The 55,632-nt window shown below is 70.4% G+C and carries 53 protein-coding genes (1 of these 53 only partly in view); 30 read left to right on the top strand and 23 right to left on the bottom strand.

Going from position 1 to position 55,632, the window contains the following annotated elements; genetic code table 11:
- On the top strand, window positions 1-727 hold the 3' portion of the coding sequence (locus ACZ7M2_RS07735) for a hypothetical protein (RefSeq protein ID WP_471594572.1). Its footprint begins 236 nt before the window's first position; only the last 727 of its 963 coding nucleotides appear in the window; the start codon falls outside the window, past its left edge; the stop codon is at window positions 725-727.
- 4 nt (window positions 728-731) lie between these two features.
- On the opposite strand, the gene ACZ7M2_RS07730 is transcribed toward ACZ7M2_RS07735, so the two are convergent.
- The 5 genes from ACZ7M2_RS07730 to mce all read right to left on the bottom strand — a co-directional run bounded on the left by ACZ7M2_RS07730 (window position 732) and on the right by mce (window position 8,349).
- Entirely contained in the window at window positions 732-1,502 is a 771-nt protein-coding gene (locus tag ACZ7M2_RS07730) for an ABC transporter permease (RefSeq protein ID WP_471594571.1), read from the bottom strand.
- 2 nt (window positions 1,503-1,504) lie between these two features.
- Window positions 1,505-2,455 carry an ABC transporter ATP-binding protein gene (locus tag ACZ7M2_RS07725; RefSeq protein ID WP_471594570.1) on the bottom strand — a complete coding sequence of 317 codons (951 nt, stop codon included), beginning with the start codon at window positions 2,453-2,455 and terminating at the stop codon, window positions 1,505-1,507.
- A 217-nt stretch (window positions 2,456-2,672) separates the two neighbouring features.
- A complete protein-coding gene (locus tag ACZ7M2_RS07720; protein ID WP_095852560.1) occupies window positions 2,673-3,608 on the bottom strand; it encodes a coiled-coil domain-containing protein in 936 nt (311 codons plus the stop codon).
- A gap of 183 nt (window positions 3,609-3,791) precedes the next feature.
- The gene (scy, locus tag ACZ7M2_RS07715) at window positions 3,792-7,643 is read right to left on the bottom strand and encodes a polarized growth protein Scy (RefSeq protein WP_471594569.1); all 3,852 of its coding nucleotides are present in this window, start codon (window positions 7,641-7,643) and stop codon (window positions 3,792-3,794) included.
- 265 nt (window positions 7,644-7,908) lie between these two features.
- Complete coding sequence (mce, locus tag ACZ7M2_RS07710) at window positions 7,909-8,349, bottom strand: methylmalonyl-CoA epimerase (RefSeq protein WP_054233200.1); 441 nt, start codon at window positions 8,347-8,349, stop codon at window positions 7,909-7,911.
- A gap of 146 nt (window positions 8,350-8,495) precedes the next feature.
- Between mce and ACZ7M2_RS07705 the strand changes: the two genes are divergently transcribed.
- From ACZ7M2_RS07705 to ACZ7M2_RS07695, 3 genes are all read left to right on the top strand, one after another.
- Window positions 8,496-9,698 (top strand): acetyl-CoA C-acetyltransferase, encoded by a 1,203-nt coding sequence (locus tag ACZ7M2_RS07705; protein ID WP_452963638.1) that lies wholly within the window; start codon window positions 8,496-8,498, stop codon window positions 9,696-9,698.
- 41 nt (window positions 9,699-9,739) lie between these two features.
- On the top strand, window positions 9,740-10,696 hold the full coding sequence (meaB, locus tag ACZ7M2_RS07700; protein WP_471594568.1) for a methylmalonyl Co-A mutase-associated GTPase MeaB: 957 nt from the start codon (window positions 9,740-9,742) through the stop codon (window positions 10,694-10,696).
- Window positions 10,697-11,235: 539 nt separating this feature from the next.
- Window positions 11,236-12,528: an MFS transporter gene (locus tag ACZ7M2_RS07695; protein WP_471594567.1), complete on the top strand. Its 1,293-nt coding sequence runs from the start codon at window positions 11,236-11,238 to the stop codon at window positions 12,526-12,528.
- 47 nt (window positions 12,529-12,575) lie between these two features.
- Here the strand turns inward: ACZ7M2_RS07695 and ACZ7M2_RS07690 are convergent, their stop codons facing one another.
- The 4 genes from ACZ7M2_RS07690 to ACZ7M2_RS07675 all read right to left on the bottom strand — a co-directional run bounded on the left by ACZ7M2_RS07690 (window position 12,576) and on the right by ACZ7M2_RS07675 (window position 15,235).
- On the bottom strand, window positions 12,576-13,052 hold the full coding sequence (locus ACZ7M2_RS07690) for a MarR family winged helix-turn-helix transcriptional regulator (RefSeq protein WP_352051545.1): 477 nt from the start codon (window positions 13,050-13,052) through the stop codon (window positions 12,576-12,578).
- 92 nt (window positions 13,053-13,144) lie between these two features.
- The gene (locus ACZ7M2_RS07685) at window positions 13,145-13,954 is read right to left on the bottom strand and encodes an AIM24 family protein (RefSeq protein WP_060900268.1); all 810 of its coding nucleotides are present in this window, start codon (window positions 13,952-13,954) and stop codon (window positions 13,145-13,147) included.
- A complete protein-coding gene (locus tag ACZ7M2_RS07680) occupies window positions 13,951-14,601 on the bottom strand; it encodes an AIM24 family protein (RefSeq protein WP_060900269.1) in 651 nt (216 codons plus the stop codon). Before ACZ7M2_RS07680 ends, ACZ7M2_RS07685 begins: the two co-directional genes overlap by 4 nt.
- 1 nt (window position 14,602) lies before the next feature.
- Window positions 14,603-15,235, bottom strand: coding sequence for an AIM24 family protein (locus tag ACZ7M2_RS07675; protein ID WP_099920624.1), 633 nt, complete (start codon window positions 15,233-15,235; stop codon window positions 14,603-14,605).
- 214 nt (window positions 15,236-15,449) lie between these two features.
- Here ACZ7M2_RS07675 and ACZ7M2_RS07670 point away from each other — a divergent pair, with 214 nt between their 5' ends.
- From ACZ7M2_RS07670 to ACZ7M2_RS07650, 5 genes are all read left to right on the top strand, one after another.
- Window positions 15,450-15,797, top strand: coding sequence for a DUF3817 domain-containing protein (locus ACZ7M2_RS07670; RefSeq protein WP_471594566.1), 348 nt, complete (start codon window positions 15,450-15,452; stop codon window positions 15,795-15,797).
- Window positions 15,794-16,087 carry an MTH1187 family thiamine-binding protein gene (locus ACZ7M2_RS07665; protein ID WP_352051542.1) on the top strand — a complete coding sequence of 98 codons (294 nt, stop codon included), beginning with the start codon at window positions 15,794-15,796 and terminating at the stop codon, window positions 16,085-16,087. Before ACZ7M2_RS07670 ends, ACZ7M2_RS07665 begins: the two co-directional genes overlap by 4 nt.
- A gap of 150 nt (window positions 16,088-16,237) precedes the next feature.
- On the top strand, window positions 16,238-16,987 hold the full coding sequence (locus ACZ7M2_RS07660; RefSeq protein ID WP_471594565.1) for a hypothetical protein: 750 nt from the start codon (window positions 16,238-16,240) through the stop codon (window positions 16,985-16,987).
- Window positions 16,988-17,010: 23 nt separating this feature from the next.
- A complete protein-coding gene (locus ACZ7M2_RS07655) occupies window positions 17,011-17,667 on the top strand; it encodes a DUF4166 domain-containing protein (RefSeq protein WP_471595199.1) in 657 nt (218 codons plus the stop codon).
- Entirely contained in the window at window positions 17,664-18,296 is a 633-nt protein-coding gene (locus tag ACZ7M2_RS07650; RefSeq protein ID WP_471594564.1) for a TetR/AcrR family transcriptional regulator, read from the top strand. Before ACZ7M2_RS07655 ends, ACZ7M2_RS07650 begins: the two co-directional genes overlap by 4 nt.
- A gap of 20 nt (window positions 18,297-18,316) precedes the next feature.
- Here the strand turns inward: ACZ7M2_RS07650 and ACZ7M2_RS07645 are convergent, their stop codons facing one another.
- A complete protein-coding gene (locus tag ACZ7M2_RS07645) occupies window positions 18,317-19,303 on the bottom strand; it encodes an ArsR/SmtB family transcription factor (protein ID WP_471594563.1) in 987 nt (328 codons plus the stop codon).
- Between the two features lie 83 nt (window positions 19,304-19,386).
- Here ACZ7M2_RS07645 and ACZ7M2_RS07640 point away from each other — a divergent pair, with 83 nt between their 5' ends.
- From ACZ7M2_RS07640 to ACZ7M2_RS07625, 4 genes are all read left to right on the top strand, one after another.
- A complete protein-coding gene (locus ACZ7M2_RS07640; RefSeq protein ID WP_471594562.1) occupies window positions 19,387-20,715 on the top strand; it encodes an MFS transporter in 1,329 nt (442 codons plus the stop codon).
- Window positions 20,716-20,726: 11 nt separating this feature from the next.
- Entirely contained in the window at window positions 20,727-21,236 is a 510-nt protein-coding gene (locus tag ACZ7M2_RS07635) for a MarR family winged helix-turn-helix transcriptional regulator (RefSeq protein WP_352051538.1), read from the top strand.
- A gap of 95 nt (window positions 21,237-21,331) precedes the next feature.
- Window positions 21,332-21,670 (top strand): DUF3817 domain-containing protein, encoded by a 339-nt coding sequence (locus tag ACZ7M2_RS07630; protein WP_054233185.1) that lies wholly within the window; start codon window positions 21,332-21,334, stop codon window positions 21,668-21,670.
- A gap of 74 nt (window positions 21,671-21,744) precedes the next feature.
- Window positions 21,745-23,445 (top strand): acyl-CoA mutase large subunit family protein, encoded by a 1,701-nt coding sequence (locus ACZ7M2_RS07625; protein WP_352051537.1) that lies wholly within the window; start codon window positions 21,745-21,747, stop codon window positions 23,443-23,445.
- A 156-nt stretch (window positions 23,446-23,601) separates the two neighbouring features.
- Here the strand turns inward: ACZ7M2_RS07625 and ACZ7M2_RS07620 are convergent, their stop codons facing one another.
- Window positions 23,602-24,228: a TetR/AcrR family transcriptional regulator gene (locus tag ACZ7M2_RS07620; protein WP_471594561.1), complete on the bottom strand. Its 627-nt coding sequence runs from the start codon at window positions 24,226-24,228 to the stop codon at window positions 23,602-23,604.
- 278 nt (window positions 24,229-24,506) lie between these two features.
- Here ACZ7M2_RS07620 and ACZ7M2_RS07615 point away from each other — a divergent pair, with 278 nt between their 5' ends.
- The 5 genes from ACZ7M2_RS07615 to ACZ7M2_RS07595 all read left to right on the top strand — a co-directional run bounded on the left by ACZ7M2_RS07615 (window position 24,507) and on the right by ACZ7M2_RS07595 (window position 29,520).
- A complete protein-coding gene (locus tag ACZ7M2_RS07615) occupies window positions 24,507-25,484 on the top strand; it encodes a tetratricopeptide repeat protein (protein WP_471594560.1) in 978 nt (325 codons plus the stop codon).
- Between the two features lie 658 nt (window positions 25,485-26,142).
- Window positions 26,143-26,775 (top strand): DUF6230 family protein, encoded by a 633-nt coding sequence (locus ACZ7M2_RS07610; protein ID WP_067369161.1) that lies wholly within the window; start codon window positions 26,143-26,145, stop codon window positions 26,773-26,775.
- Between the two features lie 120 nt (window positions 26,776-26,895).
- Window positions 26,896-27,519 carry a DUF6114 domain-containing protein gene (locus tag ACZ7M2_RS07605; protein WP_471594559.1) on the top strand — a complete coding sequence of 208 codons (624 nt, stop codon included), beginning with the start codon at window positions 26,896-26,898 and terminating at the stop codon, window positions 27,517-27,519.
- A complete protein-coding gene (locus ACZ7M2_RS07600; protein ID WP_471594558.1) occupies window positions 27,509-28,822 on the top strand; it encodes a hypothetical protein in 1,314 nt (437 codons plus the stop codon). The genes ACZ7M2_RS07605 and ACZ7M2_RS07600 overlap by 11 nt, the downstream gene beginning before the upstream one ends.
- 149 nt (window positions 28,823-28,971) lie before the next feature.
- On the top strand, window positions 28,972-29,520 hold the full coding sequence (locus ACZ7M2_RS07595; RefSeq protein WP_471594557.1) for a hypothetical protein: 549 nt from the start codon (window positions 28,972-28,974) through the stop codon (window positions 29,518-29,520).
- A gap of 76 nt (window positions 29,521-29,596) precedes the next feature.
- Here ACZ7M2_RS07595 and pyk read toward each other — a convergent pair whose 3' ends face one another.
- From pyk to pta, 3 genes are all read right to left on the bottom strand, one after another.
- Window positions 29,597-31,030: a pyruvate kinase gene (gene pyk, locus ACZ7M2_RS07590; protein ID WP_352051531.1), complete on the bottom strand. Its 1,434-nt coding sequence runs from the start codon at window positions 31,028-31,030 to the stop codon at window positions 29,597-29,599.
- A 117-nt stretch (window positions 31,031-31,147) separates the two neighbouring features.
- Window positions 31,148-32,365, bottom strand: a complete 1,218-nt coding sequence (locus tag ACZ7M2_RS07585) for an acetate kinase (protein WP_471595198.1) — start codon at window positions 32,363-32,365, stop codon at window positions 31,148-31,150.
- 35 nt (window positions 32,366-32,400) lie between these two features.
- Window positions 32,401-34,479, bottom strand: a complete 2,079-nt coding sequence (gene pta / locus ACZ7M2_RS07580; RefSeq protein WP_471594556.1) for a phosphate acetyltransferase — start codon at window positions 34,477-34,479, stop codon at window positions 32,401-32,403.
- Window positions 34,480-34,697: 218 nt separating this feature from the next.
- Here pta and ACZ7M2_RS07575 point away from each other — a divergent pair, with 218 nt between their 5' ends.
- A complete protein-coding gene (locus tag ACZ7M2_RS07575; RefSeq protein ID WP_054233176.1) occupies window positions 34,698-35,723 on the top strand; it encodes an ATP-dependent 6-phosphofructokinase in 1,026 nt (341 codons plus the stop codon).
- Between the two features lie 55 nt (window positions 35,724-35,778).
- Here the strand turns inward: ACZ7M2_RS07575 and ACZ7M2_RS07570 are convergent, their stop codons facing one another.
- Window positions 35,779-36,408, bottom strand: coding sequence for a helix-turn-helix domain-containing protein (locus ACZ7M2_RS07570; protein ID WP_471595197.1), 630 nt, complete (start codon window positions 36,406-36,408; stop codon window positions 35,779-35,781).
- Between the two features lie 198 nt (window positions 36,409-36,606).
- Between ACZ7M2_RS07570 and ACZ7M2_RS07565 the strand changes: the two genes are divergently transcribed.
- On the top strand, window positions 36,607-37,104 hold the full coding sequence (locus tag ACZ7M2_RS07565) for a GNAT family N-acetyltransferase (protein ID WP_471594555.1): 498 nt from the start codon (window positions 36,607-36,609) through the stop codon (window positions 37,102-37,104).
- Between the two features lie 12 nt (window positions 37,105-37,116).
- Here the strand turns inward: ACZ7M2_RS07565 and ACZ7M2_RS07560 are convergent, their stop codons facing one another.
- Genes ACZ7M2_RS07560 through ACZ7M2_RS07550 form a run of 3 tightly spaced genes read right to left on the bottom strand, consistent with a single transcriptional unit; the run spans window position 37,117 to window position 40,188 of the window.
- Window positions 37,117-37,956: a carbohydrate ABC transporter permease gene (locus ACZ7M2_RS07560; protein WP_352051528.1), complete on the bottom strand. Its 840-nt coding sequence runs from the start codon at window positions 37,954-37,956 to the stop codon at window positions 37,117-37,119.
- 1 nt (window position 37,957) lies between these two features.
- Entirely contained in the window at window positions 37,958-38,821 is an 864-nt protein-coding gene (locus tag ACZ7M2_RS07555) for a carbohydrate ABC transporter permease (protein ID WP_352051527.1), read from the bottom strand.
- Entirely contained in the window at window positions 38,818-40,188 is a 1,371-nt protein-coding gene (locus ACZ7M2_RS07550) for an extracellular solute-binding protein (RefSeq protein ID WP_471594554.1), read from the bottom strand. Before ACZ7M2_RS07550 ends, ACZ7M2_RS07555 begins: the two co-directional genes overlap by 4 nt.
- 217 nt (window positions 40,189-40,405) lie before the next feature.
- Here ACZ7M2_RS07550 and ACZ7M2_RS07545 point away from each other — a divergent pair, with 217 nt between their 5' ends.
- From ACZ7M2_RS07545 to ACZ7M2_RS07535, 3 genes are read left to right on the top strand one after another with little or no spacing between them, the layout of a single operon-like run.
- A complete protein-coding gene (locus ACZ7M2_RS07545) occupies window positions 40,406-41,173 on the top strand; it encodes a TetR/AcrR family transcriptional regulator (protein WP_471594553.1) in 768 nt (255 codons plus the stop codon).
- 8 nt (window positions 41,174-41,181) lie between these two features.
- Window positions 41,182-41,973 (top strand): SDR family NAD(P)-dependent oxidoreductase, encoded by a 792-nt coding sequence (locus tag ACZ7M2_RS07540; RefSeq protein ID WP_471595196.1) that lies wholly within the window; start codon window positions 41,182-41,184, stop codon window positions 41,971-41,973.
- A gap of 35 nt (window positions 41,974-42,008) precedes the next feature.
- Window positions 42,009-43,049, top strand: coding sequence for an NAD(P)-dependent alcohol dehydrogenase (locus ACZ7M2_RS07535; RefSeq protein ID WP_471594552.1), 1,041 nt, complete (start codon window positions 42,009-42,011; stop codon window positions 43,047-43,049).
- Window positions 43,050-43,061: 12 nt separating this feature from the next.
- Here the strand turns inward: ACZ7M2_RS07535 and ACZ7M2_RS07530 are convergent, their stop codons facing one another.
- The gene (locus tag ACZ7M2_RS07530) at window positions 43,062-43,742 is read right to left on the bottom strand and encodes a response regulator (RefSeq protein WP_054233170.1); all 681 of its coding nucleotides are present in this window, start codon (window positions 43,740-43,742) and stop codon (window positions 43,062-43,064) included.
- Complete coding sequence (locus ACZ7M2_RS07525; protein WP_471594551.1) at window positions 43,739-45,457, bottom strand: ATP-binding protein; 1,719 nt, start codon at window positions 45,455-45,457, stop codon at window positions 43,739-43,741. The genes ACZ7M2_RS07530 and ACZ7M2_RS07525 overlap by 4 nt, the downstream gene beginning before the upstream one ends.
- A gap of 191 nt (window positions 45,458-45,648) precedes the next feature.
- Here ACZ7M2_RS07525 and ACZ7M2_RS07520 point away from each other — a divergent pair, with 191 nt between their 5' ends.
- Window positions 45,649-47,070, top strand: a complete 1,422-nt coding sequence (locus ACZ7M2_RS07520) for a cation:dicarboxylate symporter family transporter (protein WP_471594550.1) — start codon at window positions 45,649-45,651, stop codon at window positions 47,068-47,070.
- A 159-nt stretch (window positions 47,071-47,229) separates the two neighbouring features.
- On the opposite strand, the gene ACZ7M2_RS07515 is transcribed toward ACZ7M2_RS07520, so the two are convergent.
- Window positions 47,230-47,847 carry a TetR/AcrR family transcriptional regulator gene (locus ACZ7M2_RS07515; RefSeq protein WP_471594549.1) on the bottom strand — a complete coding sequence of 206 codons (618 nt, stop codon included), beginning with the start codon at window positions 47,845-47,847 and terminating at the stop codon, window positions 47,230-47,232.
- A gap of 159 nt (window positions 47,848-48,006) precedes the next feature.
- Between ACZ7M2_RS07515 and ACZ7M2_RS07510 the strand changes: the two genes are divergently transcribed.
- Together ACZ7M2_RS07510 and ACZ7M2_RS07505 are read left to right on the top strand one after the other, a co-directional pair.
- A complete protein-coding gene (locus tag ACZ7M2_RS07510) occupies window positions 48,007-49,704 on the top strand; it encodes an MFS transporter (protein ID WP_471594548.1) in 1,698 nt (565 codons plus the stop codon).
- A gap of 119 nt (window positions 49,705-49,823) precedes the next feature.
- The gene (locus tag ACZ7M2_RS07505; protein WP_471594547.1) at window positions 49,824-50,594 is read left to right on the top strand and encodes a DUF2127 domain-containing protein; all 771 of its coding nucleotides are present in this window, start codon (window positions 49,824-49,826) and stop codon (window positions 50,592-50,594) included.
- Between the two features lie 27 nt (window positions 50,595-50,621).
- Here the strand turns inward: ACZ7M2_RS07505 and ACZ7M2_RS07500 are convergent, their stop codons facing one another.
- Complete coding sequence (locus tag ACZ7M2_RS07500) at window positions 50,622-51,527, bottom strand: NAD-dependent epimerase/dehydratase family protein (RefSeq protein WP_471595195.1); 906 nt, start codon at window positions 51,525-51,527, stop codon at window positions 50,622-50,624.
- Window positions 51,528-51,625: 98 nt separating this feature from the next.
- On the opposite strand from ACZ7M2_RS07500, the gene ACZ7M2_RS07495 reads away from it, so the two are divergent.
- The 4 genes from ACZ7M2_RS07495 (at window position 51,626) to ACZ7M2_RS07480 (ending at window position 55,379) form a co-directional block, all read left to right on the top strand.
- A complete protein-coding gene (locus tag ACZ7M2_RS07495; RefSeq protein WP_471594546.1) occupies window positions 51,626-52,141 on the top strand; it encodes an Lrp/AsnC family transcriptional regulator in 516 nt (171 codons plus the stop codon).
- 28 nt (window positions 52,142-52,169) lie between these two features.
- The gene (locus ACZ7M2_RS07490; RefSeq protein WP_054233164.1) at window positions 52,170-52,598 is read left to right on the top strand and encodes a MerR family transcriptional regulator; all 429 of its coding nucleotides are present in this window, start codon (window positions 52,170-52,172) and stop codon (window positions 52,596-52,598) included.
- A 14-nt stretch (window positions 52,599-52,612) separates the two neighbouring features.
- Window positions 52,613-52,927, top strand: coding sequence for a thioredoxin family protein (locus ACZ7M2_RS07485; protein ID WP_471594545.1), 315 nt, complete (start codon window positions 52,613-52,615; stop codon window positions 52,925-52,927).
- 154 nt (window positions 52,928-53,081) lie between these two features.
- Complete coding sequence (locus ACZ7M2_RS07480) at window positions 53,082-55,379, top strand: HelD family protein (RefSeq protein ID WP_471595194.1); 2,298 nt, start codon at window positions 53,082-53,084, stop codon at window positions 55,377-55,379.
- A gap of 63 nt (window positions 55,380-55,442) precedes the next feature.
- On the opposite strand, the gene ACZ7M2_RS07475 is transcribed toward ACZ7M2_RS07480, so the two are convergent.
- Window positions 55,443-55,632, bottom strand: a 190-nt coding sequence (locus ACZ7M2_RS07475) for an alpha amylase C-terminal domain-containing protein (RefSeq protein ID WP_471594544.1), incomplete at its 5' end; no start/stop codon positions are given.

The raw sequence follows: 55,632 nt of genomic DNA, 5'->3' as shown, positions 1-55,632 counted from the left end.
TGTCGGTACGGACAATCTCAGCCCCGAGCCGGACAGCACCGCGCACCAGCTGCTCGCCACGGTCGCCTCCGTCACGGGCTCCCTGGTGCCCGCGGTGCTCCTGGGCATCGTCCTGATCAAGATGTTCGCGCTGCGGCCGTTCGTCTGGCGGCAGCGGGCCAGCGTCTCGCACGCCTGGACCGCGGACTTCCCCGGCTACTCGAGGCGCCACGCCGACAGTGAGGACGCGATCATCGCCGTCCGCTTCTACAACCGCTTCGACAACCTGTCCGTCGTGGACCTGCGTGCCCGGGCCCATCTGCGCTACCTGGAGCGCTCCCCGCACGACGGCAGCCTGGTCATCTACAAGCAGTGGCTGAAGGTCCTGGACGCGCAGGGCGAACCGGCCGACGAGCGGTACTGGCTCGCGGTCGAGCGCGGGGCGCCGTTCACCGTGTGGATACCGGTCGAGGCACCGGTGGCCGAACTGCCGTTCCGGCGTATCCAGGGCAAGGAGCTGTCCGGCTCTCACGGCGTCAAGCTCCTCGTCCGGCTGACGGCGCGGACCGTGGGCCTGGGCACCGAGGTCGCCGACGAGCGCTGGTTCGACCTGGAGGCGGGCGACTTCGAACTCGGCCGCTTCGTGCCACTCCAGCCGGACCTGGACAAGGACGTGTGGCGCTGGGAGGGCTGGACGGACTTCGACGCCCTGGAACCCCACCCGAACGGAGAGGACCCCAGGTCCTGAGTGTCTAGGCGTCCCGCCTCTTCAGCAGCAGATAGCCCCCGAGGAGCGCCGCGACCACCCACAGAACCATGATCGCCAGGCCGCCCCAGGGTCCGTACGGGGTGTTGTCGCCGATCGGGGTCACCACCCGCATGATCTTGCTGCCGGCCTGGTCGGGCAGATAACGGCCGATCTTCTTGGTCGCGGACACCGCGCCGAGGATGTTGGAGATCAGGAAGAAGAACGGCATGAGGATGCCGAGCGAGAGCATCGGGCTGCGCAGCATCGTCGCGACGCCCATCGAGAAGACCGCGATCAGCGTCATGTAGAGGCCGCCGCCGATCACCGCGCGCAGCACCCCGGAGTCGCTGATCGACGCGCTGTGCGTGCCGAGCGCCGCCTGTCCCAGGAAGAAGGCGATGAAGCTGGTGATCATGCCGACGGCGAGGGCGAGGCCCGTCGCCACCGCGATCTTGCCGAAGAGGAATGTGCCGCGCTGCGGGACCGCGGCCAGCGAGGTGCGGATCATCCCGGTGCTGTACTCGTTGCCGATCACGAGCACCCCGAACACGATCATCGCGAGCTGACCGAGGGTCATCCCCGCGAAGCTGATGAACGTCGGGTCGAAGGAGAGCCGGTCCTTCTCGCCCATCTTGTCGAACTCGTTGTTCGACAACAGCGAGATCAGGATGCCCAGCGCGATCGTGACCACCGCGGCGAGACTGAGCGTCCAGACGGTGGACGCGACGGACCGGATCTTGGTCCACTCGGACTTGAGGACCTGGGTCGCCGCCATGCTCAGGTCTCCTTGTTCCAGCCGCCGCCCCACTGCTGGGGTGGGGCATCGGTGTGCGCGTGGTACTCCACCGACTCCGCCGTCAGCTGCATGAACGCCTCCTCCAGGGAGGCCTGCTGGGGGCTCAGCTCGTGCAGCACGATCTGGTGCTGCGCGGCCAGCTCACCGATCTGCTCCGACTTCGCGCCGTCCACCTCCAGCGCCCCACTGCCGCTCTCGACGACGGTGATCCCCGCCCCGTGCAGGACATCGAGCAGCCGTTCGCGCTGGGGGGAGCGGATACGGACGTACGACCGCGAGTTCTGCGCGATGAAGTCGGCCATGGAGGTGTCCGCGAGGAGGCGGCCCTGGCCGATGACGACGAGGTGCTCCGCGGTCAGCGCCATCTCGCTCATGAGGTGACTCGACACGAAGACCGTACGGCCCTGGCCGGCCAGGGACTTCATCAGGTTGCGGATCCAGTGGATGCCCTCGGGGTCGAGGCCGTTGACCGGCTCGTCGAACATCAGGATCCGCGGGTCGCCGAGCAGCGCGCCCGCGATGCCGAGTCGTTGGCCCATGCCGAGCGAGAAGCCCTTGGCCTTCTTCCTGGCCACCGAGGTGAGGCCCACGGTGTCCAGGACCTCGTCCACCCGCGCCCTGGGGATGCCGTTGCTCTGGGCGAGACAGAGGAGGTGGTTGAAGGCGCTGCGGCCCCCGTGCATGGCCTTGGCGTCCAGCAGGGCGCCGATGTACTTCAGCGGGTCCTTGAGGTGGTCGTAGTGCTGACCGTCGATGCGCACGTCGCCCGCGGTGGGGCGGTCGAGGCCGAGCATCATCCGCATCGTCGTGGACTTGCCCGCGCCGTTCGGACCGAGGAACCCCGTGACGATGCCGGGTCTGACGGTGAAGGTCAGATGGTTGACCGCCACCTTCTCGCCGTACCGCTTGGTCAGCCCCTCTAGCTCGATCATGCGCACACGGTAGGACGCGGTCTGGGGCCGTGCCACTTGGGCGGCCGTGTGTTTGCCGCATGTTCACCGTCTCCGACTGCCGCCCCACTGCGGCTTGTCGAGCCCACCCGGCGGAGCCGCTCAAGGTCACAGCCGCGCGCCCCTCACGGGGCACGCCAACGGCCCGCGCTCCCGAGAAGAGAGCGCGGGCCGGAGTACTGCCGGAAACCGCCCGAACCTACCGGGACTGCTGGGCCGGAACCCCGCGGGAGATCGGCTCGTCCTCGGCCGGCGTGGTCGCGGCGGCCACCGCGGCGCCCGTGAGCGTCGCGAGCATCTCGCGGACGTTCGTGAGCTGAGCGTTGATCGAGTCGCGACGGTTCGTCAGCGCCGCCAGCTCGCGCTCGGATTCCGAGCGGATGCGGTCGGCCTTGGCGTTCGCGTCGGCCACGATGTCCTCGGCCTGGCGCTGGGCCGTCTCCACCGTCTGGCGGGCGCGGCGCTCGGCGTCCGTGCGCAGCTTCTCGGCCTCCAGGCGGAGCTGCTCCGCGCGGTGCTCGATCTCCGCGAGGCGCTTCTCGGCCTTGGCCTGACGCGACGCGAGGTCACGCTCGGACTGCTCGCGGCGCTTGGCGAGGTTTGTCTCGAAGTCGGCGGCGGCCTGCGCGGCCTTGGCACGGGTCTCCTCGAAGAGGGCGTCCGCCTCCTCGCGCTTGGACTGCGCGTCCTTCTGCGCCTCCTGGCGCAGCTGGGAGGCGTCGCTCTTGGCCTTCTCGACGATCCGGACGCCCTCGTCCTCGGCCTTGGACTTGCGGTCTGCAGCGAACGATTCTGCGTCGTTGCGGACCTGCTGGGCGGCCGACTCGGCGAGCTCACGGTGCTGCTCGGACGCGCGACGGGCCTCCTCGCGCAGATCCTTCGCCTCCTCCTCGGCGAGGCGGAGGATCTTCTCGACACGCGCGCCGAGACCCGCGTACGACGGCTCGGCGTCGGTGACCTGGGCCTGGGCGTTCTGCGTCTCGAGGTGGAGTTCCTCGATGCGCTTTTCGAGAGCAGTGATACGGGCCAGAGCGCTGTCACGGTCGGAGACGAGCTTCGAAATGCGTTCGTCCACCTGAGCGCGGTCGTACCCACGCCGCACAAGCTCGAAGCCGTAGGGGGAAGTGTCGCTCATGGGGTTCCTGTCGAATGAGACCGGTGAGGTGATAGGGGGAATCCTAGGGGCCAAAGCGGTGTGTCATCGAGCGGATGCGTGTTTGATCTGGAGAATGAGACTCCTTTTGGGTGGCTAACTGTCAGACGGCTTGCCAGAACCTGTGGCAAAGGTCCGTGCAAAGCACGGAATGGGTGGTTATGGCTAGCCTTCTGACGACTTGCCACTCGAACGAGTTGCGCCGGCGGCAGCGCCCGCTTTGACCCCACCGTCCTTGCCTGCGGACGGGGCCTCAAAGGACTCCAACGCTTCCAGGACATCCTGGACACGGGAGATCTCGGCGTTGATGTCCTCGCGCCGGCGGATCAGCACCTCCAGCTCGCGCTTGCCCTCCTCGACCGCGGCCCGCGCCTCGCGGATGGCCTCGGCCTTGATCTCCGTCGCCTCCGCGATGAGCGAGCTCTTCTTCTGCTCGGCCTCCTTGAGGAGCCCCTCGGCCTTCTTGACCGCGGCGATACGGACCTTGCTCGCCTCGGAGTTGGCCTCCGACACCAGGTCCTTCGCCTTCGCCTCGGCCTCGGCGAGCTGGTCCTCGGCGGCCCGCACCAGCGCGTCGCAGCGCTCGCCGGCCGTCTTCATCGCCTCGGCCGACTCACGCCTGGCCCGCTCGTGCAGTTCCTCGATCTCGGTGGTGACGCGGTCGCGCAGCTCCTCAGCCCGCTCCCTTATGGCGGTCGCGTCCCGGCGCGCGCCGACCAGCAGCTCGTCCGCGTCCGCACGGGACCGCTCCACCAGGGTGTTGCCCTCGACGGTCGCCTCGGATACCAGCCGCTCGGCCTCGTTGCGTGCCGCGCCCACCATCGTGTCGGCCTGCGACTCGGCGTCCGCCGTGGTCTTCTGCGCGCTCTGCTGCGCCTCGGCGAGCAGCTTGTCCGCCTCGGACGCCGTCTCCGAGATGAGGGTGTCGACCTGCTCGGCCGCCTCGGAGCGCCGCTTGTTGGCCTCCCGGCGTGCCGCGTCCAGCGTCCGGTCCGCCTCCTCGCGGGCACCGGACGTGAGCCGCTCGGCCTCCGCCGCCGCCTCGGCCTTGACCCGCTCGGACTCGCTGCGGATCCGCTCGGCGTGCTGCTGCGCGGAACCGACCGTCTCGGCGGCCTCGGCCCGCAGCCGCTCCGCGTCCCCGGTCGCGTCCGAGACCAGCCGCTCGGCCTTGGCCACGGACTCCGCGCGCACGCGCTCGGCCTCGGCGTTCGTCTCGTTCGTCAGCCGCTCCGCCTCGGAGCGCGCCTCAGTGATGAGCGTGTCGACCTGCGTGGCCGCGTCCGAACGGATCCGGTTCGCGTCCTCCCGGGCCTCGGCACGGCTGCGCGAAGCGTCCTGCTCGGCGTTCGCGATGGTGTCGGCGGCCTCGGTGCGCACCCGCTGGGCGTGCTCGGCGGCTTCCGAACGCAGCCGTTCGGACTCGGCGATCGCCTCCGAAACCGTACGCTCCGCGAGCGACTTGGCGGCGTCCGTCTCCTCGGCCGCCTCGCGCCGGATACGGCTCGCGTCCTCGGAGGCCCGCTCCCGCTCCGCGTACGCGTCGGCGCGGACTCGGTCCGCCTCCTCCTGCGCCTCGGTCCTGGTCCGGTCCGCCGCGTGCTCGGCGGCGCTGCGCAGGCCGGTGATCTCCTCCTGGGCCTGCTCGTGCAGCCCCGCCACGGCGTCGCGCACCTGCTGCGCGGTCTGCTCGGCGCTGGAGACCATCTCGGTCGCACGCCGGTCGGCCTCCTCGACCAGCCGTACGGCCTCGGCCTGGGCCTCGTCGACACGGTTGCGCGCGGAGGCGAGGAGCTCCTCGCTCTGCTCGCGGGCCCGCTCGCGCTCCTGGTCGGCCTCCTGGCGCGCGGAACCGAGGAGTTCCTCGGCCTCGCGGCGGCGCCGGGCGGCCTCCTCCTGGGCGGCGGCCAGCGTCTCCGCGCCCTCGGTGGCCAGCCGCTCGGCCGCGGCCTGGGCCTCGGCCCGTACCCGGTCGGCGCTGTCCTGGGCCTCCGACTTCAGCCGCTCGGCCTCCGCCGCGGCCTCCGACCGCAGTCGTACGGCGATGTTCTCGCCCTCGGCGCGCGACGCGGAGGCGTCCGCGGCGGCCTCGTTGCGCAGCCGCTCCGCCTCCGCCTCGGCCTGCGCCTGGAGCGTACGGATCCGCTCGGCGGCCTCCGAACGCAGCCGGTCGCTCTCCTCGGCGGCCTCGCGGCGGATCCGCTCGGCGTCCGCCCGTGCGTCGCTCAGCGCCTGCTCGGCCGAGGCGAGCCGCTGCTCGGCCTCGGTGTGCAGCCGGGTCAGCTCCTCGGCGGCTTCCGTCCGACGGGCCGCTATGGCTCGCTCGGTCTCCTCGCGCAGCGCCTCGGCGGCCCGCTCGGCCTCCGCCTTGATCGTGTCGGAGAGCTCGACGGCCTCCTCGCGGTTGCGCTCGGCCTCCTTGCGCGTGCGCTCCAGGGTCTCCTCGGCCTGGCGGCGCAGCGTCGTGGCGCGCTCGATGGCCTCGGTGCGCACCCGCTCGCTGTCGCCGGTGGCCGTGTTCCGCAGCTCGTCCGCGTCCGCCTTGGCCTTCGCGAGCAGCTCTTCGGCGGTCTTGGCCGCCTCCTCGATCTGCTGGACGGCCTCGCGCCGGGCCTCGGAGCGGATCCGCTCGCCCTCGGCATTGGCGTCGGAGCGCAGCTGCTCGGCCTCGCCGCGCAGCCGGCGCGCCTCCTCCTGCAGCTCGACCGTCTTGGCGCGGTACTCCTTGGTGTCGTCCTTCGCCGTGCCCTTGAGCTGCTCGGCGATGTCGTGCGCCTCGGCACGCAGCCGGTCCGCCTCGGACTCCGCCTCGGTGCGGATCCGCTCGGCCTCCTCGGCCGCGGCCTTCCTGGTCGCCTTGGCGTCCTCGGACGCCTTGTTCAGGACGTCCTCGGCGGTACGGGCCGCCTTGGAGAGCTGGGAGGCGGTCTCCTCGGCGGTGAGGCTGCGCGCGGTCTCCTCGGCCTCCGCGACGATCTTCTCGGCCTTGGTCTTGGCGTCCGCGACGGCCTGCTCGGCGTCGGACTTGGTGGTCTCGGCCTCCTTGGTGGCCTCGCTGACCAGCCGGGCGACCTGTTCCTTCGCCGTCCGCGTGCGCTGCTCGTTCGCCGACTCGGCGCTCGCCAGGGCCTTGGCCGCGGTCTCCTTCGCCTCGGCGACGACCTTGTCCGCCTCGGTCCGCGCCTCGCGCAGCGCCGACTCGGCCTCCGTCATGCGCTGCTCGGCGGCCCGGCTCAGCTCGGTGGCCTGGCGGCGGGCGCTGTCCGACTCGTTCGCCGTGGAGCTGCGCAGCTGCTCGGCGTGGTCGGTGGCCTCCTGGGCCTGCGTCGACGCGGCGTTCAGCAGCCGCTCGGCGTCCGTACGGGCCCGGCGCAGCAGCGCCTCGGCCTCCGCGCGGGCCGACTCGGCGTCGTTCGTCAGCCGCTGGCGGGCCTCGGCGGCGGTCCGCTCGGCCTCCGCACGGGCGGCACTCAGCGCCTGGTCCGCCTCCGCGCGCGACTCCTCCAGGAGCCGGCGGGCCTGCTGCTCGCTGCGGGCCCGCAGCTGCTCGGCCCACGCCACGTTCTCGTTGACGTGCGACTCGACGGTCTGACGGCGCTCGGCCAGCTCCTGATCGAGCTGCTGGCGGCGCGCGACCGCCTCCTGGTGCAGCTCGGCCTGCAACCGGGCGGCCTGCTCAGCGTGCTCCTGGAGGATGCGCTGCGTCTGCGCCCGGGCCTGGCTCATCTCGCGCTCGGCGTCGGCGCGCAGCTGATCGGCCTGGATCTGGGCATTACGGAGCAACTGCTCGGCCTGATAGCCGAGGTCGCCGCCGCTGTCGTAGGCAGGCCGGGTCGCCAGACTGCGGCGCGCCTCGTGCAGCTTGGCGCGCAGCACCTCGACCTGATAGCCGAGGTCCTCGGCGTGCTGGACGGCCTTCTCCCGCTCGGTCTTCAGCCGTTCCATCTCGGCCTCGAACCGAGAGAGGTGGTCGACGTCAGCCGCCGGCTCTCGCTCCTGGCGTTCGTAGCCCCGCACTGCGCGGTCCCATCCGTCCCCTGGTCGCAAGTCTCTCCAAACGAACCCCGTCCATCCGCCGAACGGGGCCCCCGGGGAATGGTGTCAGATCAACAGCGGAGCACGGGCTGCCGCCCCGACGCTCGTCCCCCGAAACCTGGACCCCGGCCCTTGACCACGCCGTCCTGAGGACGGCATGACCTCAGGGCCCGTCGCCGGACAGGCCCTGGGCCGCCCCGAAACGGCAGCGGCCACCCCCAACCCTACCGGCCCAGATATACGGAGGTCAGTGCTCAGGTGACTCAACAGCCGCCGAAGTGACCAGTTCTGTCAGGACACCATGGCAATCCTTTGGGTGAAGGAACGTGATTCGTGACCCCATGGAGCCGCGTCGGGGCTCGTCGTAGAGCACTCGTACGCCTTTCTCCCTGATATCGGCGGCATCGGCGTCGACGTCCGCCGTACCGAACGCGATGTGATGGACACCTTCGCCGTTCTTCGCCAGCCACTTCCCGACGGCCGAGTCCTCGCGGGTCGGCTCCAGGAGCTGGAGGTAGGAGGCGCCGCCGTCGGACGTCTCATTGATCTTGAGCATGGCCTCGCGGACGCCCTGCTCCTCGTTGACCTCGGAGTGGAAGACCTCGAAGCCGTACGTCGCCCGGTAGAACTCGACAGTCGCGTCGAGGTCGAAGCAGGCGATACCGATGTGGTCGATTCGCGTCAGCATGGAGTCAGTGCAGCGCTCATACGGCGGTTACGCAACGTGCGCGCGATCACACTGACTGCCGGATGACGGGTGGCCTACCGCTCAGTACATTCAAGTAAACCCTCGTTCACTCCTCGGCTGTGCAGCCGGTAAGGGGATCGCACCTCATGTCTGGAACGAACAGCAGTACCTCGGTGATCGTCGCGGGCGCCCGAACGCCCATGGGACGGTTGCTGGGCTCGCTGAAGTCCTTCTCCGGGGCCGACCTCGGAGGCTTCGCGATCAAGGCCGCCCTCGACCGTGCGGGGATCGGTGGCGACCAGGTGCAGTACGTGATCATGGGTCAGGTGCTGCAGGCCGGGGCGGGCCAGATCCCGGCGCGCCAGGCCGCGGTCAAGGCGGGCATCCCGATGAGCGTCCCGGCGCTCACGATCAACAAGGTGTGTCTGTCCGGCCTCGACGCCATCGCGCTCGCGGACCAGCTGATCCGCGCGGGTGAATTCGACATCGTGGTCGCGGGCGGCCAGGAGTCCATGACGAACGCGCCCCACCTGCTCCCCAAGTCCCGCGAGGGCTTCAAGTACGGCGCGATCGAGATGCTCGACGCGATGGCGTACGACGGTCTCACCGACGCCTTCGAGAACATCGCGATGGGCGAGTCGACGGAGAAGCACAACACACGCCTGGGCATCGCCCGCCCGGAGCAGGACGAGATCGCGGCCCTCTCCCACCAGCGTGCGGCCACCGCCCAGAAGAACGGCATCTTCGAGGCGGAGATCACGCCCGTGGAGATTCCGCAGCGCAAGGGCGAGCCCGTCGTCTTCAGCAAGGACGAGGGCATCCGCGCCGAGACGACGGTGGAGTCGCTGGGCAAGCTGCGCCCCGCCTTCACCCGGGACGGCACGATCACGGCGGGCACCTCCTCGCAGATCTCCGACGGCGCCGCGGCCGTGGTCGTGATGAGCAAGACCAAGGCTCAGGAGCTCGGCCTCCAGTGGATCGCCGAGATCGGCGCGCACGGGAACGTCGCGGGTCCGGACAACTCCCTCCAGTCCCAGCCCTCGAACGCGATCCTGCACGCCCTGAAGAAGGAGGGCCTCGACGTCTCCGACCTCGACCTGATCGAGATCAACGAGGCGTTCGCCGCGGTCGCCGTGCAGTCAATGAAGGACCTCGGCGTATCCACGGAAAAGGTGAACGTCAACGGTGGTGCCATCGCCCTCGGTCACCCGATCGGGATGTCCGGCGCCCGTCTCGTGCTGCACCTCGCCCTGGAGCTCAAGCGGCGCGGCGGCGGGGTCGGCGCGGCGGCGCTGTGCGGTGGCGGCGGGCAGGGTGACGCGCTGATCGTGCGGGTACCCAAGGCCTGAAGCCGTTGTCTCTTTCCTGAACGGATCTGAACGGAGCTGTGATGCAGGACGTCTCCTCGCTGGTGGCCCAGGCCAGGGAAGGCAGGCCGCGGGCCGTGGCCCGGCTGATCTCCCTGGTGGAGGGGGCGTCCCCGCAGTTGCGCGAGGTCATGGCAGCGCTGGCCCCGCTGACCGGCAACGCGTACGTCGTCGGGCTCACGGGCTCTCCGGGCGTGGGCAAGTCGACCTCGACGTCGGCGCTGGTGACCGCGTACCGGCGGCAGGGCAAGCGGGTCGGGGTCCTGGCCGTCGACCCGTCCTCGCCGTTCTCCGGAGGCGCCCTGCTCGGCGACCGTGTGCGCATGTCCGAGCACGCCTCCGACCCCGGCGTCTACATCCGCTCGATGGCCACGCGAGGCCATCTGGGCGGTCTGGCCTGGTCGGCCCCCCAGGCCATCCGCGTCCTGGACGCGGCGGGCTGTGACGTGATCCTGGTGGAGACGGTCGGTGTGGGCCAGTCGGAGGTGGAGATCGCCTCCCAGGCCGACACCTCGGTGGTCCTGCTCGCCCCCGGCATGGGTGACGGCATCCAGGCGGCGAAGGCCGGAATCCTGGAGATCGGCGACGTGTACGTGGTGAACAAGGCCGACCGGGACGGTGCCGACGCGACCGCGCGTGAGCTGAACCACATGCTCGGGCTCGGCGAGTCCCGGGGCCCCGGGGACTGGCGGCCGCCGATCGTCAAGACGGTCGCGGCGCGGGGCGAGGGCATCGACGAGGTCGTCGAGGCCCTGGAGAAGCACCACGCCTGGATGGAGGAGCACGGTGTCCTCGGCGAGCGCCGCCTCGCCCGGGCGTCCCAGGAGGTCGAGACGATCGCCGTCACGGCGCTGCGTCGGCGTATCGGTGACCTTCATGGTGACCGCCGTCTCAGTGCGCTCGCGGAGCGGATCGTGGCGGGCGAGCTGGATCCCTACCGGGCGGCGGACTCATTGGTGGAGGGCCTGACGGAGGCCTGAGCCGGGGGTTCCTCGCCCCCGGGCGCGTTCCGCCTGCGGGCCGCTGTGGGCTGGTCGCGCAGTTCCCCGCGCCCCTTGGGACGGGGCTTCGCCCCGAATCCCGGCTTGTCCGTGTTCGTTTGGCTGCGGGATGGTGGGGGCTGGTCGCGCAGTTCCTCGCGCCCCTTGGGGCGGGGCTTCGCCTCGAATTCCGGCTTGTCCGTGTTCGTTTGGCTGCGGGATGGTGGGGGCTTGGCGCGCAGTTCCCCGCGTCCTTGAGGCGGGGGCTTCGCCCCGCATCCCCCGCGCCCCTGGAGGGTGCTGGCGCGCATCTTCAGCCCGTCCGGGGGTCGAAGGGGCGGAGCCCCTGGGATGGGACGGGTAGGGGCGGCGGGGGCGAGGAAACGGGTGCCTGTCGACCTTCGGCGCTCGCTGTTACGTTAAGGCGCATGTTCCTCCTCTTGGCATAGGGCCCGCCCAGGCCCGCGACGAACACCGGTGGGTGAGTCGTCGCGGCACTCAGGCGACCCCTTTCCGCCTCCAGGTCGAGGAACCCCGACATGTCTGCGCCCGCGCCGCGGCCCTCGTACGCCGCGTTCTTCCGCATCCCCCACACCCGCCACACCTTCACCGCCGCCCTCATCGGCAGACTCTCCTACGGCATGGTCTCGCTGGCCGTGATGCTCAGCGTGACCGAGGCCACCGGCTCGTACGCCGCCGCCGGCACGGTCATGGCACTGTTCGGCGCGGCAAGCGTGCTCCTGTCACCCGTGAGGGCGGCCCTGATCGACCGCCACGGCCCCCGCCGTGCCCTCATCCCGATGGCCTCGCTCTACGCCACCCTGCTCGCGACCCTCGCGGCAGCGGCTTGGCGGCCCGGAACACCCGCACCCGCCCTCGGCGCCCTCGCCGTCACCGCGGGCGCCTGCACGCCGCCCCTCGGCCCCACGGTGCGCGCCCTGTGGGGCGAGGTCATCGAGGACGACCGGGTCCTGCAGCGGGCGTACAGCCTGGACGGGATCGCCGAGGAGATCCTCTTCGTCTCGGGTCCGCTGCTGGTGGGCGCGGTCGTCCAGTTCGCACCCCTGGCCGCCGCGCTCGCGCTCTGCGCCCTGCTGGTGTGGGCCGGAACCCTCGCCTTCGTCCTGTCGCCGGCCGTGGCGCGCGTACGTCCGGCCGTCACAAAGCCCGGCGCACGTCCAGGGCGCCGTTTCCGCGACGGGCGCGCGCTCGTGCAGCCCGTCGTCGTCGCGGCGGGCGTCGGTCTGTCCGTGGGAGCCGTCGACCTTCTGGTGATGGCCTACGCCACACGGCACCATCACGGGAACGACGTGGTGGCCTGGGTGCTCGCCGCACTCTCGCTGGGCAGCGCCCTGGGCGGCCTCCTGAACGGCGCCGTCGACTGGCGTAAGCCCGCACGGGCGCGGCTGCCGCTGCTGGCGGGCGGCCTGGGCCTCGCCCTGGCGGCCGCGGGCCTCGCTCCCGGCCTCGGCACCCTGACCGTCGCCGTGGCCTGCGCCGGATTCTTCGTCGCCCCGGCGCTCACGACGTCGTACCTGATCGCCGACGAGGCGGCCCCGCCGGGCCGCCGTACCCAGGCCGGAGCCTGGGTCAACGCCGCGGTGAACGCCGGAAGCGCGAGCGGCACCGCGGGAGTAGGCCTTCTGGTGGGCCACCTGCCCCTGGGCCTCTGCTTCGCCCTGTCGGGGACGGTGGCGGTGGCGGCGGGACTCCTCTCCGTGCGCCGGGCGGGCCCGCGCCCCTCAGGGGCGCGGGGAACCGCGCGACCAGCCCCGGACGGCCCGCGGTCGCAGGGCGGCCCGCACGCGCAGAGCAGCAGCCGTCACGGGTAGGACGACCCCATCGGCGGCCCGCCGCCTGTCACGCACTCGGCGGAGCGTTACGGCTTGCCTCGCTGCCCCCGCAGATGCTCCGCGATCGGCCGCAACGACTTGTGCAGCTCCTCCAGGGCCTCCGGGGACAGCAGATCCATGAAGTGTCTGCGTACGGACGCCACGTGGTGCGGGGCGACCTTCTTCATCGTCTCCATGCCGTGCTCGGTGAGCACGGCGAACAGTCCCCGGCGGTCGGACTCGCAGTTCTCGCGCCGGACCAGATCCGCGTTCTCCATGCGGGTGATCTGGTGCGAGAGCCGGCTCTTGGACTGGAGGGTGGCGGCCGCGAGGTCGCTCATCCGCAGCCGGTAGCCCTCCGACTCGGAGAGATTGACCAGGATCTCGTAGTCGTTCATCGTCAGCCCGAACGGCTGCAGATCCCTTTCGAGCTGGTACGTCAACAGCCTGTTGACCTCCAGGTGGGTGCGCCAGGCGCACTGCTCCGCATCGGTCAGCCAGCGCGTGGCCGTCTCGGTCTCCATGAATGAAGTCTACCTAAAATGTTGAAAGGCGAACTAGTGAGGGTGGTGTGACTACGCGCACGCGTTCGACGTCACACTCCGCAGACTACCGCTCACAGACCGAAGCGACGCTGGAGGTCCCCGAGCTGTCCGGGAAGACGCGGTGTGCCGGCTTGCTGACCGTGCTGCCCCTGGTGACCAGGTACCCCGCCACCGCCGGGCACGCCCGGCTCATGCGGAACGGCCCCCGTGGCCTGCTCGGCCATGAGGACCTCAGTGGACTGCAGCAGGACCGTGCCGGCCCCTACGAACTCGAACTGGTGCTCCTCTCCAGAGGCCCCGCCGAGGCCTGTCAGTGCACGTAGACCGCCCATGAGGCCTGTCATGTACCCGTGGTCGTAGTGATGGCACGGGGACGGGCAGTCGGCCCAGCCGACAAGCGCTTGCGGATCCACCCGGATGGGAGGCTCCATGAACACCACCGGACCGTTAGAGGCCGCCACGAACTTGCCGGTTCCGATCAGCGTCAAAAAGCCCGGCACGATCGATTGCTTGAGCGCGAGACTTGGCTGAAAAGCGAGCAGGTTGCCAGAGCGAATGGTCAGGTTGCCCTCGTCCAAGTCGTACGAATTCACGTCGAAGGCCCGGTCGGCGAGGAGCATCTTGCCCGAGCCCTCCGCCACCACCCAGTCGCTCGCGTGCAGAGGCGAATGGAAAGATGTGCGCACGAGACGGTCCAGCCGGCCGTGCCCGATGCCGTTGAAATCCATCGACCCGTAGTAGGCGATCATCTTGCCCTTCTGCAGGAACCACTGGCTCCCCTTGAGCTCCACGCAGAAGGTGTACTTGTTGACGTTGTCGTCGACCGGCAGCGTCATCGGGTCGTAGATCACCGGGCCGCCCGGAGTCCCGTACGCGCTCACAGCTTCTCCTCCGAGGCCTGGACGTACACCGCACCACTGCCGCTCAGCTCCAGCTGGAACGCCTCGCCCGAGCCGCGGCCCACCATGTCGCGCCAGCCGAGCGCCGTGGACAGCTTGTTGCGTACGTCACCGTGGTGCGCCACGTACGCCTGGGGGTCGACATGGATGGGGCGCTGGGGGGAGATGGGGACCTCGATCACGCCCCCGTGGGCCATCACGGCCACCGCGCCGTGCCCCTTGAGCGTGGTCGTGAAGAGCCCCTGGCCCGTCACCTGGCCGCGGACCATGCCCATGACCCCGCCCTGCGAGCCGAGGAACATCGTGCCCTGCTGGAGGGTGCCGTCGAAGGCCAGCAGCCGGTCCGCCTCGACGTACAGGGTGTCGCCCGCGAGGTTGATCACCTGGATGTGATGGCCGCCGTGCCCGAAGAAGACCGTGCCGCTGCCCTCGACGGTCATCAGCGGGGTGGCCTCATTGGCGACCCTGCGGCCGATCATCGACATGATCCCGCCCTGGCCGCCCTGGACGTTGGGTGTGAAGGAGACCTCGCCCTTGTAGGCGAGCATCGCGCCGCGCTGACTGAACAGGCGCTGGCCGGGCAGGACCGTCGCCTCGATCATCTTGGAGTTCACTTCGCGGAACGGCATGTCACAGGTCCCCCGCGATCGTGTTGCGCTCACTGGGCTGTACGTAGACCAGTCCGTCGCCCTCGAAGCGGATCTGGAAGGCCTCGCCGCCGCCCTCGCCCATGAACGTGCGGAAGGTCACGCCGGCCTGGAAGGACTGCCGGACATTGCCCTGGTGCGCGATATACGCCCCCGGGTCGACCGTCAGCGGGTACTGGGAGCTGACACGCAGCACCACCGCCGGGCCGTCGGACGTGATCGCCGCCTGGCCGTGGCCCTCGACGGTGGTCGTGAACAGCCCGTTGCCCTGGGAGGCGCCTCTGAGACCCGTGAAGGACGTGCCCGTCCGCAGGCCCGCGTCGGTCGCCAGCAGGTTGCTCGACTCGACGTACAGCTTGTCCCCCTGGAGGTTCACCAGGTTGATCTCGGAGGCCCGGTCCGCGAACCAGCAGGTCCCTTGCCCCTTCACCTCCATCACCGTCATCTGCTCACCGGTGATGCGCCGGGTCACCATCCCGCGGATCCCCTCCCCACCGCCGCTCAGCTTCTTGAACGCCATCTGACCGTCGTACGCGACCATCGAGCCGTTCTTCGCCTTCACGGCGTCCCCGGTCATGTCGACGGCCAGCACCTTGCTGCCTTGAAGTCGGAACATCGCCACGTGGTGAAGGTAGCGGCAGGGCGGGAACGCGGACAGGGCCCACGGGTGGATCTCACCCCTGAGCGGACCCTTAGGGGCCAAGCGGACATCCCCGCCCCGCACCCCGGGGCGGGAGTGCCCCGGCTCGGGTGCCACAATGGTGGACGCTTGTGCTTACGTTCACAAAGCGGCTCCCCGCCGAAAGCGAATCTCCCACCGAAGGTGACCCGTGGACATAAAGACCGCCACCGCCCTCCGCCGCCTGCGCCTGGTCTCGGCCCCCGAGGCCGTCTCCTTCCTGCTGCTGCTCCTCTGCTCGGTGCTGAAGCGGACCACGGACTTCAACGGGGTGCCCGTCATGGGCTCCCTCCACGGGATCCTCTTCATCCTGTACGTGATCTTCTGGGCGGACGCCTGGAGCCGCGCCAAGTGGAGCAAGAAGACGGCGGCTTTCTACTTCGTCCTCTCCGTGCTGCCCACCGGCGGTTTCTTCGCCGAGCGCAAGCTGCGGCGCGAGAGCGAGGACGCGGTCATCGCCTCCCGTGCCCGCCGTGAGGGAGTCGTGGAGTCCTCATGATCGTCGCCTTCTCCGTGACGCCCCTGGGCGTCGGCGAGGACGTGGGGGAGTACGTCGCCGACGCCGTCCGGGTCGTGCGTGAATCGGGGCTGCCGAACCGCACCGACGCCATGTTCACCTCCATCGAGGGGGAGTGGGACGAGGTGATGGACGTGGTGAAGCGCGCCGTCGCCGCCGTCGAGGCACGGGCGCCGCGCGTCTCCGTCGTCCTGAAGGCGGACATCCGCCCCGGTGTGACGGACGGTCTGACCTCCAAGGTGCAGACGGTGGAGCGGCATCTGTCCGCGTAGGGCGTCCGGCGGGAAGACCCGAAACCCCGGTCCAGTGGGCCGGGGTTTTTCGCGCCCGATTGTTTGAGCGATCGCTCAAATCCCGGTAATCTCAGACGTGATCGATTGAGCGATCGCTCAAAAGTGGTCACTGATCTGGGGGTTCGGTCAATGGGGCTCTACGTAGAGGCACATGTACGAGGCGATCTCGACGACCTGTGGGCACGGACGCAGGACCCCGCGCAGCACCAGCGCTGGGACCTGAGGTTCACCTCCATCGACTACCTCCCGCGCGTCGAGGGCGAGCCGCAGCGCTTCCGGTACGCCACCCGGGTGCTGCCCTTCCTGACCGTCGCCGGGACGGGCGTCTGCGCCGGGGAGAAGGAGCGCCCCGACGGCACCCGCACCTCCGCCCTGCGCTTCGCCTCCCCGCACCCGCTCTCCCTCCTCGCCGAGGGCAGCGGCTACTGGCGCTACGTCCCCGACGCCGACGGCGTCCGCTTCCTCACCGGGTACGACTACCGCCCGCGCTGGGGCCGCTTCGGGGCCGTGGCCGACCGGCTCCTCTTCCGCCCCCTCATCGGCTGGGCCACGGCCTGGTCCTTCGACCGGCTGCGGATCTGGCTGGAGCGGGGCATCACACCGGAGCGGGCGCTGCGCCACTGGCTCGCCGAGTGCGCCGTGCGCGGTTTCGTCCTTCTGGCCGCCTGCTCGGGCACGGTGTACGGCGCGCTCGTGGACGCGGCGGGCCCGCTGGCGCCGCTCGCCCTCTACTCGACCCCCGTACTGGCCGTCGTCGCCGCCCTCCTGGCACTCTTCGCGCCCCCGCTGCCCGGCACCCCGGCCGCCCGCCGCTGCCTGCGCACCCCGATCGCGCAGGCCCGTGCGCCGCGCGTCCTCGCCACCCTGGAGCAGCGGTGACCCCCTCCATCTTCCGCACCGCGATGGGCACCGACTTCGACCGCCTCCACCCCGAGCTGCGGCGACGCTTCTCCGTGGGCCTGGCCGGCGGCGAGGCGTGCACCGGCCACGGCGTCATGGGCCGCGTCTGGCACGGGAGGCGCTTCGTGAAGCCGTTCCTGGCCCTCGGCGCCACCCGCAACATCCTCGTCCCGCGTGTGGGCCGGAACGTCCCCTTCATGATCGAGAACGTGCCCTACGCCGACACCTTCGGCCGTGAGACGGTGAGCTTCGTGCGCACCTTCGACCTGCCCGGCCGCTCCCGCCGCTTCGACGCCCAGATGGTGCTGAGCCCCAAGGGCGACCGCGTCCTCGACTACCTCGGCACGCATCAGCACCTCGCCAGCGACCTGCACCTGCGCGCCGAGCCCGACGGTTCCCTGCTGATCCGCTCCGGTGAACACCGCTTCCGGGAGGGCCCGGTGGACGTCCGCGTCCCCGAACTCATCGGCGGCGACGCGGAGGTACGCGAGTCCTTCGACGACTCCACGGGCCGCTTCCACATCCGGGTCCGGGTCGTGAACCGCCACTTCGGTCCGCTCTTCGGTTACGAGGGCAGTTTCCGGGCGACGTACACCGACGTGCGTACCCGTGGGGTGCGGCCCGGACTGCGGCCCGTCCGCGAGGAGGCGCGCGCGTGAGCGAGGCGACCCGGGCGAAACTGCTGGAGGGCGCCCTGCGGACGCTCACCGAGCAGGGGATCGCGAAGGCCTCGGCCCGTACGATCGCGGCGTCCGCCGGGGTCAACCAGGCCCTCGTCTTCTACCACTTCGGATCCGTGGACGAGTTGCTGTCGGCCGCGGTCCGCCACGGGGCGGAGCAGCGGGTCGCGAACTACCGGGAACGGCTCGCCGAGGTCGAGTCGCTGGCGGAACTCCTGGCGTTCGGGCGGGAGATGCACGAGGTGGAGCGGGCCGACGGGCACGTCGCCGTCCTGGGGCAGCTCCTCGCCGGGGCGCAGACGGACGCGCGTCTGGCGCCCGCGACCTCGGCGGGGCTCGATCTGTGGATCACCGAGATCGAGCGGGTCCTGGTCCGGGTCCTCGCGCCGACTCCGCTGGGCGAGTTCGCCGATCCGGCCGGGCTGGCGCGTGCCGTCGCCGCGTCCTTCGTCGGCATCGAGCTGTACGAGGGGGTCGACCCCGAGGGTTCCCGGGCCGCCCTCGACGCCCTGGAACAACTGGCCGCTCTGGTCGCCGCCCTCGACACCCTCGGCCCGGTCGCCCAACGAGCCATCCGCCACCACCTGCGCCGCACCACGCGCGGCTGACCGGCGCGGCGCGGGGTGGGCTACTGCTCCGGACCCGACGCCAGCGCCATGCCCAGGGGGGTGCGTTCGTACAGGACCTGGTGACCATAACGGCGTGAGGTGAGCAGGCCTCCGGCGCGCAGGACCGTGAGGTGGGCGGAGACGGACGACGGGGCGAGGCGGAGGCGGTGGGCGAGGGCTGTTGTGGTGGTGGGTTCGTCCAGGGCCGTGAGGACGGTGGCCCTGCCCCGTCCCAGGAGTCGTACGAGGGCGTCGGGGGTGTGGTCCGTCGGTTCGGCCCACAGGCCGCCGATGCCGCGGGCGGGGTAGGCGAGCGTGGGCTGCCAGGGGGGATCGAAGGAACTGACCACCTCCGGCCAGATGAAGACACTGGGCACCAGCATCAGGCCCTGGCCCGCGAGGTCCCGCTCGTGGCGGCCCTTCCACTCGATGGTCAGCGTGTGGGAGCGCCAGCCGAACCGGCGGTCGATCTCCGGCAGCAGCCCGCCCAGACCGACCTCCGCGAGCCGACGCGAGTGGAACGCGATGTCCGCCTCCAGCAGGGCGCGCAGCCGCGGCCAGTCCGGCTCGACGAGCGCGTGCCAGGCCGTCTCCATCAGGTCGGCCAGCTCCTGGACCATGCGCGTCGGGTCCTTCAGCATCGACCGGCCTCGAGGCGATTCGAGGGCGCCCGGAGTGTCCGCGAGTGACCTCGCGGTCTCCTCTCGGGCCGCCTCGGGGTCGGCCGCGCGGACCGCCTCGATCTCCTCCTCGAAGGTGGCCGCAGGACCGATCGGGGGCGGGCAGAGCCAGTCGGGGCAGTAGCCGCGCTGCGGCATCAGCAGCCACAGCGGCGCGAGGTCGAGTCCGGCGGCGGCCGCGCGGATACGGCGCAGCCAGTGCGCGTGGTAGCCCTGCCGCGCGGGACGGTTGAGCGTGCGAACCGCCTCCTGCGTCTCCCACAGGGGCGACACCGCGAAACGGCAGTTGAGGAGGTCGTCCTCCCCGAAGTGCAGAAGGGAAGGCAAGGAACGGCACCCCCGGAGAACTGAAGATTCGGCTGGAGCCGAAACTCTATGGCCAGGCCCGCCGGGTGCGCACGCTGTTGCCCATGCCGGAAGCAGAGATGGCGGAGACGAAGACCACAACGATGCCGCCCACCCCACCGAACGCCCCCGAAGCCACGGGCTACGGCCGAGTCTTCGCCGTACGCGAGTTCCGCGCGGTATTCGCCGCCCACGCGTTCTCGCTGCTCGGGCTCGTGGTCAGCGAGCTCGCCCTGTCCGTCCTGGTCTACGACCTGACGGGCTCGCCCTTGATGAGCGCCCTGACGTTCGCGCTCGGTTTCCTCCCGTACCTCGTCGGCGGCACCCTCCTCGCCGGCGCCGCGGACCGCTTCCCGGCCCGCCGGGTCCTCGTGGTGTGCGACCTGGTGTGCGCGGGCTGTGTGGCCGTCATGGTGGTGCCGGGCGCGCCCATCGCCGTACTGCTGGCCATGCGCTGCGCGCTCGCCGTCGTCTCACCGCTCTTCCAGGGGGCGCGGACGGCGACGCTGACCGACGTCCTCGGCGACGGGGACCTGTTCGTGCTGGGCCGCTCCCTGCTGCGGATCGTCTCGCAGGGCGCGCTGCTCGCCGGGTTCGGGCTCGGCGGCGTGCTGCTCACCGTCGTGTCACCGCGCGGCGCGCTGCTCATCACGGTGTGCACCTTCCTGACCTCCGCCGCGCTGCTGCGCTTCGGCACCCGGCGACGGCCCGCGCGGGCCCGTCACGAAGGCGCGCTGGTGCGGGACTCGCTCCACGGAACCCGCCGGATCCTCGCCGATCGGCGGGTACGGGCCCTGCTCCTGCTGTTCTGGGTGCCACCGATGTTCGCCGTCGCGCCGGAGGCGCTGGCCGCGCCCTACGCCGACGGGCTCGGCGCCGGATCGGCCGGGCTCGGCCTGCTGATGTGCGCCCTGCCGGTCGGCACGATCGCGGGGGAGCTGTTCGCGGGTGCCAGGCTGCGGCCCGCCACCCGCACCCGGCTCGCCCTCCCGCTCGTCTGCGTCACCCTGCTGCCGTACGTCGGCTACGTCCTGCGGCCGGACCTCGGCTGGTCGCTGGCCCTGCTGCTGCTCGCGGGCACCGGATCCGCGTACTCGCTCGGCTTGGACCAGTGGTTCGTGCGGGCCGTGCCCGAGGAGCTGCGAGGGCGGGCGATGACGCTGAACACCGCCGGTCTGATGACCGTCCAGGGGGTGGGGATGGCGCTGTCGGGGGTGGCGGCGGAGTTCGCCGGAGTGCGGGCGACCGTCGCGGGCGCGGGGGTGCTCGGCACCGTCTGCTGCGTACTGCTGGCGGTGGAGGCGCGGCGTACGGAAGGGGCCGCGACCCCCGTCGTGGAGGGGTCCGGGACCGAAAGGCGAGACGGGGCTGACCAGTATATGACCGGCGGGTAAGGTCTTATGCCGTGCCGAAGCCGCTCAGCCTTGCCTTCGATCCCATCGCCCGCGCCGACGAACTCTGGAAGCAGCGCTGGGGATCCGTGCCGTCCATGGCCGCGATCACCTCGATCATGCGCGCGCACCAGATCCTGCTCGCCGAGGTCGACGCGGTCGTCAAGCCGTACGGACTCACCTTCGCGCGCTACGAGGCACTGGTCCTGCTCACCTTCTCCAAGGCCGGCGAGCTCCCGATGTCCAAGATCGGAGAGCGCCTCATGGTGCACCCGACCTCCGTCACGAACACCGTGGACCGGCTGGTGAAGTCCGGGCTCGTCGACAAGCGGCCCAACCCCAACGACGGGCGCGGCACGCTCGCCTCCATCACCGAGAAGGGCCGTGAGGTCTGCGACGCGGCGACCCGCGAGCTGATGGCGATGGACTTCGGGCTCGGGGCCTACGACTCCGAGGAGTGCGCGGAGATCTTCGCGATGCTGCGGCCCCTGCGCATCGCCGCGAGCGACTTCGACGAGGAATAGACGAGGAACAGAGAAAGAGACGAGCAGAGGTACACGGGCGCGCCGCGGCGGGGGTGCTCGTAGATCGCGCAAAAGGGGTCGTTACGCTCATCCCCATGAAGAAGAGCGTGCTGACCCGCTACCGCGTGATGGCCTACGTCACCGGTGTGCTGCTGGTCCTGCTGACCCTCGGTGTGATCGCCAAGTACGTGCTCGACATGAACGGTGCCGTGGACTTCACCCGCGTCGTCGCCATCGCGCACGGCTGGCTGTACGTCGTCTACCTGGTCTTCGCCTTCGACCTGGGCGCCAAGGCGAAGTGGCCGGTCGGCAAGCAGCTGTGGGTGCTGCTCGCGGGGACCATTCCGACGGCCGCGTTCTTCGTGGAGCGGAAGGTCACCCAGGAGCTGGAGTCGAAGATCGCGGAGGACTCCCCCGTGGTCGCCAAGGCGTAACTCTTACCGCCACGGGAGTGGTCCGTGGCGGTTCCCCATCGACATTTACTAGGACGTCCTAGTAAATTCGAAGCATGGACGCTGACGCCATCGAAGAGGGCCGCCGCCGCTGGCAGGCCCGGTACGACACCTCGCGCAAGCGTGAGGCCGACTTCACCACGCTCTCCGGTGACCCGGTGGAGCCGGTGTACGGGCCTCGGCCGGGGGACAGGTACGACGGCTTCGAGCGGATCGGCTGGCCCGGCGAGTACCCCTTCACCCGCGGCCTGTACCCGACCGGCTACCGAGGGCGTACGTGGACGATCCGGCAGTTCGCCGGGTTCGGGAACGCGGAGCAGACGAACGAGCGCTACAAGATGATCCTCGCCGCGGGCGGCGGCGGACTGTCGGTCGCCTTCGACATGCCGACGCTCATGGGGCGCGACTCCGACGATCCGCGCTCCCTCGGCGAGGTCGGGCACTGTGGGGTCGCGATCGACTCGGCGGCCGACATGGAGGTCCTGTTCAAGGACATCCCGCTGGGTGACGTCACGACGTCGATGACGATCAGCGGACCGGCCGTACCCGTTTTCTGCATGTACCTGGTCGCGGCGGAACGGCAGGGGATCGACCCGTCCGTCCTGAACGGCACCCTCCAGACCGACATCTTCAAGGAGTACATCGCCCAGAAGGAGTGGCTCTTCCAGCCCGAGCCGCACCTGCGCCTCATCGGCGACCTGATGGAGCACTGCGCCGCGAAGATCCCCGCGTACAAGCCGCTGTCCGTCTCCGGGTACCACATCCGGGAGGCCGGCTCCACGGCCGCGCAGGAGCTGGCGTACACGCTGGCGGACGGGTTCGGCTACGTCGAACTGGGGCTCTCGCGCGGCCTCGACGTGGACGTCTTCGCCCCCGGCCTCTCCTTCTTCTTCGACGCGCACCTCGACTTCTTCGAGGAGATCGCCAAGTTCCGGGCGGCGCGGCGGATCTGGGCGCGGTGGATGCGGGACGTGTACGGGGCGAAGTCGGAGAAGGCGCAGTGGCTGCGCTTCCACACGCAGACCGCGGGTGTCTCGCTGACGGCGCAGCAGCCCTACAACAACGTCGTCCGTACGGCGGTGGAGGCGCTCGCGGCCGTTCTGGGCGGCACGAACTCCCTCCACACCAACGCGCTGGACGAGACGCTCGCGCTGCCGTCCGAGCAGGCCGCCGAGATCGCCCTGCGGACGCAGCAGGTGCTGATGGAGGAGACGGGCGTCGCCAACGTCGCGGACCCGCTGGGCGGTTCCTGGTACGTCGAGCAGCTCACCGACCGGATCGAGGCCGACGCGGAGAAGATCTTCGAGCAGATCAAGGAGCGGGGGCTGCGGGCGCATCCCGACGGGCGGCACCCGATCGGTCCCATCACCTCCGGCATCCTCCGGGGCATCGAGGACGGCTGGTTCACCGGGGAGATCGCCGAGTCGGCGTTCCAGTACCAGCGGGCGTTGGAGAAGGGTGACAAGCGGGTGGTGGGCGTGAACGTCCACCACGGGTCCGTGACCGGGGACCTGGAGATCCTGCGGGTCAGTCACGAGGTGGAGCGGGAGCAGGTACGGGAGTTGGGGGTGCGGCGGGGCGGTCGCGACGACGCGCGCGTGCAGGCCTCGCTGGACGCGATGCTCGCCGCCGCGCGGGACGGGTCGAACATGATCGTGCCCATGCTGGAGGCGGTGCGGGCCGAGGCCACGCTCGGCGAGATCTGTGACGTGCTCCGGGACGAGTGGGGGGTGTACACGGAACCGGCGGGCTTCTGACCTCCTGGAGCTCAGCCCCGGACCCCGGGCGCCCTTCTTCGACCTCGGGTGAGTGTGGCGGGGCGCGCAGTTCCCCGCGCCCGCAAAGGCCTTGGGCCGGCCGGTGTTTGAGGGCGAGGTCGGTGACCGTGGCCCACCCACCCCGGCCCTCTTGGGTCAGGTGGTGGGTGTCGTGCCGGTCAGGCCCAGGAGGAGCATCTGGGTGAATGCGCGGACCCACTCCTCGTCCGCCGGCTCCCCGCTGACGAGTGTGCGATGCACCACCGCCCCCGCGACCACGTCGAAGATGAGGTCCGCCGTACGCGCGGCGACCTCGGGGTCGGACTCCGGAGGGAGTTCGCCGCGCGCGGTGGCCCGGGCCCGCCCCTCCACGACGAGCCGCTTCTGGCGGTCGACGATGGACGTACGGATGCGTTCGCGCAGCGGCTCGTCACGGGTCGACTCGGCCACCACCGCCATCAGGGCCGTCGCGGTCTCGGGCCGGTTCAGGAGCGCCGCGAACTGAAGCACCACGCCCTCGATGTCGGCGCCGAGGCTCCCCCGGTCGGGGAGCTCCAGTTCGTCGAAGAGGACGGCCACCGCGTCGACCACGAGCTCGTTCTTGCCCGCCCAGCGGCGGTAGAGGGTCGTCTTGGCGACCCCGGCCCGGCTCGCCACGTCCCCCAACGTCAGCTTGGACCAGCCCAGTTCGACCAGCGCCGCGCGCGTCGCCTGCAGGATCGCGGCGTCCGCGGCAGCGCTGCGCGGGCGTCCCGTGCGGGGTGTGGTGGCGCGACTCTGCATGTCAGGACCTTATCCGCCGCCCCGGTCGGCCAAATCAGGCGGTTGTGTGAAGTCGTGAGGGAGATCACCGGTGTATGGCGGACAGGGGAGCCGCGGGACAGTTACGCTACGAGCCGTAGCGAAAGCTCGTACACGGTGACTCGTGGGCGGGCGACAACCATGGGCGCCAGGTGGGGACCCGGCGCCCGACAGTACGGATCGAGTCGGGTCGCGTCGTAAAGCGGCCCGGCTTTCACAGCGCTTTTCACACGTGCGCGAGGAAGGGGGAGGATGTACTCATGCAGCCACGGAACATGTCCATGAGCGGAGTCGTCGACCTCGCCGCGGTGAAGGCGGCCCAGGAGGCCAAGGCGAAGGCGGAGCAGGCGCGCGCCGAAGCGGCCAGGCAGGGCGGCGGAGGCGGGGCCGTGTCTCCCGCCGGCCTCGTCATCGATGTCGACGAGGCGGGATTCGAGCGCGATGTCCTTCAGCGGTCCACCGAGGTTCCGGTCGTCATCGACTTCTGGGCCGAGTGGTGCGAGCCCTGCAAGCAGTTGAGCCCGGTACTCGAACGGCTGGCCGTCGAGTACAACGGCCGATTCGTCCTTGCCAAGATCGACGTCGACGCCAACCAGATGTTGATGCAGCAGTTCGGGATCCAGGGGATCCCGGCCGTGTTCGCCGTCGTGGCGGGGCAGGCACTGCCGCTCTTCCAGGGTGCGGCGGGAGAGGCGCAGATCCGCGAGACCCTCGACCAGCTCGTCGAGGTCGCCGAGCAGCGCTTCGGCCTGACCGGCCTGACGGTCGACCCCGACGCCGAGCCCGACAGCGCACCGGCGGTGCACGAGGTGCCGGCAGGGCCCTACGACGCGCTCCTGGAGGCCGCTGTGCAGGCCCTGGACGCGGGTGACTTCGGCGGCGCCGTACAGGCGTACAAGAACGTGCTGAGCGACGACCCTGGCAACACGGAGGCCAGGCTCGGCCTCGCGCAGGCCGAGTTGCTGCAGCGCGTGCAGGGCGCCGACCCGCTCCAGGTGCGCAAGGACGCCGCCGAGAAGCCCAAGGACGTACCGGCGCAGATCGCTGCCGCGGACCTCGACCTGGTGGGCGGGCACGTCGAAGACGCGTTCGGGCGGCTCATCGACACGGTGCAGCGCACGGCGGGCGACGACCGGGATGCCGTACGGCTGAGGCTGTTGGAGCTCTTCGAGGTCGTGGGCGGCGACGATCCGCGGGTGATCGCGGCGCGCCGGGCGCTGGCGCGGGCGCTGTTCTGATCGACCCTGGGACCGGGTTCCGCCCGGTGTGCTGACCTGTTCCTAAACGCCGGGGCCTGTGATGCCCAGGTGAAAGATTTGCCGAGAGAGCGGCAGGTGGCCGCGCTTTACCAAAACTTGGTAAACGCGGCCGCTGTTACTGGGAGTAAGTCAGGGGCGTTGTTCTGTCGGATTCTGTCCGTGGATCAACTGTTTTGACGTCACCCTTGGTGCCACCCAGAGTTGCCGACCGATACCGCCGGGTCGTTGTTCGGTTATCCGGCCGTTACTAGCCAGTAACGAACCCCCTTGTGCGGGCGGCCAGAATGCACCACGATCGGCGACGCTCGGTCCATTCCCCCTACTCCGACAGCCAATCGGGTCAAGGGGTTTTCTGGGTCCCCACCGAGTAGGGGCGGCGGCAGTGGCGCCGGCCCTTGGACAGGGGGGTCTCTGCCGTTCGGCGGAGCCTGTCCAGCAGGTTGTGCGTGATGCGTGTCAGGCGCGACCAGTGGTTGTCGCTCGGGGGTGATCGCCGGTGATGTCGGGCGCAGTTGGCGCTCGACGAGTACGGGCGCTCTCCTTCCCGAGGACGTAGCACTTCTCCCATCCCTGCCCGGCTGAGCCGCCGACATGGGTCAGTCAGGGCCAGGAGATGTACGTCCGAGAAGGAGGAAATATGGAGTCCCAGGTGCGTGGCGGGACCAGATGGAAGCGGTTCGCGGTCGTGATGGTGCCCAGCGTGGCCGCCACGGCAGCGATAGGTGTCGCCCTCGCGCAGGGCGCTCTCGCCGCGTCGTTCAGTGTGTCGGGTCAGTCGTTCAAGGTGACGGCGGACTCGCTCCACGGTGAAGGCTTCTCGCAGTACGGAGCCATCGACTCGGGGTACACCCTCGACGGCCAGAAGACGGCTCACCCCGTCGCGGTCTCGGCGTTCAAGTCCGCGTCGATCACCAACATGTGCCAGTCCGTGGTCACCCCGAACATCCCGCTGCTCGGATCGGTCAGTCTGGTCCTGAAGGCGGGCGGCGGTGGCACGCCGGTACAGGCCGAGAACCTGTACATCGACGTCGAGGACCTGCAGGCCGACGCGGTGTTCCACAACATCGACATCGGTGTTGCGGCCAAGGACGCCAGCAAGGGTCCGGGCATTGCCAAGGGTGACCAGGCGAACCCGTACGGATTCGCCCAGCAGGCCGACTCGGCCGACCTGACCGATGTGAAGCAGACGGCGTGGGCGACCACCGCCGGTACGTTCAAGCTCAGCGGCCTGAAGATGTCGCTGTCCAAGGGCGTCAAGGAGTGCTACTAGGCACTCCAGGGGCGGGCGGGGGAGCCGGCAGCTGCCCCGCCCGCCCCACCTTTTCCCGCAGTACGTGAACCACTCAAGCGCGTACGCCACACAGTAAAGCCGTTCCAGGGAGCCGTTTCCATGAGCGCCGAGTCACCCGGGCAGAGCGAGCACTATCTCCAAGTCTTCCGGCGGAACTTCCGTACCTGGAGGGGCGATCGCCCGTTCTGGGCCGGCTTGTTCATCCTGCTCGGCGGCTTCCCCATCGCCTACTTCCCGTACGCGAACCTCCAGATCGGCCATCTGACGCTGGCGATGTCCACCACCGCCGGCGCCGGCTCCCTGATCATCGGAGTGCTGCTCTGGGTCCTGGGCATCAGTCTCTGGTTCCAGAAGCACGTACGGACCTTCGCCGGCGTCGCGGCGATCCTGCTCGCGCTGGTCTCCATCCCGGTGTCCAACCTCGGTGGCTTCCTCATCGGCTTCCTCTTCGCCATGACCGGCGGCGCGATGGCGGTCTCCTGGGTTCCCGGAGAGCCCGGCGAGGAGCAGCGCGCGCCGGTGCACAAGAGCGAGGGTGGCGCCCCGAGCGCCCCCGACACCACCCCGAACACCCCGCACCTGCCGCAGAGCCCGGAGTCCACGGGCGTCGAGCACGGTGCCGACAGCGCGGGCCCCGCGGTCGCCGACGAGTCGGGCGAGCCGAGGGACCTGTCAGGAATGAGCTCCGCTCACGGGGCGAACGGGAGGCACAGTGCCGGCTGACGAGGTGACCCGCGGGACCGAGGTGGACGAGTCCCGGGTGAGAACCGGGCCGCGCCACGCGGCCCCGAGGAAGCCGCTGTTCACCAGGTTCCACGTGCCCGCGGGCAAGGCCGTCGCCATCGCGGCGATGCCGACCGCGGTTCTCATGGGGATGGGGTTCACGCCGACACTCGCCCGGGCCGACGACCACTCGCCCGCCAAGAGCCTGACCGCGGACGAGTACCAGAAGTGCGTCGAGGCCGTGGACGGCAAGGACACGTCGGCCAGCCCGACCCCCTCCGCTTCGGCGTCCTCCTCTTCCTCGGCGAGCGCCTCCGCGTCCGCCGACAAGCCCACGCCGACCCCCTCGGCCAGCACGTCCTCGTCGCCGGACAAGACCTCTTCGTCGGATTCAGGTTCCGACGACAAGGCCGGGTCCACGCCGACGCCGTCCGCGAGCAAGTCGGCGCAGAGCAGTGGCGGTGGCAGCGCTTCGACGGCGACCCCGTCGGCCTCCGCGAGCAGCGGGGGCGACCTGCTGGGCACCATCGGCGACGCGATCACGGGCATCTTCACCGGCGGCAGCGACTCCACGTCGAGCGCCACCGCGAGCCCCACGCCGTCGGCCTCCGCCTCGGCGAGCGCGACCAAGGACACCGGCGACAAGACCACGTCCGACACGCTCAAGGACACCACCGGCAAGGTCGCCGACACGGTCAAGAACACCGTGAAGGACACGACCGACACGGCCACCAAGGCGGTCGAGGACACCACCAAGGCGGTCAAGGACACGACCGACGCGGTCACCTCGTCCCCCAGCCCGTCCGCGAGCTCCACCACCGACGCGGCGAACTGCCCGGTCGCCACGGACGCCGAGGGCGGCGTCGACAACCCGGTGACCCTGCCCGACGACCCCTGGTACCTGAACGCCAGTTCGCTGCTCCTCAAGGGCGCGGACTACCAGGGCATCGTGAAGGTGAAGACCGCCAACGGCACCATCAAGAAGGTCCTGAAGTACGTCATCTCCGACGGCACCGACATCGGCGACCTGCACCAGACGGTGAACGACAAGCAGTCCGGCAAGACGTACCACGTGCAGGCCGGCAGCGGTACGACGTCCACCATCCGTAACGGCAAGACGGTGATGTACACCGAAAGCATCTCCGGCAACCTGCTCGGCCTGATCCCGATCACGTTCAGCCCGGACAACCCGCCGCCGCTGAACATACCGCTGATCTACTTCACCAAGGTGAAGGTCGTCCAGGCCGGTCAGTTCGGCGGCACGCTGACCATCCCCGGGCTGCACCAGTACGTGACCGGCTGACGGCCGGTCACGACCAAGACCCGTTCGGGAGCCGCACAACACTGTGGCCCGGTTCCTCCGCTCACGCGGAGAGCCGGGCCACAGTACTGACCGGAGCGGAGCGGAACAGCTCGGCAGGGAAACGTGTGCGGCACGGGGGTGATGTGCTGATGAGTGGCCTCTTCGACGGGCTGGACCGGCTCGACCTGGACGCGCACGCGCGTCGTTGGCCGGCGGCGGGCACGGACGACGCCCAAGGGGACGTGAGCCAATGGATGGCCGCTGCCCAGCAGTTCGCGGCCCGCATCCAGGCGGACCCGGCCGGGGTGACCCACGAGCAGTGGCGGGCGATCGCCGAGGCCTGGCCGGCCCTGCTGGCGGCCGCCGAGCGCGCGACCGGCACGCAGCGCAACGAATGGCTGTTGCGCGACCTGTGGCTCAGGTCCTGGCTGCTGGAGAAGGTGGGGCCGCGTGCGGACGTCCCCTTGTTCGATCCCGGACCCGTGCTCGAACGAGCGCTGGACGCCATGCCGATGAGCCCGGGGGAGGCGGCCGAGCTCGCCCCGCGGTGGCGTGAGCTGGAGCCCGCGCGGATGCGCGCGCTCCGGATGATCCGGCAACTGCTCGCGCCCCCGCGCGCCCTGGCCCCGCTCCTTGCGGATCACCCGCGGTGGAGCGAGTTCGAGGCGTATCAGCGGTTGGCCGGCGCGCTGCCGTGAACCGCCTGTGATCGTCGAACACCGAGGGCGCCCCCTGTCACAGGAGGCGCCCTCGGTGGCGTACGGGGGCCGCGGGTCAGGCGGTGCGGCCGCTCTCGCCCAGGTGGTGCACCCGGACCATGTTGGTGGTGCCGGGGACGCCGGGAGGCGAGCCGGCGGTCATCACGACGATGTCGCCGTCGTTGAACCGCTTGAGCTTCTGGAGCTCGTGGTCGACGAGGTCGACCATCTCGTCGGTGCTCTTCACGAACGGCACGACATGCGACTCGACGCCCCAGCTCAGCGCGAGCTGGTTGCGGGTGCCCTCGTCGGTGGTGAAGGCCAGGATCGGCTGGGCCGCGCGATAGCGGGAGAGCCGGCGGGCGGTGTCACCGGACTTGGTGAAGGCGACCAGGCCCTTGCCGCCGAGGAAGTCGGCGATCTCGCAGGCGGCACGGGCGACCGAACCACCCTGCGTGCGCGGCTTCTTGCCGGGGACCAGGGGCTGCAGACCCTTGGAGAGGAGCTCTTCCTCGGCCGCCACGACGATCTTCGACATCGTCTTGACCGTCTCGATCGGGTACGCGCCCACGCTCGACTCGGCCGAGAGCATGACCGCGTCGGCGCCGTCGAGGATCGCGTTGGCGACGTCGGAGGCCTCGGCGCGGGTCGGGCGGGAGTTGGTGATCATCGACTCCATCATCTGGGTCGCGACGATCACCGGCTTGGCGTTGCGGCGGCACAGCTCCACGAGGCGCTTCTGCACCATCGGGACCTTCTCGAGCGGGTACTCGACGGCCAGGTCGCCACGGGCCACCATGACGGCGTCGAACGCCGCGACGACGGCCTCCATGTTCTCGACCGCCTGCGGCTTCTCGACCTTGGCGATGACGGGGACCCGGCGGCCCTCCTCGTCCATCACCTTGTGGACGTCGTTCACGTCGTTGGCGTCACGCACGAAGGACAGGGCGACCATGTCGCAGCCCATCCGCAGCGCGAAGCGCAGGTCCTCGACGTCCTTCTCGGACAGCGCCGGCACGTTCACGGCCGTGCCGGGCAGGTTGATGCCCTTGTGGTCCGAGATCACACCGCCCTCGATGACGACCGTCTTGACGCGGGAACCGTCGACCTCGACGACCTTCAGCTCGACGTTGCCGTCGTTGATGAGGACCGGGTCGCCCTTGGAGACGTCACCGGGCAGGCCCTTGTAGGTCGTGCCGCAGATGTGCTTGTCGCCGGGCACGTCCTCGATGGTGATGGTGAACTCGTCACCGCGCACCAGCTCGACGGGACCCTCGGCGAAGGTCTCCAGACGGATCTTCGGGCCCTGAAGGTCGGCGAGGACACCGATGGCCTTGCCGGTCTCGGCCGCGGCGGCCCGGACCCGGTCGTAGCGGCTCTGGTGCTCGGCCTGTGTGCCGTGGCTGAAGTTGAAGCGGGCCACGTTCATGCCGGCTTCGATCAGCGCGACGAGCTGCTCGTGGGAGTCGACCGCGGGGCCGAGGGTACAGACGATTTTCGAACGGCGCATAGGGCGATCCTATCGGTTTGTTTCGCTACGGAATATTCCGTCTGGCGGAAGATACAAAGGGGCGCGCTGCCGCTCAGCTGAGGTGGCACCTGCCCCCCGTTCGAGGCGTGGTGCCGCTCAGATGAGGTCGTGGGACGCGCCCACGAGTGCGTAGGTCTGCGTGGCGATCTCCAGTTCCTCGTCGGTCGGCACCACGGCGACCGCGACCCGTGCGCCCTCGGGGGAGACGAGTCTGGGCCCGTCCCCTCGAGCCGCGTTCAGGTCGGCGTCGACCGCCAGGCCGAGTTCCTCCAGGCCGGCCACCGCGGCCTCGCGCACCGGAGCGGCGTTCTCGCCCACTCCGGCGGTGAAGGCGATCGCGTCCACCCGGCCCAGTACCGCGTAGTAGGCGCCGATGTACTTCTTCAGGCGGTGGATGTAGATGTCGAAGGCGAGCCGCGCCTGCTCGTCACCCTCGTCGACACGGCGACGGATCTCCCGCATGTCGTTGTCGCCGCACAGACCGATCAGGCCGCTCTTCTTGTTCAGCAAAGTGTCGATCTCGTCCGTGGACATCCCGCCAACGCGCATCAAATGGAAGATGACCGCGGGGTCCATGTCGCCCGACCGCGTGCCCATGACCAGTCCCTCCAGCGGCGTGAGCCCCATGGAGGTGTCCACGCAGCGGCCGCCCCGTACGGCGGAGGCGGACGCGCCGTTGCCGAGGTGCAGCACGATGACGTTCACGTCCTCGGGGGCCTTGCCCAGGAGCTCGGCCGTCGCCCGGGACACATACGCGTGCGAGGTGCCGTGGAAGCCGTAGCGCCGGATGCGGTACTCGTCGGCGGTCTTCACGTCGATCGCGTAGCGCGCCGCCGACTCCGGCATCGTCGTGTGGAAGGCGGTGTCGAAGACGGCGACCTGGGGCAGGTCGGGGCGCAGCGCCTGGGCCGTACGGATACCGGTCAGGTTCGCCGGGTTGTGCAGCGGGGCGACCGGGATCAGCCGCTCGATCTCGGCGAGCACGGCCTCGTCGATGACCGTGGGCGCGGTGAACCGCTGTCCGCCGTGCACCACCCGGTGGCCGATCGCGGCCAGCTCGGGGGAGTCCAGGCCGAGGCCGTCCTTGGCCAGCTCCTCGGCGAGGGCCTTGAGCGCGGCGGCGTGGTCGGCGATGGCGCCGGTCGTCTCGCGGGTCTCGCCCGTGCTGAGCGCCGTGTGCTTCAGCCGGGAGGTGCCCTCGCCGATGCGCTCGACGAGGCCCATGGCGAGACGGCTGCTGTCGCGCATGTCGAGCAGCTGGTACTTCACCGACGAGGAGCCGGAGTTGAGGACGAGGACGCGGGTGGCGGTCACTGCGGGGGTGCCTTCTGGGTCGAGGATGGTGGTGGTCATGCCCTGCTCGAAGTCTGGGCCTGGATCGCCGTGATCACGACCGTGTTGACAATGTCCTGTACCAGCGCCCCGCGGGACAGGTCGTTGACGGGCTTGCGCAGGCCCTGCAGGACCGGGCCGACGGCGATCGCGCCGGCCGAGCGCTGTACGGCCTTGTAGGTGTTGTTGCCGGTGTTCAGGTCGGGGAAGATCAGCACGGACGCCTGCCCGGCGACCTCCGAGTCCGGCAGCTTGGTCGCCGCGACGGTCGGCTCGACCGCGGCGTCGTACTGGATCGGCCCCTCGATCTTCAGGTCGTCGCGGCGCAGCCGCACCAGGTCGGTGGCCTCGCGCACCTTGTCGACGTCGGCGCCCGACCCGGACGTCCCCGTCGAGTACGACAGCATCGCGATCCGGGGCTCGACGCCGAACTGTTCGGCGGTGACGGCCGACTGGATGGCGATGTCGCAGAGCTGCTCGGCGTTCGGGTCGGGGTTCACCGCGCAGTCGCCGTAGACCAGGACCTTGTCGGCGAGGCACATGAAGAAGACGGACGAGACGATCTTGGTGTCCGGCTTGGTCTTGATGATCTCGAAGGCGGGCCGGATGGTCGCGGCGGTGGAGTGCACGGAGCCGGAGACCATGCCGTCGGCGAGCCCCTCCTGCACCATCAGCGTCCCGAAGTAGTTCACGTCGGCGACGACGTCGTAGGCCAGCTCGACGGTGACGCCCTTGTGGGCGCGCAGGGCGGCGTACTTCTCGGCGAAGCGCTCGCGCAGCTCGGAGGTGACCGGGTCGATCAGCTGGGTGCCGCCGAGGTCGATGCCGAGGTCGGCGGCCTTCTTGCGGATCTGGTCGACCGGACCGAGCAGCGTCAGGTCGCACACCCCCCGGCGCAGCAGCACCTCCGCGGCGTGCAGGACGCGGGCCTCGGTGCCCTCGGGGAGCACGACGCGGCGCTTGTCGGAGCGGGCCTGTTCGAGGAGCTTGTGCTCGAACATCATCGGGGTGAGGCGGTCGCTGCTCGGCGCGGAGACGCGCCTGAGGAGATCGCTGGTGTCGACGTACCGCTCGAAGAGGCCGAGGGCGGTCTCCGCCTTGCGGGGGGTGGCGGCGTTCAACTTCCCCTCCAGGGAGAAGAGTTCGGCCGCGGTGGGGAAGGAGTTGCCGGCCACCGAGATCACCGGGGTGCCGGGGGCGAGACGGGCGGCGAGGGTGAGGACCTCGGCGCTGGGCCGCTCGTTCAGGGTGAGGAGCACGCCGGCTATGGGCGGGGTGCCGGCGCTGTGCGCGGCGAGCGAGCCCACGACCAGGTCGGCGCGATCGCCCGGGGTGACCACGAGGCATCCCGGGGTCAGGGCGTTCAGGAAGTTCGGCAGCATGGCGCCGCCGAAGACGAAGTCGAGCGCGTCCCGGGCGAGGCCCGCGTCGTCGCCGAGGAGCACCGTGCCGCCGAGGGCGTGGGTGATCTGCGCGACGGTGGGCGCGGAGAGGGCGGGCTCGTCGGGCAGCACGTAACAGGGGATGGGCAGACGGTGGTCGATCCGCTCGCTGATGTCGGCGCGGTCGGCCGGCGCCACCCGGTTCACGACCATGGCGAGGACGTCGCAGCCCAGACCGTCGTACGCGCGGTAGGCGTTGCGTGTCTCGGCGCGCACGGACTCGGCGGTCTGCCCGCGTCCGCCGACCACGGGGATCACGGAGGCGCCGAACTCGTTCGCGAGCCGTGCGTTCAGCGCCAGCTCGTCCGGGAACTGGGTGTCGGCGAAGTCGGTGCCCAGGACGAGGACGACTTCGTAGTCGCGGGCGACGAGGTGGAACCGGTCGACGAGGGAGGAGACCAGTTCGTCCGCGCCCTGCTCGGCCTGGAGCGTGGACGCCTCGTGGTAGTCCATGCCGTACACGCTCGCCGGGTCCTGGGTCAGCCGGTAGCGGGCGCGCAGCAGCTCGAAGAGCCGGTCCGGGCCGTCGTGGACGAGTGGACGGAAGACGCCCACCCGGTCGACCTGGCGAGTCAGGAGCTCCATGACCCCCAGCTCGACGACCTGGCGGCCGTCGCCGCGGTCGATCCCGGTCACGTAGACGCTGCGGGTCACGCGTGCTCTCCATCCGTTGCGGCGCTGGGTGGTTTCGGGGCTCGGAAAAATGGCCCACTGGGGTGAGCGGAACCCTCTTGACAATACCTCTGAGGGTAGCTAAGGCGCCCGCCAGGACAAACGTCCTGGTGGGAAGGAGGGAATCGTCGGTGCCCTTCGTCTCATGAAACAATCGGACCGGCTCACACGTACCAGCAGCGAGCAGGAGACACAGCACGATGCGTATCGGAGTTCTCACCGCAGGCGGCGACTGCCCGGGCCTGAACGCCGTGATCCGGTCGGTCGTGCACCGAGCGGTCACCAATTTCGGGGACGAGGTCATCGGCTTCGAGGACGGCTACGCGGGCTTGCTCGACGGCCGCTACCGCACCCTCGACCTCAACGCGGTCAGCGGCATCCTCGCCCGCGGCGGCACGATTCTCGGCTCCTCGCGGCTGCAGCGCGACCGGCTCCGCGAGGCCTGCGAGAACGCGCAGGACATGGCCCGCGAGTTCGGCATCGACGTGCTGATCCCGATCGGCGGCGAGGGCACGCTGACGGCCGCCCGGATGCTGTCGGACGCGGGGCTGCCGGTGGTCGGTGTCCCCAAGACGATCGACAACGACATCTCGTCGACCGACCGGACCTTCGGCTTCGACACGGCGGTGGGTGTGGCCACGGAGGCCATGGACCGCCTGAAGACCACGGCCGAGTCCCACCAGCGTGTGATGGTCGTCGAGGTCATGGGCCGGCACGCGGGCTGGATCGCCCTGGAGTCCGGCATGGCGGCCGGCGCCCACGGCATCTGCCTGCCCGAGCGCCCCTTCGACCCGTCCGACGTGATGGCGATGGTCGAGGAGCGCTTCGCCCGCGGCAAGAAGTTCGCGGTGATCTGCGTCGCCGAGGGTGCCCACCCCGTCGAGGGCACCATGGACTACGGCCACGGCGCCATCGACCAGTTCGGCCACGAGCGCTTCCAGGGCATCGGTACGGCGCTGGCGTACGAGCTGGAGCGGCGCCTGGGCAAGGAGGCCAAGCCGGTCATCCTCGGCCATGTGCAGCGGGGCGGCACCCCGACCGCGTACGACCGGGTGCTCGCCACGCGGTTCGGCTGGCACGCGGTGGAGGCGGCGCACCGGGGTGACTTCGGGCGGATGACGGCGCTGCGGGGGACGGACGTGCTGATGGTGCCGCTGGCGGAGGCGGTCACGGAGCTGAAGACGGTGCCGAAGGACCGGATGGACGAGGCGGAGTCGGTGTTCTAGGTCGTACGGGCCGGGTCGCACGGCCTGGAGTCGTGCGAGCTCGGTCCGAGCGGACTCAGTACGTGGTTCTCTGGACCATCGCCCAGAAGTGATCGACGATCCGGTCGAGGAAGTCACGGCCGGAGTCGTCGGCGTCGGCGGCCGCCGGTCCGCTGCTCCAGCTGAGCGTGACCACCATCTGCCCCTGGTACTCCGTGTGCATCTCCTGAAGGACGTCCTCCAGGAGGCGTCGGTCCAGCGGGATCATCTTCCCGAGCGGACGGACGTACGCCTGCCAGCGCGTGGTCACCGCGCTGCGCAACAGCTCGGCCAGCTTGCCGTCGCGTCCCGTGACGGTGATGAAGTCCCGCAGCGACAGTTCGAGGGTGTCGGCGAGGGCGACCGACTGCCGGTCGTTGCCGCGCCACTCGTCGGCCTCCTCCATCCGCTGGTAGGCGAGGAGTTCGAGGCCGACGGTACGGGCGACGTCCTCCTGGGCCAGCCCGCGTGACACGCGGTGCTCACGCAACGTCCGTGGCGCGCCGATGAGTTCACCCGGTGAGCACCACAACACGCCCGCGAGCGCGGTGAGTTCGGGACCGCCGGGGGTGGTCGTCCCTCTCTCCCAGGCCAGGACGAGGTCGGGAGTGACGTACGGCAGCCCGTAGGAGGCTCTCATCCCGTACGCGACGTGCTCGGGGCCCATGCCGAGGGCAGCCCGCAGTCTGCGGGCGGCCGGAGCGTTGAAGGGCGGGGTGGGCTGAGGGGCCTGCGGTCGCTGCACGCGCACAAAATATGGGGCCGGGGCGATGGTGACTACGGTCTGTTCGGCCACAATCACGGATCGTACGAACATACGGCTCTGCCCTCACTGCCCCTTGATTGGGTCACCTAGGGTGAAGACATGACGACCGCGCCGCGCCTTGAGAAGATCACCCCCGGCAATGTCGACACCGCGATCGGGCTGAAGGTCCGCGCCGATCAGGAACACCTGGTCGCGCCGGTGGTGAAGTCGCTGGCCGAGGCGTATGTGCATCCTGGTGTCGCCTGGCCCCGCCTCATCATGGACGGGGAGCGGACCGTCGGGTTCCTGATGGCCTTCTTCGACATCGACTGGGACGAGGGCGAGACGGGCGCCGACCTCCGCTCCGGGCTGTGGCGTCTGAACATCGCGGCCGGGGAACAGGGCAGGGGGTACGGCCGCTTCGCGGTCGAGGCCGTGGCCGCCGAGATCAGGCGCCGCGGCGGCACCCGTCTCACGGTCACCTGGCACCCCGGCGAGACCGGCCCGGAGGGCTTCTATCTCGGGCTGGGATTCAAGCCGACCGGAGAGACGAGCGGGGATCAGACGGTGGGGGTGCTGGAGCTTGAGGAGGGAGTGGGCCTCGGCCTCGGCGGGTAGGGCGCCCGGCCGTCACCCCTTGACCGCGCCGCCCAACGCGAACCCCCCGCCCAGTCGCCTGGCCACCAGCACGTACAGCAGGATCACCGGCGTCGAGTAGATGACCGAGAACGCTGCCAGCTGCCCGTAGACCACCGTTCCCCGATTTCCGAAGAAGTCGTTGATGCTCACGGACGCCGGCATCTGGTCCGGTGTCAGCAGGAGCATGAACGGGACGAAGAAGTTCCCCCACATCATCACGAACGAGAAGACCGTCACCACCGCCACCCCCGGCCCCATCAGCGGCAGCACGATCCGTACCAGGGACTGGAGCGACGACGCCCCGTCCGTCCACGCCGCCTCCTCCAGTTCCTTCGGTACACCGTCCATGAAGTTCTTCATCAGCCAGATGGCGAAGGGGAGTTGGGATGCGGCGAAGAAGAAGATCGTGCCCTGCACGGTGTCGATGAGGTTCACCCGTACGAACAGCGCGTACACCGGAACCATGATGGCCGTGATCGGCAGGCACGTCGCGAAGAGGATCGTCAGGAGGAAGGGACGGTTCAGTCGCGAGCGGAACCGCGACAGCGGATACGCGGCCAGCGCCGCGCACACCACCGTGAGCAGCGTCCCGCCCCCGCACAGGATCAGGCTGTTGAGCAGCGGTGTGTAGGTGATGTCCGGTTTCAGGACCGCGTCGAAGTTGTCCAGCGTGAGACCGTCCGGGACCTGCACCCTGAGGCCCGCGTGCGGGTCGAGGGCGGACAGGACCACCCAGGCCAGGGGGAGGCTGAAGGCGGCCGCCACCACCAGCAGGCCCGCGTCGGCAGCCAGGCGGCGGCCGGTGCGGCGGGAGCCGAGCGTGCGTGGCATCTCAGACCTCCGTCCGCAGCAGCCGCATGTACACCAGCGAGAACAGCGAGCCGACCACCAGCAGGAGCAGCGCCACCGCGGTGCCGTATCCGATCATGCTCTTCTGGAAGGCCTGCTCGTACATGAAGAGCGGCAGCGTCTGGCTCCTGTTCCCCGGGCCGCCCCTCGTCATCACCCAGATCAGCCCGAACACCGACAGCGTCTGAAGGGTGTTGAGCATCAGGTTCGTGCCGATGGAGCGGCGGATCATCGGCAGCGTGATGTGCCACATACGGCGCCAGCCACCCGCCCCGTCCACCTCCGCCGCCTCGGTGATCTCCTTCGGTATCTCGTTCAGGGCCGCCGAGTACACCAGCATGGAGAAGGCCGTCCCCCGCCAGACGTTCGCGAACGACACCGCCAGGATCGGCAGCGTGAACAGCCAGTTCTGGGTGGGCAGGTGGAGCCAGTCCAGGATCGCGTTCAGCGTGCCTTCCCGTCGGAAGAACGCGTACAGCAGGAACCCCGCCACCACCTCCGGCAGCACCCACGCCGTGACCACGATCCCGCCCACGACCGTCCGCACCGGCTTCGACGCCCGCTGCATCAGCGAGGCCAGCGCCAGGCCCAGCGTGTTCTGGCCGACCAGTGACGACAGGACCGTGAACACCAGCGTCAGCCAGACCGCGTTCAGGAACGCGTCGTCCTTGAACGCCGCCCGGAAGTTCTCGAAGCCGACGAAGGACGAGTGCGCCTGGCCGGTGAGCTGGAGGTCGGTGAAGGCGATGTACGCGCAGTACGCGATCGGGCCCGCCAGGAAGAGGAGCAGGAGGGCGACGGCGGGGGTGACGGGGAGGGCGCGGGTCAGAGTGCGGCGCAGCCTCACTTCCTGATCACCTGGTTGTCGGCGGCCGTCTTCAGCTCCTCGTCGTACCCGCTCGCCGCCTTGTCGACCGAGCTGTCACCCGTCGTCACGCCCTCCATGGCCTCCTGGATGGCCGTCGAGACCTTGGGATAGGCCGGGTACGCGGGGCGGTAGTGCGTGCTCGCGACCAGGTCCGTGAAGAACTTGATGCCGGGCTGCGCCTTCACGTATCCGGGGTCCGAGGCCACGTCCCTGCGCACCGCGATGCCGGAGTTGGCGATGTACCACTTCTGCGCGTTCGCCTTGGTCTGCATCGTCTCGATGAACTTGAAGGCGAGGTCCGGGTTGGACGCCTTGGCGGGGATCGACCAGGTCCAGCCGCCGGACATGCTCACCTTGCCGGGAGCCTGGCCGGTCTGCGTCGGCATGTACGCGAGGCCGAGTTTCTGCGACCACTCGGGCCACTCGTGGCCCGCGCCCTTCAGCCAGTCCTGCGGCAGCCAGCTGCCGTCCAGGTTGATGCCGAGCTTGCCCTTGGGCATCAGTTCGCCGCGGACGGTCGTGGGGAAGTTCGGGTCCAGGGCGTCCGAGACATCGGGGCCCAGCTTCTCCTTGTAGACCGTGTGCACGAAGGTGAGCGCGTCCTTGAAGGCCTGGCTGCCCGCGATCCACTTCTTCGACGCCGTGTCGTACAGAGGGTCCGACGTGCCGTCACCCGTCCCGTACAGCAGCATCTCGAAGCCCTGCATGGTGGCCGCCTCGCCCGCCGGCTTGCCCGTGTAGACGTTGAGCGGGGTGACGCCGGGGACCTTCGCCTTGATGGTGCGTGCGGCGGCCAGCACCTCGTCCCACGTCTTCGGCTGCCAGTCGGCGGGCAGGCCCGCCTTCTTGAAGATGCCCTTGTCGAACCAGAGGCCCCGGGTGTCCGTGCCGTCCGGGACGCCGTACGTCTTCCCGTCCTGCGCCTTCGCGGCCGACTGCGCCGTGTCGATGAACTGGTTCCACTCGGGCCACTTGTCGAGGTAGGGGTCCAGGGGCTTCAAGTACCCGCTCGTGATGTCCGAGTTGATGAGGAAGGTGTCCTCGTAGACCAGGTCGGGGGCCGTCTTGGGGGATCTCAGCATCTGCTGGAGCTTGGTGTAGTACTCGGAGTCCGGGGCCTTGATCGGGACGAGTTCGACCTTCTTGCCGGGGTTGGCCTTCTCGAACTCCTTCTTCATCTCCCCCAAGTAGGTGTCCATGACGCGGATCGAGTTGTCCGTGGACTGCTTGAAGGAGATCTTCACGGTGTCCGGATCGCTTCCGGAGCCCGATCCGCAGGCGCTGAGCGCGGTGGCGGTGAGCAGAGTGGCGAGGAGCAGCGGGGCGGCGGTGGGGCGCACGGGCACGACCTCCTACTGGCCGACGTCATTGGTGGCCGAGTTGTCTGCCTGGTGAACGTAAGAGCGTGGACTAGTCCACGTCAATGACCTTGCAGCGGCTCGTGACCTTGCGGCGGCCCACGGAGAGCGGGAGGCGCGTGAGGGCGTTTGGTGTCCCGATGGGACATGAGTCTCATCGGGTCTCATGTCCCATTGGGACATCTGGTGGGGTACGGTCGGGAACATGAAGGTCAACGAGGACACCTTTCCCGACCCCGTCCCGGCTCAGGACGGAGTCGAGGACCGTCGGCAGCGCAAGGCCCGGCAGACCCGCGACGCACTGGCCGCCGCCGCGCTCGACCTGATCCTGGAACGCGGCCTCGCCGACGTCACCGTCGGGGCCGTCGCCGACCGTGCCGACGTCACCCGCCGCACCTTCAGCCGCCACTTCGTGGGCAAGGAGGACGCCGCCCTCGACTTCGTCCGGGGCGATGGGGACCGCATCAACGCCCTCCTGCGGTCCCGGCCCGCCGACGAACCCCCGCTCCTGGCCTACCGCAGTGCCGTCGCCGACTGGCTCGCCGACCGGGAGAACCCGGCCTCGCACATACGGCCGCGCATGCGCGCGCTGCTCGCCCTCGTCGACACCGAACCCGCGCTGTTCGCCGCGTACGAGCGCATCCGCGTCGACGCCCAGGAGGAGTCGATCCGCATCATCGCCGACCGGCTCGCCGTCGACGACGTCCGCGATCTGCGCCCGGCCGTCGTCGTCGACGCCGCCGCGGGCGTCCTCACCGCCGCGCTGCGCGCCTGGGCGCGCGGCAGACGGCCGGACCACCCCGACGCGGAGCCCGGCGAGCGTCGCGACGCGCACCCCGGCGACCGCCCCGAAGACCACCACGACCCGGACGCCGTCGACCTCGCCGCTCTCGTGGAGCAGGCCTACGACGCCCTGATGGGAGAGGCCGCCCTCGCGGCCTCCCACCGCACCACCCCCGCATCAGGAAAGTGATCAGCGACATGGCCCTCACCACCCCCAGCGCCCCCGTCCCCGACTACTCCACCGAGTTCTCCGGCAAGGCCGCCCTCGTCACCGGCGCCGCCTCCGGCATCGGCCTCGCCACCGCCCGCCGCCTCGGCGCCGGCGGTGCGGGCGTCGTCATCGCCGACCACAACGCCGAGGGCGCCGAGAAGGCCGCCGCCGAACTCCGGGCCGAGGGCATCCACGCCACCGCCGTCGCGGTCGACGTCACCCGGCCCGAGTCCGTCGAGGCGGCCGTCGCGTTCGCCGTCGACACCTTCGGCGGCCTGCACCTCGCGGTGAACAACGCGGGCGTCGGCGGACCGGTCGTGCCCACCGGCGCGTACGACATCGACGCCTACAACCGAGTGGTGCGCACGAACCTCGACGGTGTCTTCCACTCCCTGCGCTACGAGCTTCCGGCCATCGAGGCGGCGGGCACGGGCGGCGCGATCGTCAACGTCTCCTCGATCCTCGGCTCGGTCGCCTCGGCCGGCTCGTCCGCGTACGTCGCCGCCAAGCACGGCGTGGTGGGACTGACGAAGGCCGCGGCCGCCGAGTACGCCCCGAAGGGCATCCGCGTCAACGCGGTCGGCCCCGGCTTCATCGACACCCCGCTGCTGAAGGAGATGGAGAAGGCCCAGTACGACGGCCTGGTCGCGCTGCACCCGGCCGGCCGCCTCGGCCGCCCCGAGGAGGTCGCCGAGCTGATCACCTTCCTGCTCTCCGGGCGCGCCTCCTTCGTCCAGGGCAGCTACCACCTGGTCGACGGCGCCTACACGGCCGTCTGAGCCACCAGCGGCCCCCTTCGAAGGAGTTTGGAAGAATGAAGGCACTCCAGTACCGCACCATCGGCGCCGCCCCCGAGGTCGTCACCGTCCCCGATCCCGAACCCGGCCCCGGACAGGTCCTGTTGAAGGTCTCCGCGGCGGGCGTCTGCCACTCGGACATCGCCGTGATGAGCTGGCCCGCCGAGAGTTTCCCGTACGCCCTGCCGCTGACCCTCGGACACGAGGGCGCGGGCACGGTCGCCGCGCTCGGAGACGGAGTGAGCGGGCTGAAGGCGGGCGACCCGGTCGCCGTGTACGGGCCGTGGGGCTGCGGCCTCTGCGCCAAGTGCGCCGAGGGCAAGGAGAACTACTGTCTGCGCGCCGACGAGCTCGGCATCCGCCCACCGGGGCTCGGTGCGCCCGGTGCGATGGCCGAGTACCTGATCGTCGACGACGCCCGTCACCTCGTACCGCTCGACGGTCTCGACCCGGTCGCCGCGGTGCCCCTCACGGATGCCGGGCTGACCCCGTACCACGCGATCAAGCGTGCACTGCCCAAGCTGCTGCCCGGGTCCACCGCCGTCGTCATCGGTACCGGCGGACTCGGCCACGTCGCCATCCAGTTGCTGCGGGCGATGACCGCGGCCCGGGTGATCGCCCTCGACGTCAGCGAGGACAAGCTCGCGCTCGCCCGAAACGTCGGGGCGCACGAGACCGTCCTGTCCGACGCCGGGGCCGCGGCGAAGGTACGTGAACTCACCGGCGGCATCGGCGCCCAGGCCGTGTTCGACTTCGTCGGCGCCGAGCCGACCGTGCGGACCGCCGGGGCGCTCGCCGCGGTGGAGGGCGAGATCAGCATCGTCGGGATCGGCGGGGGCGCCCTGCCCGTCGGCTTCGGCGCACTGCCCTTCGAGGTGTCGGTCCACGCCCCCTACTGGGGCTCCCGCGGTGAGCTGATCGAGGTCCTCGACCTCGCCCGCACCGGAGCCGTCTCCGTGCACACCGAGACGTACTCCCTCGACGAGGCACCCCTCGCGTACGAGCGGCTGCACGCCGGGAAGGTGAACGGGCGCGCCGTGATCCTGCCGAACGGCTGACGCCCCGCGCGATCAGCCCTTGACCCACCGGTACTGCAACTCCGGCCGCCCCACCTGCCCGTACTGCGGAGCCCGCGCCGCCCGTCCCGCCTCCACCAGGTGCTCCAGATAGCGCCGGGCCGTGATCCGGGAGATGCCGACCGACTCCGCGACCCCGGCCGCCGTCAGGCCCTCGGCGCTGTCCCGCAGCGTCCGGGTGACCCGTTCCAGCGTCGGCGCGCTGAGGCCTTTGGGGAGGGCGGCCGGGCCGGGGGCGCGCAGGGTGGCCAGGGCGCGGTCCACCTCGTCCTGGCCGCTCGCCTCGCCCACCGCCGCGTGGAACTCGGCGTACCGCACGAGGCGGTCGCGCAGGGTGGCGAAGGTGAAGGGCTTCAGGACGTACTGGACGACCCCGAGCGAGACGCCTTCCCTGACGACCGCGAGGTCCCGCGCGGACGTCACCGCGATCACGTCCGCGTGATAGCCGGCGGCACGCAGGGAGCGGGCGAGCTGGAGTCCGTGCACGTCCGGCAGGTGCAGGTCGAGCAGCAGCAGGTCCACCGGCGTACGGTCCAGCGCGCGCCGCGCCTCCGCGCCCGTGTGCGCCTTGCCGACGGCGGTGAAGCCGGGCACCCGGCCCACGTACATGACGTGCGCGTCGGCGGCGACCGGGTCGTCCTCGACGACGAGGACGCGGATGGGGTCGGCGGTCATACGTCGCCTCCAGGCAGGGCGTGCTGGGCGGACTCGGGCTCGGCGGCGGCCCCTTCGGCGGCGGCCGGGGCCGCCTCTTCGGCGGCCTCGGGCACGGGTGCGGCAGGGGCGCCCGGGGCCACCGTAGGCAACGGCAGTCGCGCCTCGAACTCCGCCCCGCCCCCGCGCGCCTCCGCCATCGTCAGCGTGCCGTTGTGCCGGCTCACCGCCTGGCGTACGAGGGCCAGCCCGAGGCCTCGGCCGCCGGGCCCCGCCGGTTTGGTGGACCAGCCGCGCTGGAAGACCGCCTCCGCGTGGGCGGGGTCGACTCCCGCGCCCGTGTCGGCGACCCGCAGGACCAGGCCGGAGGCGTCCGTGAAGGCCGTGACGGTCACCCGCGCCCCCACCGTCCCCTGCGCCGCGTCCATCGCGTTGTCGATCAGATTGCCCAGCACGGTGACCAGGTCACGGGCGGGCAGACCGGTCTGGAGCAGCCCGTCGTCGATACCGCTCTCCTCCGACACCACCAGCTCCACGCCCCGCTCGTTCGCCTGGGCCGCCTTGCCCAGCAGCAGGGCGGCGACGACCGGCTCGCTGACCGCCGAGATCACCTCGTCGGTGAGCGTCTGGGCGAGTTCGAGCTCGGCGGTGGCGAACTCGACGGCCTCCTCGGCGCGCCCGAGCTCGATCAGCGAGACCACCGTGTGCAGCCGGTTCGCGGCCTCGTGCGCCTGCGAGCGCAACGCCTGGGTGAAGCCGCGCTCGGAGTCCAGCTCGCCCATCAGGGACTGGAGTTCGGTCACATCGCGCAGGGTGACCACCGTGCCGCGCCGCTCGCCGCCGGACACCGGGGAGGTGTTCACGACCAGCACGCGCGACGCCGTCAGATGCACCTCGTCCACCCGCGGCGCCGCCGACAGCAGGGCGCCCGTGAGCGGTGCGGGCAGCCCGAGTTCGGCCACGGAGTGTCCGACGACCTCGTCCGTCACCCCCAGCAGCTCCCGCCCGCCGTCGTTCATCAGCGCCACCCTGTACTGCCCGTCCAGCATCAGCAGCCCCTCGCGCACGGCGTGCAGCGCGGCCTGGTGGTAGTCGTGCATCCGGCTCAGCTCGGCCGCGTTCATGCCGTGGGTGGAGCGGCGCAGCCGGGCGTTGATGACGTAGGTGCCGATGCCGCCGAGCACGAGTGCGCTGCCCGCGACGCCGATGAGGGCGGTCACCTGGTCCTGCACGCGCTGGGTGATCGCCTCGACCCTGATGCCCGCGCTGACCAGGCCGACGATGTGGCCGTTGTCCAGGACCGGGGTGACGGCACGGACGGACGCCCCGAGGCTGCCCGTGTAGGTCTCCGTGAAGGACTTGCCGTGCAGGGCGGGCCCGATGTGTCCGAGGAAGTGCTTGCCGATCAGCGTCTCGTCGGGGTGGGTCCAGCGGATGCCCTGCGGGTTCATGATCGTCACGAAGTCCACGCCGGTGTCCCGCTGTACCTGGAGCGCGTACGGCTGGAGGTCCTTGGTGGGGTTCGTGGTGCGGATGGCGTCCCGGACGGAGGGTGCGTCGGCGATCGAACGGGCCACGGCCATGGCCTGGCGGCCCGCCGCGTCCTCGGCCTGGCTGCGGTCGCTGACGTAACTGAACAGCGCGTACCCCGCGACGAGCACCGCGATGAGCACGGCCTGCATGGCGAAGAGCTGGCCGGCCAGGCTGCGGGCTCGCGGGACGGGGAGGAAGCGCATGTCGTTCAGTCTGCCTCTGCTGATAAGTGTGAACTAAATGAACGGAAGGGTGACCGCCCTCACAGGGCGGGAGATAGTCACCGCATCCCCCGGAGCGAGCCGCACCCCGGGATCCCCCGAGTGAGCCGCATTCCGGGATCCCGCGGAGCACGCCGCACCCCGGGTTCCGCCGGACGTGAGCCGCACGCCGGATGATGCCGATGACGTCGTCAAGGAGGGCAGCCGTGGCCAGCACCCAAACGGCACCTGCCGCACCCGCCGCCAAGCGGGACCGCACCCACTATCTGTACATCGCGGTGATCATCGCGGTTGTGCTCGGCATCGCCGTCGGGTTCGCCGCGCCGGACTTCGCCAAGGAGCTCAAGCCGATCGGCACGGGCTTCGTGAGCCTGATCAAGATGATGATCTCCCCGATCATCTTCTGCACGATCGTGCTCGGCGTCGGCTCGGTACGCAAGGCCGCCAAGGTCGGCAAGGTCGGCGGTCTCGCGCTCGGCTACTTCATCTGCATGTCCTTCGTGGCGCTGGCCATCGGCCTGGTCGTCGGCAACATCATCCACCCGGGCAGCGGGATGCATCTGACCGAGGCCGTGAAGGGCGTCGGGCACACGCAGGCCGAGGCCGCCGCCGAGGGCCCCGTCGACTTCATCCTCGGGATCATCCCGACCACCTTCGTCTCGGCCTTCACCGAGGGCCAGGTGCTCCAGACCCTGCTGATCGCCCTCCTCGTGGGCTTCGCGCTGCAGGCCATGGGCCGTGCGGGGCAGCCGGTGCTGAAGGGTGTCGAGCACATCCAGAAGCTGGTCTTCCGCATCCTGGGCATGATCATGTGGGCCGCGCCGGTCGGTGCCTTCGGTGCCATGGCGGCCGTCATCGGCGAGACCGGTATGGACGCGCTGAAGGCGCTGGGCACGATCATGCTCGGCTTCTACATCACCTGTGCGCTCTTCATCGTCATCGTGCTCGGCACGCTGACGAAGCTCGTCGCCAAGGTCAGCCTCTTCCAGCTGCTGAAGTACCTCGGCCGGGAGTTCCTGCTGATCGTCTCGACCTCGTCGTCCGAGTCCGCGCTGCCGCGGCTCATCGCCAAGATGGAGCACCTGGGTGTCAGCCGCCCGGTCGTCGGCATCACCGTGCCGACCGGCTACTCCTTCAACCTCGACGGCACGATGATCTACCTGACCATGGCGTCGCTGTTCATCGCCGACGCGATGGACCAGCCGATGAGCATCGGCCAGCAGATCGGTCTGCTGCTCTTCATGATGGTCGCCTCGAAGGGCGCGGCGGGTGTCTCCGGCTCCGGTATCGCCGTCCTGGCCAGTGGTCTGCAGTCGCACAAGCCCGCGCTGGTGGACGGTGTCGGCCTGATCATCGGTATCGACCGGTTCATGAGCGAGGCGCGCGCGGTCACCAACTTCGCGGGCAACGCGGTCGCCACGCTGCTCATCGGTACATGGACCGGTGAGGTCGACAAGGAGCGGGTGAACCGGGTTCTCGCCGGGGAGCTGCCGTTCGACGAGACGACTCTGCTGGACAGCGACGAGGACGACGCGATCGACGTCGCCCCGGAGGTGCCGGAGCAGGGCGGCGAGAAGGAGCTGGCGAAAGCGTAAGCGCCGTTTGGAGCTGCGGGTCCGTCGTGGCTGATCGCGCAGTTCCCCGCGCCCCTGACGGGGCGCCCCACCCACGGGGCTCATAAGTCCCCCAAGCCGCCGGGCGGCCAGGTTCTCCCCCCCGTAGACCTGGCCGCTCGGTGTATGTGTCGGACAAGCTCAATCGCTCAGCTTGGTCACCAGTTCGGTGGCTCTGGAGGCGGGTACGCCCGCCGCGGTCAGCATGGTGATCGCGGCGGAGCGGCCCGCCTCTTCCGGTGCCAGCAGGCCGTCGTTCACCGCCTCCATGAGGGCGAACAGCATCTGCTCGTGCACGTACGCCAGCGCGGGCGCCGGCAGCGGAGACTCGAACACGCCCTGGTCGAGGCCGCGCCGCAGCAGCTCCGCGCAGGCCTCGCGCACCGGCGTGAGCCGCTCGCGGATGCCCTGGACCGTGACGCTGCGCTGGGCGAGGGCGACCAGCAGCCGGTAGCGGTCGGCGATCTCCCAGACGGCGAGCGTCGAGCGGACCAGTGATTCCGCCGGGTCCCGGCCGCTCTCCCGGCCCGCCGCGTGCGCCGCGGCCACCGCCTCCACCGCGCCGTCGGTCAACGTGCTGATCAGCACCTCGCGGCTGGGGAAGTGCCCGTACACCGTGCGCCGTACGACGCCCGCGGCCCGTGCGATCTGGTCCATGGACGCGTCGGGGTCGCGCAGCAGCTCGGCGAGCGCGACGTCGAGGATGCGGCGGCGGTTCGCGTCCGCGCGGCTGGCACTACCCATGGTCATGGCTGCCATTCTGCACGCCCCCGGATCCGCGCGAGGTGATCACTCGTGCCCTCCACAAGGGCTCCACCTCCTCCATTTGCACAGTGCTGTGCATGGACGTACATTGCACATGGTTGAGCAATTGCACATCAGCGTGCAAGAGGAACGAGAGAGAGGGCGACCGTAGTCATGCGTCTCGTCATGAACGAACCGGTCGAGGGGATGGACCGGCCCTACGCCCGGCGCTGGTGGGCGCTGCTGGTGCTCTGCCTGAGCCTGCTGATCATCGTGATGGCGAACACCGCCCTCACCGTCGCGGCCCCGGACATGACCCAGGACCTGGGCCTGTCCAGCGCGGACCTGCAGTGGGTCATCGACGGCTACACCGTCCCGTACGCCGCGCTGATGCTGCTGCTCGGCGCGATCGGCGACAAGTACAGCCGGCGCGGGGCGCTCATCCTGGGACTCGTCGTGTTCGGCGGGGGCGCGGTCGCGGGCTCGCTCGTCGACAGCTCCACCGGGGTCATCGCGGCCCGTGCCGTGATGGGCGTCGGCGCCGCCCTGATCATGCCCGCGACGCTCTCCCTGCTCGCCGCGACCTTCCCGCGCGAGGAGCGGGCGAAGGCGATCACCCTGTGGACCGCCACCGCCGGACTCGCCATCGCGGCCGGGCCACTGGTCGCCGGTGCGCTGCTGGAGCACCACGGCTGGTCGTCCACGTTCCTGATCAACGTCCCCATCGCCGCGCTCGCGATCGTCGGCGCCCTCGTCCTCGTACCGCCGTCCAGGGCCGCGCACCACCACCGCATCGACCATGTCGGCGGCCTGCTGTCCGTGGTCTGGATCGGCTCGCTGGTCTACATGATCATCGAGGGGCCGCACTTCGGATGGGGCGTCAAAGCCGTGACCGCCGCGGTCGTCGCGGGGGCCGGCCTGGTGGCCTTCGTGGTGTGGGAACTGCGCCACCCGCGCCCGGTCGTCGACGTACGCCGCTTCGCCCACCGCCGGTTCGCGGGCTCCAACCTCGCCGTCGCCCTCTTCTTCCTGGCCGTCTTCGGCGCCTTCTACTACCTCACCCAGCACCTCCAGTTCGTCCTCGGCTACGACGCGCTGGACACCGGGGTGCGGATGCTGCCGCTCGCCGGGGCCGTGTTCGTCGGCTCGGCGCTCACCGGATACCTCACCCCGCGCATCGGCATGAAGATCACGGCGACCGCGGGCATGGTCGGCGGCACGGCGGCGCTCGCGCTGCTCACCCGGGTCGACGCGGCATCCTCCTACGGCGATCTCGTGCTGCCCCTCACCCTCCTGGGCCTGGCGATCGGACTCGCGCTCTCGCCCTGCACGGACGCCATCATGGGCGCGTTCCCCGAGGCCGAACTCGGCGTCGGCGGAGCCGTCAACGACACCTCGCTCGAGCTCGGCGGCTCGCTCGGCATCGCGATCCTCGGTTCCGTGCTGGCGAGTTCGTACTCCGCGCACCTCTCGGACGCCACCGCGGGCAGCAAGCTCCCGGCGGGCGCCCTGTCCACGGCGCAGGACTCGGTCGGCGCGGGCTACGCGGTCGCCCAGGGCATCGGTGACAAGGCCCGGCAGCTCGGCGAACAGGCCGCGCGGGCGGGGCACGCCGGGAACACCGAGAAGGCCGCGCAGCTGAAGGCACAGGCCGACCAACTCGCGCACGGGGCTCAGCGGATGGCGGACGCCGTCGGCTCGTCCTTCTCGGACGCGGTGGCGCACACCAGCCTGATCGGTGCGGTGATCCTGGGCGTGGGAACCGTGCTGGTCGCCTTCCTGCTGCCCCGGAAGGGCGGCGCGCACCCGGAGGGGGCCCCGGAGCAGGCGGCGGAGGAACAGCCGGAACTCACCGGCGCGGCGACGCGCTGAGCCCACCCCCGCCCGCCTCGGAACCGTGACCCTCGGGCCGCCGTCTCGTAGAACATGCACTACGGTGCCGTGCCGGACTGACCGGCACGGCACGGCACGTTCTGCGGAGGACACGGAGTATGAAGATCGACTGGGACCGGCGGACGTGCGCGCGCAAAGGTCATGTGACGTACGCGCCCGGCGAGCCGGAACTGCGCCGGCGGCTGCGCGCCGAGACGAGTCTCGGCGAGGCCTGGCGCTGTCTGCGCTGCGGCGACTTCGTGCTGGGCGAACCACATGGCTCGGGCCCCGCGCAGGACGCGCCGCTGGTGCCGCGCGGCAAGGTGCTGCGTGACCTGTTCATCCTGCGCTTCCTGGCGATCGAACGGGCCGTGCGCGGGGTGTTCATCGTGCTCGTGGCCGTAGCGGTATGGAAATTCAGCAACAGCCAGGACGCGGTCCGCCGTCTTTTCAACGAGAACCTCGACGTCTTCCGGCCGGTCTTCAAGCACTTCCACTACGACCTCGACCACTCGCCGGTCGTCGGCACCATCCAGAAGTCCTTCGGCTACAAGCACTCCACGCTGGCCCTGGTGGCCGCGGCGCTGCTGGCGTACGCGCTGATCGAACTCGTCGAGGCGGGCGGCCTCTGGTACGCCAAGCGCTGGGCGGAGTATCTGACGGTGGTCGCCACCGCCGCCTTCCTGCCCCTGGAGATCTACGAACTCACCGAGCACGTCAGCTACTTGAAGATCGCGACCCTGGTCCTCAACATCCTCGCCGTCCTCTACATCGCCCTCGCCAAACGCCTCTTCGGGCTGCGCGGCGGACGCAAGGCGTTCGAGGAGGAGCGGCACAGCGCGTCGCTGCTGGAGGTCGAGGAGTCGGCGGGCGTGTCCGCGCACGCCTGACGCCCCGAACGGCGTCAGCGCCCGCGTCTACGAGCGGTCGGAGCCCAGGGTCTCGGCCACGGCGCGCGGCAGCCACGCCCGTGCGTCGCCGAAGGTGAACCCGAGCAGGGCGGCCCGGGAGTTGTCCATGCCGTAGGAACGGCTGAAGGAGAACGGGGAGACCGCGCCGACCTCGACGGGCCGCAGGAGGATCGTGCCGTCCGGGAGGTGCGCGGCGATCGCCTCGCACAGCTCCCGCGTGGTCAGCGGCCCGTGGGAGGCCGCGTTGACCGGGCCCGTGAAGTCCTCGCCCGCCGCCCAGAACAGGAAGTCGGCGATCTCCTCGACGTGGATGTACGTCGCCGGGCGGTTCACGGGCGGTACGGCGATCGCCTCGCCCGTGCGGATGCGCTTCGCGTAGTGCTGGAGGCGGCCGGTGAAGTCGTCGTCCCCGCCCAGGACGTGGGCCACCCGGACGGCCGTGTACGGGAACGCGGGGCCGGCCGCGAACACGGCCTCGGCCTGGCGCTTGCCCTCCCCGTAGTGGCCCTCGAGGAACTCCGGCTCGTCCCAGGGGAGTCCGAGGTCGACGGGCACGGTACGGGGGTCCACGGCGTCCTCCCGTACGAGATCCGCCGAGTCCTCGTACTCGTACACCTCGACCGTGGAGGTCATGACGTACCGCCGGGTGCGTCCCGCGAAGATCCGTCGGGCGATCTCCGCCTGCCGCGGTGTGTAGCAGACCTGGTCGACCACGACATCGAAGGTGCGTGAACCCAGCGCCTTCTCCAGGGAATTCCCGTCATTGCGGTCCGCGACGAGATGGATCGCCCCGGCGGGCGGTGCGGAGGAACCGCGATTGATGACGGTGACGTGGTCTCCGGCGGCCAGCAGCCGGGCAATCAGCCGCTTTCCGAAATAGCGGTTTCCGCCAATGACACCTATCTCGCGTATCTCGCGCACGGCGTTCCTCCCCCTCGCACTTCCCGCACCCACCGGGCCTCTGTGGTCATAATTCTCCCGGCGTACGCGTCACGTCTGAAGGGGGAGACATGGGAGATCCGACCGCTGTACCGAAGGAACCACGGCAACCGCGCGCCACCGCCGACGAAACATCGGCGGCCTTCGACGCGGTGGACCGGCAGATCCTGGAACTGCTGCAGAGCGACGGCCGGATCAGGCTCAGCGAGCTGGGCCGGCGCGTCCGGCTGAGCCCGGCGGCCGTCGCCGAACGCGTGCGCCGGCTGGAGTCCACGGGAGCCGTCACCGGTTACGGCGCCCATGTCTCACCGCCCCTCCTCGGCTACGGCATCCAGGCCTTCGTCCGCGTCGACCCGCACGGCGGCTACACCCTGCGCCACCCCAGGACCCTGGAGCTGATCTCCCGCCCGGAGATCATCGAGGTCCACCACGTCGTCGGCGAGGACTGCTGGATCCTCAAGGTCGCCGTCGCGGACACACTCCACCTGGAGGACGTCCTGGAACAGACCTCCGCACTGGGGCGCACGACGACCTCGATCGTCCTGTCCTCACCGGTGCCGCGTAAGCCACTGCTGCCCTTGCGTTGACGTCGGCGTCAAGGAATACCGTCGGGGCATGCGAATCGGCGAGCTGGCGGCGCGGGCCGGGACCACCACGCGGACTCTTCGGTACTACGAGTCGCGGGGGCTGCTGCCCGCGCGACGGGGCGAGAACGGGTACCGGACGTACGACGAGCACGACCTGCGGCTGCTGCGGCAGATCAGGACGCTGCAGGACTTCGGGTTCGACCTGGAGGAGACCCGGCCCTTCGTGGAGTGTCTGCGGGCGGGGCACCCGGAGGGCGACTCCTGTCCGGCCTCGCTCGCGGTCTACCGGCGCAAGCTGGGCGAGCTCGACTCGCTGATCGACGAGTTGCAGGCCGTGCGGGCCGAGGTCGGCGCGCAGCTGGCGCGGGCCGAGCGGGCGCGTGACGAACTGGCGGCCGAGGCGGAGGTTCCGGGCGGCCCGGAACCCGTATGCGAACTGGAAGGGCGGACACGGTGATCAAGGTGGCAGGCGTGGCTTCGGTGACGGACGCGGACTTCGAGACGGAGGTGATCGGCGCCGAGCTCCCGGTGCTGGTGGAGTTCACGGCCGACTGGTGCCCGCCGTGCCGGCAGATGGGGCCGGTGCTCAGCGCCCTGGCGGCCGAGGAGGGCGAGCGGCTCAAGGTGGTCCAGCTGGACGTGGACACCAACCCGCTGACGACGAACGCCTACCGGGTGCTGTCGATGCCCACGTTCATGGTGTTCCGCGGTGGCGAGCCGGTGAAGTCGATGGTGGGCGCCCAGCCGAAGCGCCGGCTGCTGGAGGAGCTGTCCGACGTGCTCTGACCGTCCGGCGTGCTCCGACCATGATCTCGCCGATATACAGCAGAACTACAAGAAATCCCCCGAGCAATTGCGCTCGGGGGATTTCCCTGCGTATATTGAATGATTCGCGACTTCGGAAGAATTGAGTCGCGGAGAAGTTCACTGGGCACAGTATATCCGGCCGGGAGCGGAATTGTCAAACAGGGGCGCAAACGCAGAGGGCACCACAGGATTTCCCGACGATGAATTGCTGCACGAGCAGGAATTCATCGACGGGTTGTACGCACGCGTGGACGTGCTGCGGGGCGACACCGAGGCCTCCGTCGGCGACGCGCTCGCGCAGGGCAACACACCCATGCAGGCCAGGCTCGAACGGGACGTGCTGGTCGCCGAGCGCTCGGGCCTGCTGGCCGCGCTGAACGCCGTGGACGGCTCGCTCTGCTTCGGCCGGATCGACCTGACCTCCGGCGTCAGCCATCACATCGGCCGTATCGGCGTGCGCGCCGACGACACCGAGCACACCCCCATCCTCATCGACTGGCGGGCCCCGGTCGCCCGCCCCTTCTACCTCGCCACCGGCCACACGCCGATGGACCTGCGCCGCCGCCGGCACATCACCACCGACGGCCGCCGGGTGACCGACCTGCACGACGAGATCCTCGACCTCGGCGACCACGAGCGCACCGGCCACGAGGACCCGACCGGCGACGCCGTACTGCTGGCCGCGCTGAACTCGGCGCGCACCGGCCGCATGAGCGACATCGTGCAGACCATCCAGGCCGAACAGGACCGGATCATCCGCGCCCCGCACAAGGGCGTGCTGGTCGTCGAGGGCGGCCCCGGCACCGGAAAGACGGCCGTGGCGCTGCACAGGGCCGCGTACCTGTTGTACGAGTACCGGGAACTGCTGGCGAAGCGCGCCGTCCTGATCGTCGGACCGAACCCCGCCTTCCTCGGCTACATCGGCGAGGTACTGCCCTCGCTCGGCGAGACGGGCGTGCTGCTCGCGACCGTCGGCGAACTGTTCCCCGGCGTCCGGGCGACCGCCACCGACGCCCCGCGGGCCGCCGCCGTGAAGGGCCGCGCCGACATGGCCGAGGTGCTCGCCGCCGTGGTCCACAGCCGCCAGGCGCTGCCCGACCCTGTCATCGCGATCGAGCACGACCGGGACATCCTGATGCTCGACGCCGGGCTCGTCCAGGTCGCCCGGGAGCGCACCCGCGAGGCGCAGCTGCCGCACAACGTGGCCCGCGAGTACTTCGAGGGCCACATCCTCAACACGCTCACCGACATGCTGGCCGAGCGCATCGGCACCGACCCCTTCGACGGTTCGAACCTGCTCGACCCGAGCGACATCACCCAGATCCGCGACGACCTCGCCGAGAACCCCGAGGTCTGGTCGGCCATCGACCAGCTGTGGCCGCGGCTGACCCCGCAGCGCCTGATCGCCGACTTCCTCGCGGACCCCGAGGGATACGTCCCGGACGAGGACGCGGCCGCGATCCGCCGCCCGGTCACCCGGGCCTGGACCACCGCCGACGTCCCCCTCCTCGACGAGGCCGCAGAACTGCTCGGCGAGGACGACCGCGTGGCCCGCGCCCTCGCCGACCAGGAACGCCGCACCCAGGTGGCGTACGCGCAGGGCGTGCTGGACGTGTCCTACGCCTCCCGCACCTACGAGTTCGAGGACAAGGACGAGGAGGACTCCGAGGTCCTGTCCGCGCACCACATCATCGACGCCGAGCGGATGGCCGAGCGGCACGAGGAGGACGACCGCCGCAGTGCCGCCGAACGCGCGGCGGCCGACCGGACCTGGGCGTTCGGCCACATCATCGTCGACGAGGCGCAGGAGCTCTCGCCGATGGCCTGGCGCCTGCTGATGCGGCGCAGCCCGACCCGCTCGATGACCCTGGTCGGCGACCCCGCGCAGACCGCCGAAGCGGCCGGAGTGGGCTCCTGGTCGGAGATCCTCAGCCCCTATGTCGAGGACCGCTGGGAGCACAAGCGCCTCGCCGTCAACTACCGCACCCCGTCCGAGATCATGGACGTGGCGGCGGGTGTCCTGCGTGCGCGGCACCCGGACTTCGCGCCGCCGCGTTCGGTGCGTTCCACGGGCGTACGGCCGTGGGCCCGTGCCGCGGGGGACGACCTGCCCGGCACCGTCGCGAAGGCCGTCGCCGAACTGACCCCCGCCGAGGGACGGCTCGCGGTGATCGCGCCCCGTGAACTGCACACCTCGCTCGCGGCCCGGCTGGAGGACGTGACGGCGGGGGAGGAGCCCGACCTGACCCGGACGGTCGTCCTCCTCGACCCCCGGCAGGCCAAGGGGCTGGAATTCGACTCCGTCCTCGTGGTCGAACCGGCGCGGTACGGCACGAGCGACCTGTACGTGGCGCTGACGCGGGCGACGCAGGCGCTCGGGATCGTGTACGAGGGCGAGCTGCCGGAGGCGCTGCGGGCGGCGACGGTCTGACCACCGGGCGGGGCGAGGAGCACACGCTCCTGCGCCCCGCCCTCGTCGTGGCCGCTGAAGGCGTCAGGCGGGGCGCAGCCAGATCGTGGCCAGGGGAGGCAGGGTCAGGCGGATGCTGGTGGGGTGGGCGTGGGCGGGGTGGGGCTCGGGTTTGACGGGGTGGGGGTTGTGGATGTTGCTGCCGCCGTAGCGGGCGGCGTCGGTGTTGAGGACTTCGTGCCAGGCGGGGATGGATTCGGGGATGCCGAGGCGG

It is taken from the genome of Streptomyces sp. NPDC111507 (assembly GCF_055638955.1).
Note: the sequence above shows the minus strand (reverse complement) of the source record. Positions and strands in the feature narration are given on the sequence as shown.

Bases quoted from the DNA above. Each gene is read 5' to 3' on its own strand.
- ACZ7M2_RS07730 (WP_471594571.1), bottom strand. From the start codon at position 1,502: ATGGCGGCGACCCAGGTCCTCAAGTCCGAGTGGACCAAGATCCGGTCC.
- ACZ7M2_RS07725 (WP_471594570.1), bottom strand. From the start codon at position 2,455: ATGATCGAGCTAGAGGGGCTGACCAAGCGGTACGGCGAGAAGGTGGCG.
- ACZ7M2_RS07720 (WP_095852560.1), bottom strand. From the start codon at position 3,608: ATGAGCGACACTTCCCCCTACGGCTTCGAGCTTGTGCGGCGTGGGTAC.
- mce (WP_054233200.1), bottom strand. From the start codon at position 8,349: ATGCTGACGCGAATCGACCACATCGGTATCGCCTGCTTCGACCTCGAC.
- ACZ7M2_RS07705 (WP_452963638.1), top strand. From the start codon at position 8,496: ATGTCTGGAACGAACAGCAGTACCTCGGTGATCGTCGCGGGCGCCCGA.
- meaB (WP_471594568.1), top strand. From the start codon at position 9,740: ATGCAGGACGTCTCCTCGCTGGTGGCCCAGGCCAGGGAAGGCAGGCCG.
- ACZ7M2_RS07695 (WP_471594567.1), top strand. From the start codon at position 11,236: ATGTCTGCGCCCGCGCCGCGGCCCTCGTACGCCGCGTTCTTCCGCATC.
- ACZ7M2_RS07690 (WP_352051545.1), bottom strand. From the start codon at position 13,052: ATGGAGACCGAGACGGCCACGCGCTGGCTGACCGATGCGGAGCAGTGC.
- ACZ7M2_RS07680 (WP_060900269.1), bottom strand. From the start codon at position 14,601: ATGCCGTTCCGCGAAGTGAACTCCAAGATGATCGAGGCGACGGTCCTG.
- ACZ7M2_RS07675 (WP_099920624.1), bottom strand. From the start codon at position 15,235: ATGTTCCGACTTCAAGGCAGCAAGGTGCTGGCCGTCGACATGACCGGG.
- ACZ7M2_RS07665 (WP_352051542.1), top strand. From the start codon at position 15,794: ATGATCGTCGCCTTCTCCGTGACGCCCCTGGGCGTCGGCGAGGACGTG.
- ACZ7M2_RS07660 (WP_471594565.1), top strand. From the start codon at position 16,238: ATGGGGCTCTACGTAGAGGCACATGTACGAGGCGATCTCGACGACCTG.
- ACZ7M2_RS07655 (WP_471595199.1), top strand. From the start codon at position 17,011: ATGGGCACCGACTTCGACCGCCTCCACCCCGAGCTGCGGCGACGCTTC.
- ACZ7M2_RS07640 (WP_471594562.1), top strand. From the start codon at position 19,387: ATGCCGGAAGCAGAGATGGCGGAGACGAAGACCACAACGATGCCGCCC.
- ACZ7M2_RS07630 (WP_054233185.1), top strand. From the start codon at position 21,332: ATGAAGAAGAGCGTGCTGACCCGCTACCGCGTGATGGCCTACGTCACC.
- ACZ7M2_RS07625 (WP_352051537.1), top strand. From the start codon at position 21,745: ATGGACGCTGACGCCATCGAAGAGGGCCGCCGCCGCTGGCAGGCCCGG.
- ACZ7M2_RS07620 (WP_471594561.1), bottom strand. From the start codon at position 24,228: ATGCAGAGTCGCGCCACCACACCCCGCACGGGACGCCCGCGCAGCGCT.
- ACZ7M2_RS07615 (WP_471594560.1), top strand. From the start codon at position 24,507: ATGCAGCCACGGAACATGTCCATGAGCGGAGTCGTCGACCTCGCCGCG.
- ACZ7M2_RS07610 (WP_067369161.1), top strand. From the start codon at position 26,143: ATGGAGTCCCAGGTGCGTGGCGGGACCAGATGGAAGCGGTTCGCGGTC.
- ACZ7M2_RS07605 (WP_471594559.1), top strand. From the start codon at position 26,896: ATGAGCGCCGAGTCACCCGGGCAGAGCGAGCACTATCTCCAAGTCTTC.
- ACZ7M2_RS07595 (WP_471594557.1), top strand. From the start codon at position 28,972: ATGAGTGGCCTCTTCGACGGGCTGGACCGGCTCGACCTGGACGCGCAC.
- pyk (WP_352051531.1), bottom strand. From the start codon at position 31,030: ATGCGCCGTTCGAAAATCGTCTGTACCCTCGGCCCCGCGGTCGACTCC.
- ACZ7M2_RS07575 (WP_054233176.1), top strand. From the start codon at position 34,698: ATGCGTATCGGAGTTCTCACCGCAGGCGGCGACTGCCCGGGCCTGAAC.
- ACZ7M2_RS07570 (WP_471595197.1), bottom strand. From the start codon at position 36,408: ATGGGCCCCGAGCACGTCGCGTACGGGATGAGAGCCTCCTACGGGCTG.
- ACZ7M2_RS07565 (WP_471594555.1), top strand. From the start codon at position 36,607: ATGACGACCGCGCCGCGCCTTGAGAAGATCACCCCCGGCAATGTCGAC.
- ACZ7M2_RS07560 (WP_352051528.1), bottom strand. From the start codon at position 37,956: ATGCCACGCACGCTCGGCTCCCGCCGCACCGGCCGCCGCCTGGCTGCC.
- ACZ7M2_RS07545 (WP_471594553.1), top strand. From the start codon at position 40,406: ATGAAGGTCAACGAGGACACCTTTCCCGACCCCGTCCCGGCTCAGGAC.
- ACZ7M2_RS07540 (WP_471595196.1), top strand. From the start codon at position 41,182: ATGGCCCTCACCACCCCCAGCGCCCCCGTCCCCGACTACTCCACCGAG.
- ACZ7M2_RS07535 (WP_471594552.1), top strand. From the start codon at position 42,009: ATGAAGGCACTCCAGTACCGCACCATCGGCGCCGCCCCCGAGGTCGTC.
- ACZ7M2_RS07530 (WP_054233170.1), bottom strand. From the start codon at position 43,742: ATGACCGCCGACCCCATCCGCGTCCTCGTCGTCGAGGACGACCCGGTC.
- ACZ7M2_RS07525 (WP_471594551.1), bottom strand. From the start codon at position 45,457: ATGCGCTTCCTCCCCGTCCCGCGAGCCCGCAGCCTGGCCGGCCAGCTC.
- ACZ7M2_RS07520 (WP_471594550.1), top strand. From the start codon at position 45,649: ATGATGCCGATGACGTCGTCAAGGAGGGCAGCCGTGGCCAGCACCCAA.
- ACZ7M2_RS07515 (WP_471594549.1), bottom strand. From the start codon at position 47,847: ATGGCAGCCATGACCATGGGTAGTGCCAGCCGCGCGGACGCGAACCGC.
- ACZ7M2_RS07510 (WP_471594548.1), top strand. From the start codon at position 48,007: ATGCGTCTCGTCATGAACGAACCGGTCGAGGGGATGGACCGGCCCTAC.
- ACZ7M2_RS07505 (WP_471594547.1), top strand. From the start codon at position 49,824: ATGAAGATCGACTGGGACCGGCGGACGTGCGCGCGCAAAGGTCATGTG.
- ACZ7M2_RS07495 (WP_471594546.1), top strand. From the start codon at position 51,626: ATGGGAGATCCGACCGCTGTACCGAAGGAACCACGGCAACCGCGCGCC.
- ACZ7M2_RS07490 (WP_054233164.1), top strand. From the start codon at position 52,170: ATGCGAATCGGCGAGCTGGCGGCGCGGGCCGGGACCACCACGCGGACT.